This is a genomic window from Vibrio sp. Vb1166 (assembly GCF_033338695.1).
In the GTDB taxonomy this organism is placed as follows: domain Bacteria; phylum Pseudomonadota; class Gammaproteobacteria; order Enterobacterales; family Vibrionaceae; genus Vibrio; species Vibrio alginolyticus.
Genome location: NZ_JAWOTE010000029.1, coordinates 1 through 48896 on the forward strand (window position 1 = coordinate 1; position 48896 = coordinate 48896).

Consider the following 48896-nt stretch of genomic DNA (forward strand, 5'->3'; position numbering starts at 1 on the left):
TGTTTTACCGTGGTCAACGTGGCCGATAGTACCAACGTTAACGTGCGGTTTCGTACGTTCAAATTTTTCTTTAGACACGATCGTGTTCCTTCCTAGTTATGATTCGTCGTGATCATTATTGATCGACGACGCGCCAGAAATTGTTATTTTATGCGCCAACGCCCGTTAGCGCAATATTTGGACGCCCTGATCTCGCAAAAAGTCGTAAACTTTTTGCAGTTCAATCGTCAATTAGTAACCACGCTCTGCAATAATTTTATCTGCGAAGTTTTTCGGCACTTCAGCGTACTCGTGAAACTCCATAGAGTAAGACGCACGGCCTTGAGTTGCAGAACGTAGATCAGTTGCGTAACCGAACATTTCGGATAGTGGTACTTGAGCACGGATGATCTTAAGACCAGCCACACCTTCGTCCATGCCTTCAATGATACCGCGACGACGGTTTAGGTCACCAACAACGTCACCCATCCAGTCTTCCGGAGTGGTTACTTCGACATTCATCATAGGTTCTAGAATCACAGGTTGTGCTTCTAGTGCACCTTTCTTGAATGCCATCGAGCCAGCGATCTTAAACGCCATCTCGCTTGAGTCTACATCGTGGTAAGAACCATCAAATAGTGTAGCTTTAATATCTAGTACAGGGTAACCCGCTAGAACACCACTATTCATTTGCTCTTCGATACCTTTCGATACCGAGCTGATGTATTCCTTAGGAATCACACCGCCCACGATTTCGTCTACGAATACGAAACCTTCACCAGGCTCAGAAGGCTCAAGTTTGACCCAAACATGACCGTATTGACCACGACCACCTGATTGACGAACAAACTTACCTTCAACTTCCGCTTTACCACGAATGGTTTCACGGTAAGCAACCTGAGGTTTACCAACGTTACAATCAACGCTGAATTCACGCTTCATACGATCAACGATAATGTCTAGGTGAAGTTCACCCATACCTGAGATCAGAGTCTGACCTGATTCGTCGTCCGTTTCCACGCGGAATGATGGATCTTCCGCGGCTAGTTTACCTAGCGCGATAGCCATTTTCTCTTGGTCTGCCTTAGAACGAGGCTCTACAGCAATCTGAATAACTGGTTCAGGGAACTCCATGCGTTCTAGAATCACTTTGTGGTTCTGATCACACAGTGTGTCACCTGTTGTTACGTCTTTCAGACCGATAGCAGCTGCAATATCACCAGCGCGAACTTCTTTCACTTCTTCACGCTTATTCGCATGCATCTGAACGATACGACCGAAACGCTCTTTCTTCTCTTTTACTGAGTTGTAAACAGCGTCACCCGAGTTTACAACACCGGAGTAAACACGCATGAAAGTTAGCGTGCCCACGAATGGGTCAGTCGCAATCTTAAACGCTAGCGCTGAGAAAGGTTCGTTGTCGTCAGCATGACGCTCAACTTCATTTTCTCTTTCGTCGACACCTTTAATTGCAGGTACGTCAACAGGCGATGGCAAGAACTCAACTACTGCATCCAGTACCGCTTGAACACCTTTGTTCTTAAACGCACTACCACAAGTAGCCAGTACGATTTCGTTATTTAGTGTGCGAGTACGTAGAGCTTGTTTGAGCTCAGCTTCAGTCAATTCACCTTCTTCAAGGTACTTGTCCATCAGCTCTTCGCTAGCTTCAGCAGCGGATTCAACCATGTGGTTGCGCCACTCTTCAGCAAGTTCAATCATGTCAGCTGGGATGTCTTCGTAAGTAAACGAAGTGCCTTGATCGGCATCATTCCAGTTGATCATTTTCATCTTGATAAGGTCGATGACACCTCTGAACTCATCTTCCGCACCAACGTTCAGCTGGATCGGAACAGGAGTCGCACCAAGACGATTCTTAATTTGGTTCACAACGCGTAGGAAGTCTGCGCCCGCACGGTCCATCTTGTTTACAAATACCAAACGTGGAACGTGGTATTTGTCTGCTTGACGCCATACAGTTTCAGACTGAGGTTCAACACCAGATGAGCCACAGAACACAACCACAGCACCATCAAGTACACGAAGAGAACGCTCTACTTCGATAGTAAAGTCAACGTGTCCAGGGGTATCAATGATGTTTACGCGATGCTCAGGGAACTGTGCTTCCATACCACGCCAGAATGTAGTAGTCGCAGCGGATGTGATAGTGATACCACGCTCCTGCTCCTGCTCCATCCAGTCCATGGTTGCTGCACCATCGTGAACTTCGCCGATTTTGTGAGAAAGGCCAGTGTAGAACAGAATACGCTCAGTTGTGGTTGTTTTTCCTGCATCTACGTGAGCACAGATACCGATATTACGGTATAGCTCAATAGGAGTTTTACGAGCCACGATTGTATCCTCTTACTAAGGTGTACCTTAGAGTATAGAAAAGTGCTGCGAGAGAACCTCGCAGCACAGAAGGTATTACCAACGGTAATGAGCGAACGCTTTGTTTGCGTCAGCCATGCGGTGAACGTCTTCACGTTTCTTAACCGCAGTACCTTTGTTCTCAGACGCGTCTAGCATTTCAGCAGCTAGGCGTTGAGCCATAGATTTTTCACCACGCTTGCGCGCAGCTTCAACCAACCAACGCATAGCAAGTGCGTTACGGCGAACCGGACGTACTTCTACAGGTACTTGGTAAGTTGAACCACCAACACGGCGAGATTTAACCTCTACCGCTGGGCGAACGTTTTCAAGAGCTTCTTCAAAAATAGCTAAGTGGTCTTTACCAGACTTTTCAGCCATAGCATCTAGTGCAGTGTAAACGATTTTCTCTGCAGTAGATTTTTTACCGTCAACCATTAGGATGTTAACGAATTTTGCCAGCAATTCAGATTTGAATTTTGGATCTGGAAGGATCTTACGCTGACCAATGACGCGACGACGTGGCATGGATTTATCTCCGTTGTCTTCTTCAGGTTTTATCCAAAACTTTTCAGTTTTTTCAAAAAATTAAAAATAATTTAGTGTTTGGCCTTACTTAACGGAATCCATTAAGACTTAGGACGCTTCACACCGTACTTAGAACGACCTTGTTTACGGTCATTTACGCCAGCACAGTCTAGTGCGCCGCGAACAGTGTGGTAACGCACACCTGGAAGGTCTTTAACACGACCACCACGGATTAGAACAACTGAGTGCTCTTGAAGGTTGTGACCTTCACCGCCGATGTACGATGTAACTTCGAAGCCGTTTGTCAGACGTACACGACAAACTTTACGAAGTGCTGAGTTAGGTTTTTTAGGTGTAGTAGTGTAAACACGAGTACATACACCACGTTTTTGTGGGCACGCTTCTAGTGCAGGCACGTTGCTTTTAACAACTTGCTTTGCACGTGGCTTACGTACCAACTGGTTAATAGTTGCCATTAACTAGCTCCTGATTTACTTGAAAGTAAGCTTTGTGAAAAATCTATCCCCAACTGCCAATGCAGTTAGGGACGCAAAATTCTATGCAGCAGTGAGAGGTGTGTCAAGAAATATACGGATCTTTTTTGTTCAATTAGAACAATTCATCCGTAAAGCTTTGTCGACAGCAAATCTTGTTCAATCCCAAGTTAGGGATTTATCCTGTTTTGCTGTTAGTTCAACGAAGCCTGAGTAATTCACAATCGTCAGCGATGGACTGATACGATTTGCAATACCGCGAGCTTGCGCATCGCTCTCTAATACAAATACGCTGCGGTTTTTTAGATGGGAAAATGCTTTATGTTGCGAGTTAGCAGCGTACACTGCATCTTCTATAAGTAAGATGTCATCCTGTTCACTGCATAAAGGCATGGCGTCTTCTAGAGCAGAGACTGTTTTTATGATGTGTAACATAACTTCCTCAAAAAGACAGTAGCTTGCCAGCGTGTTGTACCTTATCTTTGAGCTGTTCTGAGCTTAACGCTTGGGCTTCAATGACTAAATCCGCTTGCGCCAAACCTCGCTGGGTTAACGACTCTGAACACACAAAGACTTGTTCGATGTCGTATAAATCGAAAAGCTTTAACATCGGCGCGTAATCTTTACTCAAAATATTGTTGGGGTCTTGTCCGAGTAGAAGCTGGTATACCCCGTCACCCATGAAAATGACGCTGATATCTTCACAGTAAGCCGACGCGGCTAACAGTGCATCCACACCTTCACGACCAGCTGCACTGCCATGTGGCGCACTACGAAATAGATAAGTTAACTGACTCAAAACTGTACTACTCTGTCTTGGGTTAACATCGCTTCAGCTAGGCTACCTAAGCCTGCTTGTTCAAAACCATCGGCTAGATTGTTCTGAACCAAACCATGTTGATTCGCTTCTTCTTCACTTACAATCCCGCGACGCAAAGCGGCCGCGACACAAGTTTCTAGGCGAACACCATGCTCTTTAGCCAAAGACTGCCACGCCTTATTGAGATCAAATTCATCGTTGGCTGGCACACTCAAAGCAGTACCATTAGTCACACCATCTTGATAAAAGAAGACGCTCACTAGCTGATGGCCTTGCTCTATCAACGCTTTGGCGAACTGATAAGCACTGCGCGCTGACTGGCTGCCATAAACGGGACCATTCACCACTAACGTGTAAGTCAGTTTACTCACCTTTCATCATCCTCGGTTTTACGTTGACGAATGTACAAGTAAACGGTGTGTTTTGAAATATTAAGGCGATCCGCAACACGGTTGATGGCATCTTTAATATCGAAGATACCTTTGTCGTACAACTCCATCACGATCTGGCGATTTTTGGTGTTGTTAGACACGGATTTATCCGCATTGATCTCTTCGATGGTGCGTTCAACAGTTTGGTCCACCAGCTCTTCTACGTCACTAGCAAAGTTGACCGAGGAAGCCGCTTCTTTCGCTTCTTGCGTCGGCATGAAAGACTGAAGAACTTGCGAGAAAGGCGCATCCAAGTTGACGTTGATACACAACAAACCAATCACGCGATTTTCGCCATTACGAATGGCGACAGTAATCGACTTCATCAACACGCCACCTTTTGCACGGGTAAAGTACGAACGTGAGAAGTTGCGCTCCGAGCCTTCGATGTCTTTTAGCATCTTAAGCGCTAAATCAGTGATTGGTGAGCCGACTTGGCGCCCCGTATTTTCACCGTTAGCGATTTTAATTGCAGAGGTATTTAAGTCTTCTAGAGAGTGAAGAACGATTTCACAAAATGGACCTATCAGGCTGGCGATACCATCCACGACCGCCTCATAAGATCTTAAAATGATTTTGTCGTGCTCGGTAAACGGCATCACGTTAACGGATTCCATTTCGAGCAACATCTCCGCGTTTATTGTTTCTGTAGTTGTCATAAGCCTTCGAGCGAAAAATCAACAAATTGGTGTAAGTTTATCAGAAAATTTGAAAAGCAACCTAGCAAACTCACCAACTAGTGACCTAGAACAAAAAAGGCCCGTTAAACGGACCTTTTTCAATAACTTATCGCAGCTTATTGTTATTGCTCTGCGTTGTCGTTCTCAACTTTTAGCAGCTCAACTTCAAATACTAGCGTTGAGTTAGCAGGAATGCTTGGTGTGTCTTGGTCACCGTATGCTAGCTCTGGCGGGATAACGAATTTGAATTTAGAACCCACAGGCATTAGCTGAACACCCTCTGTCCAACCTGGGATTACACGGTTAAGTGGGAACGTTGCAGGTTCACCACGATCGTATGAGCTGTCGAACTGAGTACCGTCGATCAGAGTACCTTTGTAGTGTACTTGAACCGTATCAGTGTCTTTTGGCTTCTCACCTTCAGCTGGTGTCATTACTTGGTATAGAAGACCTGTATCTGTCTTCACTACGCCTTCTTGCTTCTCAAACTCAGCACGGAAATCATCGCCAGCTTTTTTCGCTTCAGCTGCTTTCTCAGCCGCTTGTGCTTGCATCTTTTCTGCAACACGCTTGTCTAGAGATTCTAGTGCTGCACGTGTTTCTTCTTCATTCAATTCAGCATTGCCTTTGAAGACGTCTTCGATACCTTTTAGTACCAAATCTTTGTTAAGATTAATGCCGATTTCGCTTGGCTTGTCGATGCTTGTGCTTAGGTAGTTAGCAAATGAAACACCGATTGCGTATGCCGCTTTGTCGTCGTCGGTTTTAAAGTGAACCGCTTTACCGGTTTCTGCTTGAACTTGTTCTGCTTGAGGTGCGGTTTCTGTTTTAGTTTCTTCTTTCTGACAACCTACCGCTAGCATAACTGTTGCAGCAAGTAGCGACACTTTTAAAACTGATTTCATTAAATTCTCCCAATAATGGCTCTGCCATTGGTTGTTGTGCACAAATCTTCTATGAGACTAGTGAAGACAATCGTTATACCAATATACTAGCTATATGTCTTAAGACACAAACCGGATTATTAGATGTGATGCAAAGAATTTTTCATTTATTCCTATATTTAATTGTCATCACCACGTTAAATGGTTGCTTTTTCGCCGAGCGTGAAGTGCAGCGTTGGCCGATAGAACCTCAAGGTGCGACGAGCTTCGCACTTAGCAGAGATGGACGGTTTGCTCTGCTCTATTCTCAACAACGTCATTTGATGTTGTGGGACCTAGAGCAAAATGAACAACTAGCCAACCTGGGTGAACTCGATGCCGATGCCAATGTGGTTTCCCATATCCGCATATCTGACAATGGTCGCTACGCAATTACAGCAAGCCAAATGAACTTCGCAGTTTGGGACCTAGGCTGGACGCAATCCGAAGGCCTTTGGTCTATTTCTGATGCGCTCATTCGCGACGTTGATATCACCAGTAATGGTGAACAAGTTCTGCTTGGGTTATCCAACGGTAAAGCAATTTATGTCAACTTAGTCACCGGGCGTCGCATGGAGTTCCTTGCGCATCGTGAAAAAGTCAATTCCGTGGCCATTTCTCCTAATGGGCGCTTCGCCCTAACCGGAGGTAATGACTATAAAGCGTATCTGTGGGATACCGAAACCGGACAAGTACTACGAACCTTCGAACATGAACAACGAATTGTTCGCGTGGCCCTGCAAAGAGATGGAAAATTAGCAATGACATCTGATGGCGGAAACCAAGCGATTGTTTGGAATTTAAAAACTGGACAAGAAGTCACACAGTTGAGCAGTTGGTCACGCCAATTAATTTTCTCTACCGCACGATTTTCTGACGACGGGACTCAACTAGTCACAGGAAGCCCTTCTGGCCGTGTGTCGATATGGGATACTCAAACCGGAAAACGAATGAGTGGATTTGAAGTGGAGCCCAAAAAAGACACTCGCCCTCCCCGTGCGGTCGTGTATGATGCAGCCTTTGATTCAAAACAACGCGTAATTACTGCTACTTCAGCAGGTATTGCCCAAGCTTGGCAGTTAGAGAACGGATCATGACAGAAAAAATCATTCAGCAATTGGAAGCACGCATTAATGACTTAGAATGTCAGCTTGCGTTCCAAGAACAGACTATTGAAGATCTGAACGGAGCTTTATCGCAGCAACAACTGCAAATTACCAAGATGCTCGATCAGATGAAATATGTGGTAGGTAAAGTAAAAAATATGGACTCGTCGAATTTAGCCGATCCGTCAGAAGAAACCCCACCACCGCATTATTAAAATGCAGGCTCAAATAGCATAAAGCCCAGAACATGTTCTGGGCTTTGTTGTATTAATTACTTAAGAAGGTACTCAAGAGGAAGCTATTCGTCGGCGTAGATTTTAACGCTCAGCTCGCCTTGCGTATTAATGCCTGCTCGGTACATGCCAGAACTGTTCATCGCAAAGTGCATCTCACCTTTAGCATCAATGGCAATCAAACCGCCCTCTCCGCCCATCTGTTTGAGATCACCTTGGATAATGTGTTCACAAGCCGTATGAATATCTTCTTGTAAGTAACGCATACGTGCTGCAACGTCTTCCGCAACACGTTTACGAATAAAGAACTCGCCGACACCCGTAGTGGAAACTGCCACGACGCCATTTTCGGCCACCGTACCACAACCAATAAGAGCCGAATCTCCGACTCGGTTGTATTTCTTATTCGTCACGCCACCCGTACTGGTGGCAGCGGCTAAGTTGCCTTGTTGATCTAACGCTACCGCACCAACCGTACCGTGCTTACGGTCATCTGGGTAACGAGATTCCGACAAAGCAAACAGTCCTTTCTCACGCATAGACAGCAACTGCTCATAACGGCGATCAGTAAAGAAGTAATCTTGCTCGGTATACTCATGGCCTTGCTCAAAAGCAAACTTCTCTGCGCCCTCACCCACCAACAGCACATGATTGCTGTTTCGCATCACGTCACGAGCGAGCTCAATTGGGTTTCTGATATGACGAACCCCAGCGACCGCGCCTGCTGCAAGGTTTCGCCCATCCATCACAGAAGCGTCCATTTCAACCATTTCGTTGTTGGTCAGCACTGAGCCTTTACCCGCATTAAAGTTAGGAGAGTCTTCCAATACTTTCACTGCCGCTACGACGGCATCTAAGGCTTCACCGCCCGTGTCTAGAATTTGATGTCCCGCTTTTACCGCAGCTTCTAAATCCGCCAAGATGGATTGTTGCAGCTCATCGCTCATCTGTTCACGCAAGATGGTGCCTGCACCGCCATGAATGGCAATCGAGAAAGGTTTCGTCATCGCTTTGTCCAACTGTTATTCCTTGTATGGTTGGCACTACACCTTAGATAAACAAAAAGCGCAAGTTGAAAACTCAACTTGCGCTTTTCAAAGCTTTGCTAGATAAAGATTATCTAGTGAAGGAGCTTATGATTAGTGAGAACCACAGCTACCACCGCCACAGCAGCCGCCTTCTTCTTCGTGATCGTGGTCATGATCGTGACCACCACAACAGCCACCACCTTGATGGATGTGACCGTGTTCGATCTCTTCTGCTGTTGCTTCACGTGTAGACATAACTTCTACTTCGAAAGTTAGTGTTTGACCAGCTAACATATGGTTACCGTCAACGACCACTTCGTTGCCGTCAACTTCTGTTACTTCAACAGGGATTGGACCTTGGTCAGTGTCAGCTAGGAAGCGCATGCCCACTTCGATTTGCTCAACGCCTTGGAACACGTCCGCAGGAACGCGCTGTACTAGCGCATCGTTGTGCTCACCGTAAGCTTCTTCAGGAGCTACCGTTACTGAGAACTTGTCGCCAGCCACTTTACCTTCAAGTTCTTTTTCAAGACCTGTGATTAGGTTGTTGTGACCGTGAAGGTAATCTAGAGGTGCTTCTGCTGTTGATTGATCAACAACGACACCGTCTTCCATCATTACTTTGTATGCAAGGCTTGCAACAACGTTCTTTTCAATTTTCATACTAACTCCAGGGAGATTAATTGACTTAACCTGAATGGGGTTAAGTACTGAGATATCTGGGTGTATTATGGGGATCAATTATCGAAGTTCAATTACTCCGGCTTAAAAATTCCGATCATTTCCTGATCTGAGTGTTTATTTTTCTCTACAGATTGTGGTTTACGCTGCTCTGTAAACTCACACTCGACACACTCAACTAATTCGATGTTATTTTCAATCCACCAGCGCAGGGTATCTTGCTGGCTGCAATTTGGGCAGCTAGCGCCGGCAATAAAACGTTTCTTGATTTTCACGCTATTTCCTTAGCTTGAGTCTTGGCTCAAGTACTACTTCCAATGATTAGGTGACTGATGGTCGCTCTCCATTTCACGACCAAATATTTCTTCTAGCTCTTTGCGGGCCTCTTTCGCTCTTTGAGCTAATTTCTTATCTTCATTGTGTTGAGGCAATAAGTCTTTAAGCATAGCATTATCTAACTTGCGAAAATGTGCTTCTGCCCGCTTTGCTTGATAAGGATGCATACCCAGTTCTACGAGCGCTTGGCGACCGAGATCTAGCGCCCCTAAAAATGTTTCACGAGAGTAATTCTCTACACCATGACTCATTAACTGGTAAGCCTCGACACGGCTTCTTGCTCGGGCTAACAACTTAAGTTTCGGGAAGTGCACGCGACAAATGTCCACGATGGCCATCACCTCATCAGGTGAATCAGTACAAATAATCAATGCTTCCGCTTTATCAGCGCCAGCAGCCCTCAATAGGTCAATTTGTGTAGCATCGCCATAAAACACTTTGTAACCATACTTACGTAATAGGTGGATTTGGCTGGCATCACTTTCTAATACTGTCACTTTGATTTTATTGGCATACATTAAACGTCCGACGATCTGACCGAAACGTCCAAAGCCTGCAATGATAACGCGTGGTCGGCGATCCACGACTTTCGTGGTCATGCCCTCTTCTTCTTGATTCAGGGTATGAGCAAACCACTTCTTTTGTCCCATCAGCAAAAGAGGAGTCGTCACCATGGATAGACTGACCACCACCAACAGAAACGCCACTTGCTCTTTGGGCAAAATGCCCTCTTGGCTCGCCGCGGTAAATATGACAAAGGCAAACTCACCGCCTTGGCTCAAAATTGCAGCCATACGGCTTCTCGCTTTGGCTCCGACACGGGCAGCTCTCGCCAATGCATACAAAACCAAACCCTTAACCACGACCAAAGCCACCACCGCACCGAGAATCTCTAAAGGGTGTAATGCCAATAACCCCAAGTTTACCGCCATGCCCACCGCAATAAAGAATAACCCCAACAACAGACCTTTAAATGGCTCGATAGCGATTTCCAGCTCATGGCGATACTCACTCTCTGCAAGCAAAACGCCTGCTAAAAAAGTCCCCAATGCCATCGAAAGGCCGAGCTTTTGCATCACGACCGAAATGCCAAGCACGACTAAAAGTGCAGCAACGGTAAAGAGCTCACGAACGCCGCTCATCACGACAAAACGAAATAGCGGACGTAGTAAAAAGTGACCACCAATCAACAGTGCTACCACACTGCCTAAAATAGTGAAGACATCCAACCAACTTCCACCACTATGCCCGCCTGCTAGCAAGGGCAACATCGCCAGCATCGGGATCACTGCAATATCTTGAAAGAGCAGCACCGCAAAACCAGATTGCCCCGTTTCGGTACCATTAAGCCCTTGCTCTTCAATGACTTTAAGCGCAATCGCCGTCGAGGACAGCGCCAACCCCATCCCGATCACCAAACTCACTTGCATGCTTACGCCAAACATACTGACGACACTACCAATCACGGCGGTCGTGACCACAACCTGCGCACCGCCTAAACCTAAAATCGGCCCTCGCATCTGCCACAATTTTTTAGGGTTTAATTCCAGCCCTATCAAAAACAGTAACAACACAACCCCAAGCTCGGCAAAATGCAAAATGGCATCAACGTCGCTAATTAAGCCAAGCCCCCATGGGCCAATCAACACACCAGCGAGTAAATAACCTAAAACCGAGCCAAGCCCAAGGCGCTGAGCAATCGGCACCGCAATAACCGCAGCCGAAAGAAAGACCACACTGCTTTGAAGAAACTCACTGGTGATCGCCATACTGACCTCCTCGATCTGCCGCTTGCCAGTTTTCAAGTGGGTTACTCAGCCATCCACGGTATAACTCGGCATGTTCGTAGCGTTCAATATCCGAAACATTTCTTGACCAATACAACACCAGAGGTTCAATCCAGTGCATTTGGCATAGAGCTGCCGTCAGTTCAAACGGTTGCAAGATTTGCTCAAGTGGGTATTTGTTGTACCCCTTCGCACTGAAGGCTTCTTCTTTACCACCTGTTGTAATGACACTGCGCCAGTATTTTCCTTCTAGCGCCGCACCTCCGCCAAACGCAAAGCCTTTACCTAACACTCGGTCTAGCCACTCTTTTAACAGGGCTGGACATGAATACATATAAAGTGGGTGGTGAAATACAATCACATCGTGAGCGAGTAACAACTCATGTTCGTAATTCACATCAATAAAGAAATCAGGATAAACACCGTAAAGATCGTGCACAGTGACGTGATCAAGCGACTGAGCTTTTTTTATCATCACTTGATTGGCAATCGAGTTATGTGGCTCTGGATGAGCATAAATGACCAGAACTTTTGGGAGAATAGACGGTGCAACAGCCAAATGGTCGTCCTTGTGGTTATTTTTATCCGTTATCAAATTGTTATACTTTTTTGTACAGCATAATGCAATTAAAGCGAATCAATCGACTTTTCCGGCCAATACCCCTACTATTCACCGCTAGATATATACCCAAGTGGCTTTAAAAACGATTGAAACCACTTCGCTATGTAACCAAGCAACGCGCACTGCGCAAAGTGAATGAAAACTTTATGATTACCTTCTCTGATATTCAGTTACTGCGTGGCGGTAAACCTCTTTTAGACCAAGCTTCTGCGACTATTCACCCTGGCGATAAAGTCGGTCTTGTGGGCAAAAACGGCTGCGGTAAATCAACGCTGTTTGCCCTACTGAAAGATGAACTGTCAATTGATGCTGGCTCATTTAGCCAGCCTCAACACTGGGAGTTGGCCTGGGTCGCACAGGAAACGCCTGCGCTAGAGCGCACTGCACTGGAATACGTCATTGATGGTGATCGCGAATACCGCGCTCTCGAAAAGCAGTTAGCAGAAGCAGAAACGCAGGACAACGGAACCCTAGTTGCCGAGATACACGGTAAAATTGAAACCATTGGTGGTTACAGCATTCGCGCTCGCGCGGCAGAACTGCTCGATGGTTTAGGGTTCAGCCAAGAGCAAATGAGTTGGAGTTTGACCCAATTCTCGGGTGGTTGGCGTATGCGTCTTAACTTGGCTCAAGCGCTATTGTGTCGTTCTGATCTACTGCTACTCGACGAACCAACCAACCACTTGGATTTGGACGCGGTAATGTGGTTAGAGCGTTGGCTACAAAACTACCCTGGCACGCTGATTCTGATCTCGCACGACCGAGACTTCCTTGATCCAATTGTTGGTCGCATCATTCACATCGAGAATCAGCAGCTGAACGAATACACGGGTAACTACTCGTCATTCGAAAACCAACGCGCACAAAAGATGGTGTTACAACAAGCGATGTTTGAAAAGCAACAGAAGCAGATGTCGCACATGCAAAGCTACATCGACCGCTTCCGTTATAAAGCATCAAAAGCACGCCAAGCCCAAAGCCGTATCAAAGCTTTGGAGCGCATGGAAAAAGTACTGCCAGCTCAATTCGATAACCCATTTAGCTTCCAATTCCGTGAGCCAGCTGCGCTGCCAAACCCAATCATGATGATGGATGAAGTATCTGCAGGTTACGGTGACAACCTCATCTTAGAGAAGATCCGCTTGAACTTGGTTCCTGGCAGTCGTATTGGTCTACTCGGCCGTAATGGTGCGGGTAAATCGACCTTAATCAAGCTGCTCTATGGTGAACTTAACGCGCAAGGTGGTGACCTAACTTACTCACAAGGCGTGAAAATTGGTTACTTCGCTCAGCACCAGTTAGAAACGCTTCATCCTGAAGAAACGCCGCTGCAACACATGATGCAAATCGCACCCGATCAAACCGAACAGCAGCTACGTGATTACCTAGGTAGCTTTGGCTTCCAAGGTGACAAAGCACTAGAAAAAGTTGCGCCGTTTTCTGGTGGCGAAAAAGCCCGTTTGGTATTGGCTTTAATTGTGTGGCAAAAGCCAAACCTGTTGCTACTTGATGAACCGACCAACCACTTAGACTTGGACATGCGTCAGGCATTGACGATGGCACTGCAAACATTCGAAGGTGCGATGGTGATTGTTTCGCACGACCGCTATTTACTGCGCGCTACGACCGATGACTTGTATTTAGTGCATGATAGACAAGTTGCTCCGTTCGACGGTGATTTAAATGACTATTATAAATGGTTAACCGAACAACAAAGAGCGGAACGCAAAGAAGCGCAGGCTGCGCAGCCAAGCAAAGATACGGCCAACAGCGCAGCTGCGAAGAAAGAGCAAAAACGTCGCGATGCAGAGTTTCGAAAACAGACAGCGCCAATTCGCAAAACGCTGACACAACTAGAAAATAAAATGGATAAGTTAGGTGCTGCACTGGCCGAAGCTGAAGAACAATTGGCGGACAACTCACTGTATGCGGCCGAAAATAAAGCTAAACTTAACCAAGTGCTGGCACTTCAAGCTTCTAGTAAGGCTGAGCTCGAAGAAATTGAAATGGAATGGATGTCTGCTCAAGAAACATTGGAGCAGATGGAGCTAGAGTTTAATCAATGAGTAATCAACACGCTGAATACACACTCACCCTAGAACACCTTTGGCAGTTTAGTCTGCAATTTTATGGTGTGCGAGAAGTGAAAGAGGCGTGTTTATCATTACAGAACAATTATCACGGTAACGTGAACCTACTCCTGCTGCTCAGATGGCTCGATGAGCAGCAACTCATTTTCCAAGAAAAAGACTGGCCCTTGGTGCAAGACTGTCTAGGTAGAAGCGAAACTTTACTTCACTCCTTTCGCGACCTTCGTCGCCACCTTAAGTCTCAAGTCAATGACGCTTTGTATCGTGAGACCTTGCAGTTTGAGCTGCAACTAGAAAAGCAGCAACAAGCGGATTTGGTGGACTGCATTAACTCACTTGCACTACTCAAAAATGATGGTGACCCACTGACGTTGAGATACTGTCGTCAACTCGGTGGGGAGCATTTGCAGCAAGCCTTTGCTATTCCGGTGCCAAACATTCAACCACCAAAACGCCCATAAATCTGTAGAATACCTATAATCTTTATAAAGGATTATATTAATAAGTTCTTCAACGGACACCGAAGGACCGCATAAGAGCAGTTAGGTATGACACAATTTTTCGCAGCCGCCGGGATCAAAAACCCGCATCTCCAAACGCTTTTGCCGCGTTTTATTCGCAAAAAAGCGTTATTTACGCCGATTTGGCAAACCCTCGATACATCCGATGGCGACTTTCTCGATCTCGCGTGGAGCGAGGACCCAACCCAAGAGCCTGCACAAAAAAAGCCGATTTTTGTTTTATTTCATGGGTTAGAGGGGTGCTTCTATAGCCCTTATGCCAATGGGTTAATGAATGCATTTGCTCAATCTGGATGGCTGTCGGTGATGATGCATTTTCGTGGCTGCAGCGGTAAACCAAACAAAAAAGCACGAGCTTACCACTCGGGTGAAGTGACGGATGCTCGTTACTTCCTAGAGCACCTTGAACAACGTTTTCCTGATAATCCCAAAGTTGCAGTTGGTATTTCTCTTGGCGGTAACATGTTGGCGAATTATTTAGCCCAATATAAAGACCACCCTATTTTGAATGCAGCGACTATTATCTCAGCGCCTTTAGACCTAGCGGCGTGTGCGAACCGTATAGAACAAGGCTTTTCAAAAGTGTATCGCCGTTACCTGCTTTCTTCACTGAAACGTAACGCGTTACAAAAGCATCATCTACTGCATGGTGAGCTTGCGCTGTCCTACAACTCAATAAAACGTGTCACACGGCTGTATGAATTCGATGATTTGATCACGGCACCACTGCACGGTTTTAAAGACGCACAAGATTATTACGATCAATGTTCTGGCTTAAGTAAATTACAACAGATCACGCTACCGACACTGATCATTCACGCCAAAGACGATCCATTCATGACCGACGATGTGATCCCGAAATTTGTTCTGCCAGATAACATTGATTACCGTCTCTTTGAACACGGTGGCCATGTTGGTTTCCTGACAGGAACGGCGTTAAAACCTAAGTTTTGGTTGGAGGAAGCGCTGCCCGCGTATTACGAAAGTATCGCCGCAGATTACCTTTCTGCTGTATCCAAGCAACGAACGCAGTAAACTAGCCGCTCATCATAAAAGTTAGAGGTATTTATGATCATTCCATGGCAAGACATTGCGCCGGAAACATTGGAAAACTTAATTCGTGAATTCGTCTTACGCGAAGGAACGGATTACGGAACCGTCGAGGTTTCTTTGCAAGACAAAATTGATCAAGTTAAAGCTCAATTGGAAAAAGGTGAAGCGGTTATCGTGTTCTCTGAGCTACACGAAACCGTCGATATTCAGCATAAAACAAAATTTTAGACCCTTCACATTTTACCGTATCCCACTCGATGACAAGGTATTGTTACGTGCTATAGTGGGATATCGACCGTGCAGTAGTAACTCTACTGCACATTACAGGTAAGTAATTTTCGACAAGGTTTGTCATGTCAGCTAAACACCCAATTATTGCGGTTACTGGTTCGTCCGGTGCCGGCACGACCACTACATCTGAAGCCTTCCGTAAAATGTTCAATATGATGAACGTTAAACCCGCATGGGTTGAAGGCGATAGCTTCCATCGCTTTACTCGCCCAGAAATGGACATCGAAATTCGCAAAGCCCGCGAGCAAGGTCGACACATTAGCTACTTTGGCCCACAAGCTAATGACTTCCCGGGATTAGAAGAGTTTTTCCGTAAGTTCGGGCATGACGGTACTGGCAGCGTGCGCCGTTATCTGCACACGTTTGACGAAGCGGTTCCCTACAATCAAATGCCAGGCACGTTTACACCGTGGCAAGACTTACCCGAAAACAGCGACGTGCTGTTTTATGAAGGGTTACATGGTGGCGTGGTCGATGGCGATGTTAATGTTGCTCAACATGTGGATTTCTTAATTGGCATGGTGCCGATTGTGAACTTAGAGTGGATCCAAAAATTCGTACGTGACACTCGCGATCGCGGCCATTCGCGTGAAGCGGTAATGGACTCAATCGTGCGATCCATGGACGATTACCTCAACTATATCACTCCGCAGTTTTCTCGTACTCACATCAACTTCCAGCGCGTACCGACCGTTGATACTTCCAACCCACTTAATGCAAAAGGCATCCCTAGTTTGGATGAGAGTTTTGTGGTGATTCGCCTACGCGGTATCAAGAATGTCGACTTCCCATATCTGCTGGCCATGATTGATGGCTCATTCATGTCACGCCACAACACGATTGTCGTACCCGGCGGTAAGATGAGCTTTGCAATGGAGCTCATAGTTCGGCCTATCCTACAACAGCTCATCGAAACAGGGAAAATTGGCTAAAAACCTGCCTGCGAAGATGTTTACTTTTCATACCGTGATCATGTGCACAGTTTTGCTTACAAAATCTCAATCATGGCACGATTAAAATCAAGAAATCGTTTTCGAAAAAGGATACTATTTCTTACCGAAACACAAGAGAGCTTGCAGCATATAAAAAGTGCTCTTATTCTAGTAGGCCTAATTCAGGCTTAGCTAAAATATGGATAGCGCAAGCGTACCCTGCAGAGGAAGTGAGATATTATGGTTCTAGGTAAACCTCAAACCGACCCAACATTAGAGTGGTTTCTTTCACACTGTCATATTCATAAGTACCCTTCAAAGAGCACGCTAATTCACGCGGGCGAAAAGGCAGAAACTTTGTACTACATCGTTAAAGGTTCTGTTGCGGTTCTTATCAAAGACGAAGAAGGTAAGGAGATGATCCTTTCTTACCTAAACCAAGGAGACTTTATTGGTGAACTTGGTCTATTCGAGGAAGACCAAGAGCGCACAGCTTGGGTTCGTGCTAAATCTCCTTGTGAAGTTGCTGAAATTTCTTTCAAGAAGTTCCGTCAGCTTATCCAAGTAAACCCAGACATCCTAATGCGTCTTTCTGCGCAGATGGCTCGTCGTCTTCAAGTAACTAGCCAAAAAGTGGGTGACCTGGCGTTCCTAGACGTAACTGGTCGTATCGCTCAGACGCTTCTGAACCTTGCAAAACAACCAGACGCAATGACTCACCCAGACGGCATGCAAATCAAGATCACTCGTCAAGAAATCGGTCAAATTGTTGGCTGTTCTCGTGAGACAGTAGGTCGTATCTTGAAGATGCTAGAAGAGCAGAACCTAATCTCTGCTCACGGTAAAACCATCGTGGTTTACGGTACTCGTTAATCTCAAACTAGAGTGACACGAACAAAATTATAAAAGCCACCAATGGCAACATTGGTGGCTTTTTATTTGCTCATGACCAAATGAGATAGGGTGCAGCGAACACTAATGAGTAAGCTTAACAGGTTAACCCTAAAACTTAGCCATTCGTACTTTCAAAGATTTTGTCAGCTGAAGCGGCCACGAAACCTGGGTACAAATCACCATTTTCCATCGGATAGCGCTTAGCAAATTCATAAAACCCGCCAGGGATAATTTCAGTGCCTTCGCTAAAACGAACCGCTACTTTATCTGCCATGGTCGATGACTGCTCTAGCAACACCTCAGGAGTGCCCTTCACTTCACCACCATTTTCATTAATGGTAAACCCAGCGGTACGCAGATGATCGTTTACCTGCTTCACTTCTTCATATTCATTGAGCTGGTTAACGCTCACCGTGAAGTGGTTTGCTCCGTAACCATGCGCCGCAAGCCAAGATGCGTACTCACTTTCTTTAGCCAACGTTTGGTAATCAGCAAAGCTTAAATCCCACAAGCGTCCACCATGTAAGAATGCGCTATCGTTCAGCTTGTCAGCATCGACTTGTGCCACCAAATTTTTCACAATCTCTTGTAGCTCAGACGAGCACTCTTCAACTTTTAGCTCACTAATAAAGACTTTAGGTTGCTTCGGATCTGGGTGCTCATAGTGCTTAGCAACCAGCTTTTTGCTTTCGAAAACGTAATCACCACACGCCTTGTAACCAATAGCTACAAATGGCTTAGCTAGAGTTTCAATACCAAGAGGCGCGATATTGAAGGTACGTAAAGCTATATGATCATTAATCAGAGGCTCATCTTCTTGAAGCAGCTGATGCACTTTAGCCGCCGAAGGGCAAAGACGTTGAATGTAATCTTGCCATAGCGATTCAAATAACACATCGGGCGTCATAACGACTCCTTGTTACGAGATGTAGAGTTTAAAGGTAAGCGGAAGTTGGCTGCTCGTTCACAACAAAAGTTGTCCAGAATAATGAACGAGCAACCATCAACCTGTGACGGTAAATGCCAGTCAGTCAACACGCTTTTCCGAGTCTTTGCTCACTTTTCGTGTTCTGCCAACGATCACTACAACCCATACCTAAATGATGCGCCGGCAAGGTGAGCCGCAATGCATAGTTGCGACTCTATTATTAAATCTTATAGCGCTACACCTGGACTCAATGTTGCAGGCAAGACAGTTTCTTGACCTTCCATTGATGCCATTGGGTACGCACAGTAATCTGCTGCGTAGTAAGCGCTTGGACGCAAGTTACCCGACGCCCCCGGACCACCAAATGGTGCATCACCACTTGCACCCGTTAACTGGCGGTTGCGGTTCACGATGCCGGCACGAATGTGGTCCACGAAGTATTCCCACTCTTGGTCGTCGGTTGAAACCAAGCCAGCAGATAAACCAAAGCGCGTATCGTTTGCTAGCGCTACGGCTTTGTCTAATCCTTCGTAGCGCACCACTTGCAGAAGTGGGCCGAAGTATTCTTCATCTGGTAACTCAGCAATGTTCGTTACATCAATGATACCAGGAGAAACAAACGCCGCCTCTCCTGCTTTCGCTTCAATCAAGCTTTCACCGCCAAGAGACTGTAGATTAGCTTGTGCATCAAGAATAAACTTGGCTGCCACGACCGAAATTTGCGGTCCCATAAATGGCGCAGGTTCTGCAAATGGTTGGTCTACGCGAATATTGCGTGTCGCTTCAACGAGCTTGGTGATAAGCGCATCGCCTTTTTCACCCAATGGCACATACAAACGACGAGCACACGTACAACGCTGCCCAGCACTGATAAACGCTGACTGGATGATGGTGTAAACCGTGGCATCCAAATCACCATATTTATCAGAGATCACCATCGGGTTATTACCCCCCATTTCTAGTGCGAGCATCTTGCCTGGTTGACCCGCAAATTGACGGTGTAATACATGCCCCGTATTCGCGCTACCCGTAAACAGTACGCCATCAATGCCTTTTGCGTCAGCTAGGGCGATACCAGTTTCTTTAGCGCCTTGAACAAGGTTAATCACGCCTTTCGGCAAACCGGCTTCTTCCCATAGCTTCATCGCCAATTCACCCGTCCATGGCGTTTGCTCAGACGGTTTGAAGACTACCGTGTTACCAGCCAGTAGCGCTGGCACAATGTGACCATTTGGTAGGTGGCCTGGGAAGTTGTAAGGACCAAACACCGCCATCACGCCCAATGGGCGGTGGCGCAATACGATTTGGTTGCCTGCTGCTTCACGGCTCGCCTCACCAGTGCGGTCATGATAAGCGCGAATCGAAATGGCAATTTTACCTGCCATGGCTGCTGCTTCAGTGCGCGTTTCCCAAATCGGCTTACCGGTTTCTTTGGCAATCACTTCGGCGATTTTTTCGCTGTTCTCTTTTACTTTCTCCGCAAAAGCCAACACGATTGCCTCACGCTCTGAAAATGGACGCTTTTTCCAGTCAATAAACGCTTCACGCGCTGCAGATACCGCCTGGTTCACCTGCTCTGCCGTTGCACCTTTGCCTTGCCAGATCACTTCTTGGTTGTACGGCGACAGAGACGTAAATGCTTCACCCTGACCTTGTACCCATTCACCTGCAATCCAATGTGTCATTGTTTCTATCCTTAAATTCTGTCGTCTGTTACTGCGGAAGAAGGCGAACGAAATCCCCTTCTTCAACCGAAAGTGCATCCGCAACGTCTGGTGCAATCATCACGCTTTGTGTTTCTGCGTCATACGCCGCTTTAGTGACTGTCGCACGGAAGTTCTCGAAAGATGAATTACACATCAAGAAGTCTTGTGTGCTGGAATGTTCAGAGATTTTGACTTGCGCACGGAATGAATGACGTACCGACTCAATATTACGCAGATCACACTCAACCGTTGGGCCACCGTCGAAGATGTCGACGTAGCCTCGGTTGGTAAAACCTTCACGCTCAAGCAGCTTCAGCGCTGGACGCGTGTTGTCATGTACTTGACCAATCACGGCTTGCGCTTCTGGGCTGAGCAGATTGATGTAAATAGGCAGTTTCGGCATCAAGTCGGCGATAAAGCCTTTCTTGCCGATACCTGTCAGGTAATCTGCAAGCGTGAAATCGATAGAGAAGAAATGCTCTTGAAGCCATTGCCAGAATGGTGAATTACCCTCGTCGTCTGAAACGCCACGCATCTCCGCAAAGATCGTTTCAGAGAAGCGCTCTGGGTGCTCTGCCATCATTAGGAAACGACACTTCGACATTAGACGACCATTCAGACCTTGGCGGAATTTCTCACGCAAGAACAAGGTACAAATTTCGCTGTTACCCGTGTAGTTATTACCAAAAGTAAGCAGTTTAACGACGTTGTTAACGCCAAGCTTTGGCGACGAGTGCACAACTTTACTAATGTGATATGAGTAAAATGGGACATCCCAGCCGATAGATGCTTCGATTCCGGTGGTACCCGCAACCTCACCCGTTTCAGAGTCAAAGCCAACCATCAGGTAGCCTTCATCGCCTGGTTCTGCCACATCTGGCTTACCAAAGCTGTACTCTGAATGTTTGATTCGATTGGTTAACAGTTCTTCGTTAACCGGTAGAGATGTAAATCCGTGACCAGACTCCACCGCACAAGTGTGCAGTGCGTCGTAATCCGACATCGCGATAGGGCGAACTACTAGCATCAATACTCCCTCCAGATGCAAGAAGATCCTAACTATATTGTAGGAACAATTCCCCCATCAGAGATCCTTGACGGGGGTGTCTGCGTTGACGTTTAAACTGATATCGCGCTTAAACTAAAGTCGCGATCGCTTTATCCAGTTTCGCCAAGCCTTCTTCAATTTCTTGTTGTGTGATAACGAGTGATGGTGTGAAACGTACGACATTGGCACCCGCAACCAATACCATGAGACCTTGTTTACCTGCAGCAACCAGCACGTCACGCGCACGGCCTTGCCATTCTTCATTTAGTGCAGCGCCAAGTAATAGGCCTTGACCGCGCACTTCTGAGAAGATGTTGTACTTCGCGTTGATCTTCTCTAGACCTTCACGGAACATTGCTTCGCGTTCTAGCACACCAGCCAACACCTCTGGCTTAGTAACTTCATTTACAACCGCTTCTGCAACCGCACACGCTAGTGGGTTACCGCCATATGTAGAACCGTGAGTGCCCACTTTCATGTGCTCTGCCAATTTTGCTGTCGTTAGCATTGCACCGATCGGGAAACCGCCACCAAGTGATTTCGCAGTACTTAGAATATCTGGCGTGATACCTAAACCTTGGTAAGCGTAGAAGTTACCTGTACGGCCATTACCAGTTTGCACCTCATCGAAGATCAGTAAGGCGTTGTGTTTGTCACACAGCTCGCGAACCGCTTGAGCGAACTCAGGCGTTGGTGGCACGATGCCGCCTTCACCTTGTAGTGGCTCCATCATGACCGCACAAGTACGATCAGACATGTGTGCTTGTAAAGCTTCGATATCGTTGTAAGGAAGGTGTGTCACGTCGCCTGGCTTAGGACCGAAGCCGTCAGAGTATGCCGCTTGGCCACCAACCGTTACGGTAAAGAATGTACGACCGTGGAAACCTTGTTTGAATGCAATGATTTCAGATTTCTCAGTGCCATGAACGTCTGCTGCATAACGACGTGCCAGCTTCAAAGCGGCTTCGTTTGCTTCTGCGCCAGAGTTAGCAAAGAACACTCGCTCAGCAAAACTCACTTCTGTTAGCTTTTTCGCCAGACGAAGGGCTGGTTCGTTCGTCATAACGTTACTTAAGTGCCAAAGCTTGTTAGCTTGCTCTGTTAGCGCGTTTACCATTACTGGATGACAATGGCCAAGACAGCTCACTGCAATACCACCAGCAAAGTCGATGTATTCATTACCTTCCTGATCCCAAACACGTGAACCTTCACCTTTAACAGGGATCATTTCCATCGGGTTATAGCAAGGTACCATTACCTCATCGAATAAACCGCGCTCTACTTTAATTTCCGTTGTCATTGCACATTCCTTCTTGATACCGCATGCGTAGCAGATAAGCGAATTTAACCGGCTCTCTTTGCCAGCAAATAATGTTTTGCATTTAAGCTATTGCGGCATTGTATTTACATTTAATTAACCATTTCAATAGTGATTTATTCTTTTCGTTCTCGAAAGCAACTTCCATTAATCACTGCTTATGACTATTTATGCATCAAGAAAGTAAAATAGAGAAGTGATTTTTTATAAATGTTATGTAATACAGGGGATAGAAGGTTTAAAAAGACATGAATAGACAAAGAGACTCGAGAGAACCGCATAGTTTTGCAATCCGCTCACCTCAGCAAAAAGATGAATGATTTGTTAAGAAAAGTGATCGCGATCAGATCGCTTTGCGCGCTAAAAAGTTCGCAAGCAACTCGTGACCTTGCTCAGTTTTGATTGATTCTGGGTGGAACTGCACCGCATCAATTGGCAAGGTTTTATGTTGGTAACCCATTATTTCATCCATGCTTCCGTCAGGCAGTTCTGTCCATGCAGTCAGTTCAAACACGTCGGGTAAAGTACCGTTTTTCACCACAAGAGAGTGATAACGAGTTACCGTGAGTGGGTTATTCAGATTTTTAAACACACTACGACCGTTATGACGAATCGGTGAGGTCTTACCGTGCATCACTTGTCGTGCACGTACCACTTCGCCTCCAAACACTTGCGCTATCGCTTGATGGCCAAGGCAAACACCCAATATTGGAAGCTTACCAGCGAAGTGTTCTATCGCTTTCAGTGAAATACCTGCTTCGTTCGGCGTACATGGCCCTGGCGAGATCACCAAATGAGTTGGGTTGATCGCCTCAATGCCTTGGATATCGATTTCATCGTTACGCACCACCTTTACGTCTGCACCAAGCTCGCAGAAGTATTGGTAAAGGTTGTAGGTAAAAGAGTCGTAGTTATCGATGATCAACAACATAAAGGGTCGGTTGCTCCAATCCGTTTTGGCAATGCTTACGTAGTGAATCGCCACGTTCGTGACAATCAAGGGCGGTATTTTGCTATACCAAGCAAGAAAGGCAAGTTTTTGCTGAATAAAAAGGCCAGCATAGGCTGGCCTTTGGTCTTTACAGCTATTTAGGAACTGTTTGTCAGGAAGTAAATTCGCTTAGCGGCGACGGCGGAATAAGCCGAGACCTAGCAGCGCAAATAGCGCGCCAAAGCCAAATGAACCACCATCATCATCATCGTCTGATGGGTTAGTGCTCGACGGCTCTAGCGTAACATCGCGAGAATCACTGAACTTAACCGTGTTACCGGTAGAATCTGTCACTTTCTCTTCTAGAACGTACTGACCTTCCGTTGGTGCTTTGTCGAATTCCACACTCACGCTACGAGCATCAATGTCTGTTTGTGTCAGAGTTGCACTCGCTTCGTAACCATCAGTATCAGACGTTGACGACGCCGCTTGAGTTGCTTCCGTTAGGCTTACCGTCACGATATCACCGACAACTGCGTTTGGTGGTAGACGAACTTCCACTGCTAGGTTTTCACCTGAGCTTGGTAGATCGATATCTGTATCTGGTAAATCAATCGCGATGATCACTGGATCGTGGTCAGAGGCAGAGAACGCATCTTTGTACTTCGGCATATCACCTGTGTACTTGCTGCTGTATTCGAACAAGTTACTCTCTAGTGAGTTGATGTGCCAATCTTCAATTGCTACCACTTTTTGCGCTAGGCTGCTGCTTGCCAATGCGTGGTCCAAATTACCCAGCTCGCCCGAATAGGTGTAAGAAAACGTATTAGCGCCGTGCAGCAACGTGTTTAAGTTGTGCAGACCGTAACCTTTTTCAATTTTGGTCTTCTCTACTTGAAGTTCACCATCACCAATGGTTGTGTAAGCAGCAGTATAAATGTCACGGCCGTATTTCTCTCTTGAGTAATCAGTCAGTGTCAGAAGTGGGTCTTCCATGCCATAAGCATTGAGATCGCCCATGAGCAATACATCGCCTTTCACCTCTTTCAACGCTTCACCCACTGCGTGCGCAGCAGAAACGCGGAAGTTGTTACAGTTGCCTTGCAGATCCGCTGGCTCAGAATCTTCTACACCAGCAATCCACTCTTCAATACACTCAGAGCCTTTCGACTTAAAGTGGTTTACGACAATAGACAAATCTTTACCCGTCTCTTTCACCGTAAAGGTCTGAAGTAGACTGTGGCGTTGGTACTTATCGTAAGCAGGGTTACTTTCTGTGCCCTCTTTACGAGTAATTGTGTTTTCTGCAATGTGCTGCTCTGGCGTGATGATCACTTTTGCAGCGTCTTTTGGCGTTACTGCGTTAGCACGATATAAAATCGCCACCATGATCGCATCACTGCCAAAGTATTCTTCTTGGTATTTGTCTTGCTCTTCGATTTCGACATACGTGTAATAATCTTCAGCGTCATCAATCTCAGCATTTAGGGCATCAACTAAGTTTTGGATAGCACTGCCATCACCAAAGCCGTTGTTTTCCACTTCCATCAAACCAATGATGTCAGCGTCCATCTTGTTCATCGCCGCAACGATTTTCGCTTGCTGGATCAGGAATTCGTCTAGATTAGTCGCACCACGGTTTTGTCCGGTTGGGTTTTCATGACCACTGTCAGCCACGGAGTTGAAGTAGTTCAGTACGTTGAAGCTTGCAATACGCAAATCTGAGTCCGCAATCGCTGGGGCATCTTTACGAGCCACGTCGAAGCCTTCACCTGAAGTCACGAAGTTGGTGTTATCGACTTCATTGGTCGCAATCAGGCGGTATTCGTTGTAGCTGTAAGCCACCACGCCCTGCAGACCCTCTACTCGCGAACCAAGGCGAATGTGCTGCTCTGAAGAGCCATCTTGATCTGCATCTTTAGCAAAATCTGGGTAGTATGGGATTTGGCCGTTTGGTGCTTTGTCATCTGATTCTAGGTATACGCGGTTCGCTGCGTTGTCTTTTGCTAGCTCAACGGCTGCATCGCTCTCTGCCGCGTGTAATTGAGTCGGCTTTAACAATGGCGCTTCATGAGAGAGCATCATATTGTTACGACGTGAATCGTAGTCGTAAGAGAAGTTTCGAGTTACAAACAAGTCACTTGCCGAGGTTAACTCAACTTGCATCCCTTCATGACGCTCAAGCGCATCACGTAGTGTCTCACCTTCTTTGATAACAAGATCGGTAACTCGAGGGGTTTCAGAGGTGCCTGTTTTCACATAGCTGTTAGCATCAGAAGCAAGCTGAGTATTGCTGTAATACTCTTGAACTTTACCTTTCACACAAACAACATCACCAGCTTTCAGCGCCGTGTCTGCCGCGTCAGTATGAATGAACAAGCCTTCTGAGGTCTTGTCGTTGTTGTCGCTTTCTAATGCTTGTAGGTAGAAACCTTTGGTTAGGCCAGTGGTAACAGCAGTCACGACACCCGTTACGAAATGATCTTCGTCAGTAATGTATGGGTAACCATCAATGAATGGAGACGTATCGCCTTCACCTTGAATATCTTGGATGGTAGTGAAGTTAGGTTGCTGACCGTCGACTTCACAAGCGAATGGTGCTGGTGGCTCAGTCGCATTTAGCTCACCAAGGCCGTCAATGTTGTCTTTCTCAAATGCCGTCCACTGAGATGCATCATAAGTAGCAGAAGGGGTTAGTGCATCACTGTTACGAACTAATGTGGTGTCTTTACCAAAATCTACGTCACCCATCACACCGATGATGTCGTGCACTTCACCATCTTTCAGCAGTGCGATCGGGTCGTCACCGTTAAAGTTCGCAACGCTTTTATCTGTGATATCCGAGACAGCTTTGATGGTATCGCTCGCGTCACCATGCGCCAGTACATACACTTGGTTAGCTTGTAGCGTCACTTGGCTAAGGTCGAATGTGCTACCCCAAGTACCACCACCGTTTGATGATTTCGCTAGCTCGTAACCAGTTAGCGTTACCGCTGCATCGCCTGTGTTCGCGATCTCTACTGCTTTGTTGTATGAACCACCTTCTACATACTGAGAGATGATAATTTCTGCGTTAGCGTTAGCACTAAGTGCACTGGCGATGGTTAATGCGAGTATTGAGGGTTTGATTAACGTGTCCATTGTCGTACCTGATATTTATGTAAATGCAAACTTAGCTCTGATTAGAGCCTGCCATTTGCGTCTACTATCAGGTTTATTTATGAAATAAATAAGAATGAGTAATTAAAGCCGTGAAATGAATCACATGTGAATATAAGAAAATATGCCAGAGCATCCCATTCAAACATTTTTTGTAATAAATACAGAGCGCTATTGATAAACAAGTCAGAATTTAGATTGATTACTCAGTTTACTTTTTCACTTCATGTTAAGGAGTAGAAAATACATCACTTGTTGAGTTGCTTATTAACCCAACCGTTCCGTTACAAATAAAAAATATAATTAGTCACTAATTTAGAATGCTTTAATTTTCACTTGTATCACTGTTCAAGCCCAAGAATCTATTACTCGCTTCGTTCTCTCTTATACAGGCCCCTCATACTTCAAAGTTTTCATGATTTATTCAATAACTTTTCATTACTCACTAGCCAAAAACATACACAAAAGATATAACACCTGCGCGAGACAATAAGATCTCATTAGCTGTAAACCCAGGAACGACAAATGAAAAAAATTCAACGCAGTGTGCTAGCTCTCTCCCTACTTGGCTTGATAGCGGGGTGTCAGTTGACCGCCAGTGAGCCACTTCAACCTACGGCGAATCAAGACATCATCGAATCAGCCAAAAATGAACTGGATGGTATTGAAGAGCTAGAAGTCAGTGACGAGGGTGTTATTACCTTTACTCAGCGTCTAAGAACGCCAGGAACCTACTGGATTCCAGCGAGAATTAAAGAACTCAGCTACGATATATCATGCGTACAGCTTAGTTACTTCATTGATAGAGGCATGGTTGTGAAGTCTGCCTTTCTAGGGGCTCGAGGACGTGTTGAATATTACGACATGGAACGCTGTATGAAAGACACACCATTTCAGTAATACAGGCATAAAAAAAGCTCCACCAAAGTGGAGCTTTTTCGTATTCGTTCTTAGCAACTATGGGCGAGCTACAAAACCTACTGCTTCGTATGCTTTCTTAAGCGTTTCAGCCGCTCGTGCCGAGGCTTTCTCAGCGCCTTGCTGCATTACCTCGTCCATGTAAGCACGATCAGCGCGAATACGGTGATATTCTGCTTGAATTGGCTCAAGCATTGCTACAACTGCCTCACCAACATCTTTCTTAAATGGGCCATACATTTCTACGCCTTGGTACTTCGCTTCAATCTCTTCGAAGCTCATACCTGTCGCCGCGGAGTACAGACCCATTAGGTTAGCAATGCCCGCCTTGTTCTCGATATCATGACGGATACTTGGTGGCGTTTCGGTATCGGTTTGCGCTTTGTTGATCTTCTTAAGGATCGACTTAGGCTCTTCCAGCAGCGTGATAACGTTCTTACGGTTGTCATCAGATTTAGACATCTTCTTCGTTGCGTCTTGAAGGCTCATTACACGCGCATTTACTGTCGGAATGTAAGGCTCTGGAACTTGGAAGATTGGCTGCTCTGGCGAGTAAATATTGTTGAAACGCGTTGCGATATCGCGCGCTAATTCTAGATGTTGCTTCTGGTCACTGCCTACAGGTACTTGGTGTGCACCGTAAAGCAAAATGTCAGCCGCCATCAACACCGGGTAGTCAAATAGACCGACGTTTACGTCATTCGCGTAACGTGCCGATTTGTCTTTAAACTGAGTCATACGGCTCAGCTCACCCATTTGAGTGTAGCAGTTAAGAAGCCAACCTAATTGAGCATGCTCTGGTACATGTGACTGAACAAATAGCGTGCTCTTCTTCGGGTCAACACCAACTGCCAGACAAATTGCCAGTGCGTCTAGAGTTGCTTCATGCAGCGCTTTAGGGTCCTGACGAACCGTAATCGCGTGAAGGTCTACCACACAATATTGGCAATCATAATCGTCTTGCATCTGCTGCCATTGACGTAGAGCACCCAAGTAGTTACCGATACTTAGTTCACCTGAAGGTTGAACACCACTCAATACAATGGGTTTGCTCATTAGAATGATTCCTTTGACTTCTTAATCTAATTAAATGAAAAAAACCGTGCAGTAATAGGTGCACGGTTTACTCAGTGTACTCATTAACGAGTATTTTGGAAGCTCTTTTGTAGCCGTTATGCAGAAACCGCTACAACGTCCAATAATTCTGCCAAACTGTCAGCGACGAAATCTGGATTTGATGCTGAAATAGGTTCACCGTGGTTGTAACCATATGTCAGACCAAATGAGGCACAGCCTGCATTCTTTGCTGCGAGAATATCGTTTTTCGAGTCGCCAACCATCAGCATTTCACTTGGTTGGATTTGGTGCTTTTCCATCAACCAGTTCAATGCTACTGGGTTTGGTTTTTTCTCTGGGAATGCATCACCGCCAAGGACATCAACGAAGTATTTTGCGATGTCGTGCTTTTCCAAAACGTCAGGCACAAACTTTGAAGGTTTGTTGGTCACCAACGCCATAACAAAGCCCGCTTTGTGCAGCTCTGCTAGTGTCTCTTTTACCGTTGGGTAAAGATGACTTAGCTTGTGACCGCTTTGCTCGTAGTAATCATCAAACAATACACGCGCTTTAGCACGAAGCTCTTCACTCAGCTCCGGGTTGATGGTCAGGCTTTGGCTTAATGAGCGACCAATAAGCACGTCTGCGCCGTTACCCACGTAATCACGAACTTGTTCTTCTGAAACCGATGGAAAGCCAAGCGCCTGTACTGCTTGGTCTGCCGCGACAGCTAGATCGGGCACGCTATCAAGCAAAGTACCATCTAGATCGAAGGCGATGAATTTAATGTCTTGTTGAGTCATAACTTCCCTGAGGATTTTTATTTATAAATCGGTGAAAACGACAAAGGATGGCACCCCATCCTTTGTTTTTATCATTATGTCTGATTCTACAGTAACTGTTTGTTTCGTCGTTACTTTGCAGCAATACGCTGACGAACTGCCTCAAACAAACAGATGCCGGATGCCACAGATACGTTCAAGCTTGAAACGCTACCAGCCATTGGGATCTTAATCAAATCGTCGCAGGTTTCACGAGTTAGACGACGCATACCGTCACCTTCTGCCCCCATTACGATAGCAAGGGGGCCAGTCAGTTTGGCTTGGTAGATGTCGTGCGTTGCTTCACCCGCAGTACCAACAAACCAGATGCCTTTCTCTTGCAATGTACGCATAGTACGAGCCAAGTTAGTCACTCGGATCAATGGCACGACTTCAGCTGCACCACAAGCCACTTTGCTTACGGTTGCGTTCATTGGCGCAGAACGATCTTTCGGTACGATGATCGCCGCAGCACCTGCCGCATCTGCGTTACGTAAACACGCACCAAGATTGTGTGGATCGGTCACGCCGTCTAACACTAATAGCAGTGGTGATTCGTGCTGCGCCAGGATGTCATCTATATCGTTCTCATTCAGCTGCTTCGCTGGTTTCACACGAGCGATGATGCCTTGGTGATTTGCACCGCGCGCTTTGTCATCCAAGGTTTTACGTGTCATCTGCTGAATAGAAACACCACAAACCTGAAGATCATTTAGGATTGGCATTAGGCGATCATCTTGACGACCTTTTAAAACGTACGCCTCGATAAAACGCTCTGGTTCGCGCTCCAATACCGCCTTCACTGCGTGAATGCCGTAGATAAATTCGTTACTCATTGTTTAACCTGTTGTTCTGGTCGTATTGCCTGCGCCAACCGAGTTTGAACTAAGTTGGCGCTTCAACCTACTGCGCTTCTTTTTTAGTGCGCTTGGTTTTCTTCGGCTTACTGTGCGGCTTCTTTTTACGTGCTTTTTTCACTTTAGGCTTCTCGTTGCCTTCGGCGTCACCACGTTTTGGGCCATTGCGCTTACTCGTTGCGCCCGTTTCTTCTGGGCGTTTAGTTGGCTCTATCGCAGGAACTGCACGAGCCGCGCCACCTTCTTTCGATGAAGAGCGAGTCGCAGCGCGTTTTTTATCTTTCGCTTTGCGTTTTGCTTCCGCTGCGCGTTTCTTCGCAGTCTTACCTTCGCCGCGTAGCTTACGACTTGTTTCGACCAATTCAAAGTCAATTTGCTTATCATCGAGGTTAACAGCCAGTACTTTTACTTTTACTGCATCACCTAAGCGATAGATGTTACCGAAACTTTCACCAATAAGTCGTTGACCAATCGGGTCAAATTGATAGTAGTCGTTCGCAAGGGTAGAAATATGTACCAAACCATCGATGTGCAAATCCGTTAAACGTACAAAGAAGCCAAAGCTAGTGACATTAGCAATAACACCGTCTAGTTCGTCACCGACGTGGTCTTGCATATATTCACACTTCAGCCAATCCGCAACATCACGTGTTGCATCATCAGCACGGCGCTCTGTCATCGAACATTGTTCGCCGTAAAAATCCATGTCGTCAAACGAGTAATGATAGCCACCTGTTGGTGTCCAGCGATCTTGATTACGACCTTCTTCTTTAGCAATCAGATACTTGATTGCACGGTGAAGTAACAAGTCAGGGTAACGACGAATTGGCGACGTAAAGTGCGCATAGCGTTTCAATGCCAACCCAAAGTGCCCCGCGTTATCTGCGTTGTATACCGCTTGCTTCATTGAGCGTAGCAGCATGGTCTGAATCAACTCTTGATCTTGACGCCCGGAGATTTGACGTGCGAGATCAGCATAGTCCGTTGGTGAAGGCTCTAAACCACCTTTTAGCTCAAGACCAAGTTCACTTAAGAAGTCACGGAAACCTTGCAGGCGTAATTCACCTGGAGATTCGTGGATACGATAAAGCGCGGGCTCTTTCGCTTTTTCTACCAGCGATGCCGAAGCAATGTTGGCTAAAATCATACATTCTTCGATGATCTTATGCGCGTCATTACGAATTACTGGCTCAATGCTTTCGATTTTACGTTCCGCATTGAAAATAAATTTGGTTTCAACGGTTTCAAATTCGATTGCACCGCGTTGATCTCGTGCTTCTTTCAGCACTTTGTACATCTTGTGCAACTCTTCTAGATGAGAAACAAGCGGCTGGTAGCGCTCACGTAGTTCTTCATCCCCTTCTAGAATCGCGCTCACTTTGCTATATGTGAGACGAGCGTGCGAGTTCATCACCGCCTCGTAATGCTTGTAACCAGACAGCTTACCTGTATCGGAAATGGTCATTTCGCACACCATACACAAGCGATCTACTTGCGGGTTAAGCGAACATAGACCGTTCGACAGTACTTCTGGCAACATTGGCACAACTTGCGAAGGGAAATATACTGAGTTACCACGATTGATCGCTTCTTTATCCAACGCAGAGTCAGGACGAACGTAGTAACTGACGTCAGCAATCGCTACCCATAAACGCCAACCACCTTCTTTGTTCTTTTCACAGTAAACGGCATCATCAAAGTCTCGTGCGTCTTCGCCGTCAATGGTCACTAGTGGCAAATCACGTAGATCCACACGACCAACTTTCGCTTCTTCTGGTACTTCTTCGCCTAAGTTTTCGATTTGTTTATCGACGGCTTCTGGCCATTCGTGAGGGATTTGGTGTGTACGAATCGCAATTTGTGTTTCCATACCTGGTGCCATGTTTTCACCAAGGACTTCAACCACTTTACCCATCATGCCGCGTGAGCGTGAGCCACGATCAGTAATTTCAATTACGACTACGTTACCCATGCGTGCACCCGCTTTGTGCTCATTTGGGATCAGGATATCTTGGCTGATACGCGAGTCATCTGGGACAACATAGGAGTATCCATATTCAAGGAAGAAACGACCAACGATTTGATCATTGCGCTCCTCTAGCACACGCACCAAACGTCCTTCACGGCGGCCGCGCTTGCTGTTGTCTGTCGGTTGCACTAAGACAAAATCACCGTGGATGATGTTCTTCATCTGATGGTGCGGTAACAGAATATCATCATCCTTGCCGACGCTGCCTTCTGGACGTACCCAACCATGGCCATCACGATGACCAATCACGTAACCTTTCACCATTTCAAGTTTTTCAGGCAATGCATAGCACTGACGGCGGGTAAACACCAGTTGGCCATCTCGCTCCATCGCACGTAGCCGACGACGCAACCCTTCGTATTGCTCTTCGCCCTCAAGCTTTAGTGCCTCAAACAAGTCGTTACGATTCATTGGAACGCCCGCTTGCTCTAGAAACTCGATGATAAACTCTCGGCTTGGAATTGGATTTTCGTAATTTTTGGATTCACGATCTGCAAAAGGATCGTTTGGAATATTGTCTGACATAGGCACGCCTATCTAGCAAGGAAGGTATATGGCTAGTATATCTGAGTCTCTCGATAAGCTACAGAATTGCTTTGAAAAAAGAATGATCGAGATCGACTCTAGGCATGCAAATGAGTTAAGGACGAGCCAGCAAGATCAAAAGTTCAGAATTGTCACTGAGCAAGGATTCAATCGTGCAGTCATCCAACTCCGCCAGAAAGGCACTTTTTGCTTTCGCCAATTTATCTTTGAGGCGGCAAGCAGGGGTAATATGGCAAAAATCCACACCACAGTTGACTAAATCTAACGGCTCTAAATCGCGCACAACACCACCGACTGTGATTTCAGACGCTGGCTTCATCAGCCGGATACCACCGTTTTTTCCGCGCACGGTATGGACATAACCCAACTGCCCTAACCGATTGATAACTTTAACCATATGGTTGCGCGACACACCAAATAAATCCGTCACTTCGGTAATGCTGGTTAACTCATCTTCCGGCAACGAAGCCAAGAAAATTAAGGTTCTCAACGCATAATCAGTGAAACTAGTTAACTGCATATTCTCTCCCAAAGTGCGACTCAATAACCCGCTGGTGATGCTAAAACCCCAAACTTGAGCTATCGATAAAAGTGTAAATCTTTTCTTGATCGAAAGATACATTTGAGATACAACTTTAAACATGCATTATAAATACAACTTAAAGTAGGAAGCCCTTATGCTCAGCAATCAAACTATCGAGATCGTCAAAGCGACCGCACCACTCATCGCCGAAACAGGACCAAAACTGACCGCGCACTTTTACGAGCGTATGTTTACTCATAACCCTGAGTTGAAAGATATTTTTAACATGAGTAACCAGCGTAACGGCGATCAGCGTGAAGCATTATTCAACGCTATCTGTGCCTATGCTGCCAATATTGAAAATTTGCCAGCTCTGCTTGGCGCAGTAGAGAAAATTGCGCATAAGCACACGAGCTTTTTGATCACAGAAGATCAGTACCAAATCGTTGGTAAGCATTTACTTGCGACAATCGATGAGCTTTTTAATCCAGGTCAAGAAGTGTTGGATGCTTGGGCTGAGGCTTACGGCGTACTTGCGAATGTATTTATTCAGCGCGAAGAACAAATTTACCAACAAAATGAAGCTTTGGAAGGCGGCTGGCGCGGTCTACGCGAATTTGAATTAGTCGATAAAAAGATTGAGAGCGAACACATTTGCAGCTTTGTGTTCAAGCCAACCGATGGCCAAAAAGTGGCGCCGTATAAACCGGGACAATACCTTGGCATCTACATCAACAGTGACCAGTTAGAAAACCAAGAAATTCGCCAATATAGCCTGTCTTCTGCGGTCCAAGAGAACACCTACCGTATCTCAGTAAAACGTGAAGAAGGCGGAAAAGTGTCGAACTACCTGCACGATAGCCTGAACACTGGCGAAAAAGTGCAGCTTGCGGCCCCTGCCGGTGATTTCTTTATGGATGCCGAACCACAAACACCCGTTGTTCTAATTTCTGCTGGTGTGGGACTTACTCCAACGCTGTCAATGCTAGAAAGTCTCTCAGCACATCAAGCACCTGTAACTTGGGTTCATGCAACCGAAAATGGCCAACAGCATGCTTTCAAGCAACACGTAAACCAACTCGTTGCAGAAAAAGAAAATATGAACGCGCTCGTTTGGTATAACCAACCAACGGCAGAAGACAAGCTAGGTGAAGACTTCCACTTCACGGGCTTTGTCAATCTGTATGAAATTGAAGCTGCATTAAAGCAAGATAAAGTGCAGGTGTACTTCTGTGGTCCTGTAGGATTTATGCAGCACGTAGCGAAACAGCTATTAGAACTTGGCGTACCAGAAGAGCAATTCCATTACGAATGCTTCGGTCCACACAAAGTGGTTTAAGCGCTACCAACTATCGGGAAAACAACAAAGCCCACGTGACGTGGGCTTTGTTGTATGAAGTTGTTTGCAATATTGAAGCGTTACCAAAAGGTGTCTCGCCGTTTAGCTCGAGCAATAACGTTTTGTGGCATGCGCTGTTCAAGGCCGTTTCTCAATACAGTTATGCGCTTATGCTGCCGCTTATCTGCTGTGACAGAGTTATATAACCAACGATACGCATCTTCGTAATCGAGTGGACTGCCATAATCACGTAAAAGCAACTCGGCCAGATGAATACGCGCGTTTAGGTTTCCCATTGACGCAGCTTCTCGCAAATATGGAATTGCACGTTCTTTATCTTGCTGTACTAAAGTGCCACGCGAATAGTATCGGCCAATCTGCTCTAGTGCAGCTGGTAACCCCTGATGCGCTGCATTTTCGATGTAGTAAAGACCCAGTTCGACATCTTGCTCGACACACACCCCCCAAGCCAACATATCTCCGTACAGAAATTCATAAGCGGGTAAGTTAATTCGAGTCGCACGAGCTACGATATCCTCCACCAGCTGGCAGTTATCAGCGCGCACACGTTGTAAGTGCTTATTTTGCTCAATAAGCTTTATCAGCTCTGCTTCGGTATAGATCGGAACTGGTGCCCCCACATCAGCAACATTGGCTTTCACTGTGGTAGCAACCAAGGTCAACAACAGTGAAGCAGCCACTGTTCGTAACTTCATAAACGTACCCTTAAGGTATCTAAGAAACCAAAGATCGGTGAAGGATCTCCTCTGCTTGATAACCTTATCGGCAAAAAACAGCTAAGCTTTAGACAATTTTTGCCTCTGATTTAGGCTCAGCGGCAAAAGCTTGCCATATGAGAGTCACGCTGTTTTTGTTCAGATACAAAAAAGCCGACCAGAAGGTCGGCTTTTGCAATCTTTAACGGCTATCAATTAAGCTTCGAATGGGTGAACTTTGATGATAGTTTCGTTACGGTCAGGACCTGTAGAGATGATGTCTACTGGAACGCCAGTTAGCTCTTCAATACGCTTGATGTAGTCAAGAGCGGCTTGTGGTAGAGCATCTAGTGACTTAGCACCAAATGTGTTCTCAGACCAACCAGGCATTGTTTCGTAGATTGGCGTTGCTTTTTCGAATGCTTCAGCAGCCATCGGAGAAACTTCTAGCACAGAGCCATCTTCCATCTTGTAACCAGTACAGATTTTTAGCTCTTCTAGACCATCTAGTACGTCTAGTTTAGTTAGACAGAAACCAGATACAGAGTTGATTTGGATTGCACGACGCATAGCAACAGCATCGAACCAACCTGTACGACGTAGACGACCAGTTGTCGCACCGAACTCGTGGCCAACTTCACCTAAGTGCTTACCAATTGGATCTTGCTTATCTAAACCGTCGTATAGTTCAGTCGGGAATGGACCAGCACCAACGCGAGTACAGTACGCTTTTGCGATACCCAAGATGTAACCGATGTGACGAGGACCAAAACCAGAACCTGCAGCAACACCACCAGCAGTCGTGTTAGAAGACGTTACGTACGGGTAAGTACCGTGGTCGATATCAAGTAGTGTACCTTGTGCACCTTCGAACATGATCTTGTCGCCGCGCTTACGTGCTGCGTCTAGTTCGTCAGTTACGTCGATAACCATTGACGTTAGTAGTTCAGCGTAGCCTTTAGCTTGCTCAAGTACTTCTTCGTAGCTTACTGGCTCCGCTTTGTAGAAGTTAACTAGTTGGAAGTTATGGAACTCCATGACTTCTTTTAGCTTCTCTGCGAAAGTCGCCATATCGAATAGGTCGCCAACGCGTAGACCGCGACGAGCAACTTTATCTTCGTATGCTGGACCGATACCACGACCAGTAGTACCGATAGCTTTTTTACCGCGAGCGATTTCGCGAGCTTGGTCCATTGCAACGTGGTAAGGAAGAATTAGCGGACATGCTTCAGAAATGAAAAGACGCTCGCGTACTGGAATACCGCGCTCTTCAAGAGGCTTCATTTCTTTAAGTAGAGCTTCAGGTGATAGTACAACACCGTTACCGATAACACATTTTACGTTATCGCGAAGGATACCTGATGGAATTAAGTGAAGAACGGTTTTTTCACCGTCAATTACGAGAGTGTGACCTGCGTTGTGACCGCCTTGGTAGCGTACCACGTATTTTGCATCTTCAGTTAAAAGGTCTACGATTTTACCTTTACCTTCGTCACCCCATTGGGTGCCTAGAACGACTACGTTATTTCCCATCTTTCCAAGTCTGATTGCTAGTTAAAAATGGATTCTAGCACCGAATCACGCTTCTTGCAGTCATTTTTTGTTCACAGAGTTGCTACCAGAATGTCATCTTGCCGCTTTGTTCATTTTGAAATCAGCATATCACTGATAGTATTTAGCTTTCTCTATTCGACTGGAAAGCGCTATGTCTGAATCCATATGGTTGGCGATTGGGCTCGTCTTGATCGTGGAAGGCATTGGGCCACTGATTGCTCCTAACGGTTGGCGGAATATGGTGGCTCAATTAAGTGAACAACCCAACAATCAGCTACGACGCATCGGTGGCTGCCTAGTAGTTGCTGGAGCCGTCATCGCCATCATGATGAGCTAGCACTTAGCATCAGATACAAAAAAGGCTCCCTAAGGAGCCTTTTATTTCAATGAGACGCGGAGATTATTTCTCCATGCTGCCCTTCGACTGGTTCATGTATTGGAAGAACTCACTCTTCGGATCAAGCACCAGAATATCGCTCTTAGAGCTGAAGGACTTCTCATACGCACGTAGCGAGCGTAGGAAGCTAAAGAACTCAGGGTCTTTGTTGTACGCTTCAGCATAAATCTTCGCAGCTTCAGCATCCGCTTCACCTCGTGTCACACGCGCCGTTTTATCAGCTTCAGCTAGAATAGTTGCTACTTCTAGTTCTGCTTGAGCACGAATAACTTCCGCTTTTTCACGACCTTGAGAACGGTGCTTACGAGCAACGGACTCACGCTCCGCACGCATACGACGGTAGATAGACTCACTGATTTCATCAGGCAGGTTGATTTTCTTCATTCGGAAATCAACGACACGAACACCCAAGTCTTTCATTGCGCTTTCACGCGTGTCTTTCAATACTTCAGACATGATTAGGTCGCGTTCACCATCAATCTCAAGCGCTTCACGAGCCGCTTCAGTTGCGACAACATCGGCACTTGCGTCTTCTGGTAGCACATCATCGTTACGTGGACCAGATACGATCTGTTTGATTTCACGAGCACCGATTTCAGAACGAAGCACGTCCGTCACTTTACGCTCAAGTAGTGCCTCTGCCGTTAGCGAGTTACCACCGCCTGTCGCGAGGTAGTAGCGACCAAAATCTTCAATACGCCACTTCACGTAGGTATCAATGATAACGTCTTTTTTCTCAGACGTTACGAAACGGTCTGCACGACCATCCATTGTTTGGATACGTGCATCAAGTTGTTTCACACGGTCAAACAAAGGCATCTTGAAATGCAGACCAGGCTCGTAAATTCGAGTGATGTCGTTGTTGTCTTTCAAGACACGACCAAATCGAACCACGATACCGCGCTCACCTTCAGGAATCACAAACAAAGACATCAACATTAATGCCAGTGCGATTACCAGTACAGGGATCATTAACTTACGCATTCTTAGTATCTCCCTTGACGTGAACCTGTTGAACGAGACTGCGTGTTCGAAGTGTCTTCTTGTGTACGATCAGACTCAAGTTGAATTTGATCATAGGTTGAAGATGACTTCGATTTACGTTTGGTATCTGCTTTGCCCTCTTGTCCCGCCAACTTATCGATTGGAAGGTAAAGAAGATTGCCGCTTGATTCCGAGTCAATCAACACTTTCGAAGTGCTTGAGTACACCTCTTCCATTGCGTCGATGTACAGACGATCACGCGTTACACCAGGCGCTGCTTGGTATTCTGGTAGTAGTTTTTCGAACTGTGCTACCTGACCAAGAGCCTCGTTAGTGACACGCTCATTGTAACCTTGTGCTTCTTTCTTCAAACGCTCTGCTCGACCCGTTGCCTTAGGCAAGATTTCGTTCTTGTATGCTTCAGCTTCACGAATGAAACGCTCTTCATCCTCACGTGCTGCGATTGCATCATCAAACGCATCTTTCACTTGCTCTGGTGGACGAGCAGACTGGAAGTTCACATCAACAAGTACCAGACCCATATCATAGCTATCAATGATTTGGTTCAGTGTTTCTTGCGTAGTTTGACGAATTTGCTGACGACCACTGGTTAGAATGCTATCCATCAATGAGTCACCAATTACTGCACGTAGTGCAGAATCCGTTGCTTGACGCAAGCTGTCGTCTGCATTGGTTACACGGTACAAGTATTTGTATGGGTCAGTCACTCGGTACTGAACATCCATCGCAACTGTTACAACGTTTTCATCTTTAGTCAGCATTAGACCAGATGCACGTAGTGAACGAATCGCTTGTACGTTTACCGCTTCGTACTCATCAATAAAGCGAGGACGCCAGTTAAGACCTGGGTCTACGATACGATCGTATTTACCTAAACGCAGTACAACACCACGCTCTGCTTCACCGATGGTGTAAAAACCAGCGAAAAACCAAACCGCAACAGCAATCAGAGCAATCACGCCAAAGCCAATTGCACTACCACCACCGCCGCCGATTGGAGAACCACCGCCGCCTTTTTTACCAAACTTGCCGCCCAGCTTTTGACTCAGTTTGTTGAACACTTCATCTAAATCTGGCGGACCTTGATCTCGGCCACCAGGACGCTGGCCACCACGATTATTATTACCCCAAGGGTCATTATCGCGGCCATTGTTGCCGTTGTTATTTCCAGGCTCATTCCACGCCATTAGAAAGCTCCATCATTTGATATGACGTTATACTGTAGCAGTCCTTTAAGTGACTATAAAGCCAGTCAAAACTGCCCCTTCTCTTTTTTCAAGTCTAGACCAATCTACTTGCTGCATTCGAATATCGATCAACAAGTTACCATCCTGGTCATATTCCTCACGTTGAATACACTTCATTTGGAAGAAGGTACTACGGAATCGTCCTTGATACTGTGGAGGAATTCGCAACTGATGCTCGACCATTTGTGACGCCAGACGTTCCGTCAGAGCCTCAAACAGGACATCAATGCCCAACCCATCCATTGCTGAAACCCAAACTGCGCGAGGTACGCCCTCCTCGTCTCGTTCTATACGTGGTTTCTGCGAATCTAGATTGTCGATTTTGTTCATGACAACCAGAGTCGGCACTTCATGCGCGTCGATCTCTTCTAGTACTTCATGAACAGCTTGAATATTCTCACGAAAACGCTCATCACTGGCATCAACAACATGTAACAAAATGTCAGCTTCTTGCGTTTCCTGCAAGGTTGCCTTGAAGGCCGCAACCAAGTCGTGTGGCAAATGTCGAATAAAACCAACCGTGTCTGCCAAGATGGCAGGGCCAACATCTGCTAACTCTATCTTACGTAAAGTCGGGTCCAAAGTAGCAAATAATTGATCAGCCGCGTACACGCCAGCTTCTGTAATACGGTTGAAGAGTGTCGACTTACCCGCGTTGGTGTAACCCACAAGTGAAACCGTTGGGATTTCAGCTCGATTTCGGGCGCGGCGCCCTTGTTCACGCTGCTTCGCTACTTTGTCTAAGCGTCGCAGGATGGCTTTGATTCTGTCACGCAATAAGCGACGGTCGGTTTCCAGCTGGGTTTCACCCGGGCCACGTAAACCGATACCACCTTTCTGCCTTTCAAGGTGCGTCCAACCACGAATCAAACGAGTAGAGATATGACGAAGTTGAGCCAGCTCTACCTGTAGCTTACCTTCGTGTGTTCGAGCTCGTTGAGCAAAGATATCGAGAATAAGACCAGTGCGGTCGAGAACTCGACATTGGCACAGTGCTTCGAGGTTACGTTCTTGGGCAGGAGAGAGGGCGTGATTAAAAATCACAATTTCGGCACCCGTTGATTGTACCGCTGTAGCAATCTCTTGGGCCTTACCCTCTCCGACATAGTATTTCGGGTGTGGGGATTGACGACTACCAGTTACCACTTGTAGCGCCTCTACCCCAGCAGAAGAAACCAGCATTTCGAACTCAGCCAGATCTTCCCATTCACCTTCTTGCGTGAAGTTGATATGAACAAGTACGGCTCGCTCACCGGATTCATAACGGTCAAACAAGCAATCAACTCCTTATTTTAAAAATACTCGATGAAGAATTAATCTTCTGATTTCTCTTGTGGACGCTCACCTTGTGGACGTTCACCGCTGTGATGGCTCACTGGACGAGCCGGCACAACTGTTGAGATCGCGTGCTTGTACACCATTTGGTTAACAGTATTCTTCAGCAGGATCACAAATTGATCGAATGATTCGATCTGACCTTGTAGTTTAATACCATTCACAAGGTAGATAGATACCGGGATACGCTCACGACGTAGCGCGTTTAGAAATGGGTCTTGTAGAGATTGCCCCTTAGCCATTTTTATTTTCCTTATTTAATTTGTAGTTGTAATTATTTAGCTAGTGGTGCAATGCAAAAGATACGGCTTTTGCATCTGAGCTAAACGAATCAAAAATGCACTCTAAGTAATTAGCAGCATAGTATAAAAACCGCCAACAACAGATCCTTTGAGAGTGCGTTCACGCAAAAACGATCACATTATACACAGCTATGTCAATCAGATGCTATTGCTTCCGACATCGTTTCTAATGCCTGTTCAATGTTCTCGCTATCCAACCAAGTTAAATCATCCCAGCTGCGTAACCAGGTGATTTGACGCTTGGCCAATTGACGAGTCGCGCATACGCCACGAAATACCGCTTCGTCACGTGTACACTCCCCATCTAAATACTCCCACATCTGTCGATAACCGACGCATCGTATGGAAGGAAGATCGGGGTGAAGATCTTTTCGCGAATGTAACGCTTTCATTTCTTCTTCAAAGCCCGCTTCCATCATCTTCTCGAAACGGAGTTCAATCCGACGGTGAAGTTCTGCCCTATCCTTGGGAGCTATTGCAAACTGCTTGACTCGGTATGGTAGGCTTTCACCTTTCGTTTGAGTCAATTCAGTCAAAGTTTTACCTGAAATGCGAAAAACTTCCAATGCCCGAGATAAACGTTGGGGATCATTGGGATGGATTCTCGCGGCTGACACAGGATCAACCTCTTTGAGTTCATCGTGCAACACTGACCAACCTTTAGTCAATGCCTCTTGTTCAATTTGCTGACGAATTTCAGGATTTGCAGCAGGAAGTGGTGATAAACCTTCAAGTAACGCCTTGTAATACAGCATTGTTCCACCCACAAGAAGTGGAATTTTTCCTTCTGCAACAATATCATCCATCGCTTTCAATGCATCTCGACGAAAGTCGGCGACAGAGTAAGATTCACTTGGATCCAAAATATCTATCAAGCGATGAGGCGCCAAACTTAACTCTTTTTCATCCGGTTTCGCCGTACCGATATCCATCCCTTTGTAGATCAAAGCAGAATCAACACTGATGATCTCAACCGGAAATTTTTGACGAAGACGAATCGCCAGCTCAGTTTTGCCTGATGCAGTTGGCCCCATTAAAAATAGCGCCAAAGGTAGTTTATCTGTCATGGTTTTAATTTGGCTATCGTGGCAGAGAAATCAACAGCGGATACGAATTTTGTATCTTCTAATGGCAATTGACCATGTCTTAGCTGTTCAAGTTCCGCAATAATTTGAATGGCTTCAGAAAAAGTATAGTGACTCTTCACTGTCGTGACCTGTAATGCGAGCCAATCTATCAACTCAGACAGCATCTGAGCCGCTGCTATACCTTCGTTCACACAAGATTGCGCGTAAGATAACAGATCTGGTACTAAATTTTGTAAGTTTTGTTGACGCAGCGGAGCTGGGACGCCCATCACCATTAAGGCGTGCTCGTTTCTCGCTTTCAATTGAATACCAAGCAATGCCAAATCTTGTTGATAATCTTGGGCCAGTCTCACTAATTCGGCCTCTAACTTAATAGATAGAGGAACAAGCAGAGGTTGTGCCTTGAGTGCACCATCGCTTGGAGAAAGCTGGCCTTTTACACGATAAAATTCTGCTCTAGGTAACGAGACTAACGCCGCCCCACTGTCACTGCTCATCAAAACAAATTGTTCATCGACCACCATCAGCGCTTTGCCCAATGCAGTAATCGATGGCATTGATGTGTGCGAAGTTATCGTTTGGGGCGCTATTGGAGTGACTGCCTGAGCCTCAAACTCTGGCGTTTTCAACAGCTCGTGATAAGCGCGTACTTCTTGTTTAGTTGGCGCTGGTTCTACGTGGCGCTCTTTACTGTGACTTGGCTTTGGTGCAGGTTTGGATTCCACCCAATCATTACGTTTGAATGACTCCACTACGCGCGCCTCTCGCACGGAGGTTTCACTAGGACCGCTATTACGAGGCTTCACTTCATAATCACTGCGTCCAGGATAAGCCGGTGTACTCTCTATCGCTTGATAAACCCGCTCTGGTACTGGTGAAGATGCTGGCTCTTGTACATTTTCAGGCTCTGGCGAATGCTCAATCTCTTCGGACTCAGTCGGTTCCACGCGATGAAATGCCGATTCATTCACCTGTGGTTTATCAATCACGGCGCTTTGCGCAAGTGCATCCGTCAAAGCTTGATAGATGAAATCATGCACCAAACGAGCTTGGTGGAAACGCACTTCATGCTTAGCAGGGTGAACATTCACATCTACTTGGTGCGGATCTAGCTCAATAAAGAGCACATACGCAGCAAACTGATCTGGCTTTAAGCTCATTTCATAGCTTTGACGAATCGCGTGATTGATTAATTTGTCACGCATCATTCGGCCATTCACATAGCAATATTGTAAATCGCTTTGCTGCCTTGCTCCCTCTGGCGTGGTAATCCACCCATGTAGCTTTAACCCTTGATGCTCAAGCTCGATTCTGAGCATATGCCGCACAAACGCATTACCGCAGACAGCAGCAATACGCTTTTCGGTTTGAAGCTGATTTTTCGCCGCGCGATATTGACGGATGATCTTGCCGTTATGACGCACATTGATGGTGACATCAAAGCGGCTTAACGCAATACGTTTCAATAACTCATCAATATGAGCAAATTCGGTTTTCTCCGTACGAAGAAACTTGCGACGCGCTGGAGTATTAAAAAATAAGTCCAACACCTCAACAGTCGTGCCAATCGGGTGCGCTGCTGGCTTAAGCTTCACCTGCATATCACGCCCTTCGGAGTAGGCACTCCAGGCTTCTTCTTGTGCCGCAGGACGCGACGTGAGCGTCAAACGCGAGACTGAGCTAATACTGGCTAACGCTTCACCGCGAAAACCTAGACTCATAATGGCTTCGAGATCATCTAAGGTATGTATCTTAGATGTCGCATGACGACTGAGCGCTAAGCCAAGTTCATCTTTCGCGATACCTTTTCCGTTATCACGAACACGAATCAGCTTTGCGCCTCCTTTCTCGATATCGATATCGATTCGAGTTGCGCCAGAATCAAGACTATTTTCAACCAGTTCTTTAATCACAGAAGCAGGTCTTTCGACCACTTCCCCTGCGGCGATTTGGTTTGCAAGTCTGGCTGGCAAAATTTTAATCGTCATAATGAGTTAGAAGCTCACCTACTTGTTTGGAATGATCAGGACTTGCCCAACCGCTAGCTGATCAGAGCGTAAGTTATTCGCTTTACGAATGCTCGATACGCTAACGCCGTATTTGGACGCTATTTTGCCAAGGAACTCACCCCGAGAAACCTTGTGCTTACGAATCGGTTTATCTTTTACCGCGACCGTTATCTTCAACTTTTGCCCTACCCACAAGGTATCTGACTTCAAGTTATTCTCTCGGCGGATATCTGAAACCTTCACTTTATAGTGATTCGCAATCTTACCTAAGAACTCACCAGACTTAACCTTGTGCGTAATGGTTTCTGTCTCAACAGTAATCGGTTTACTTGGCACTTTAATCGTACCAGCAGAAGGAATGTTGAGCTTCTGACCAATTGCCAAGCCTGTCGACTTCAAGTTGTTTGCCGACATCAGCGCTTTAGAGCTAAGCCCATATTTGTTCGCGATCACCGATAATGACTCGCCACGCTTTACAATATGTACCATTGGCTTCGCTGAAGGCGAGAACACCGTACCCTCTGGTGGGTTATCTTTTAAGTACTTGACGACCGCCTTAGTGATAGCCTGAGCTAACTTATCTTGGTGCGCTCGTTGAAACAGTAAACGCTCTTCTGTTGGGTTAGAAATAAAGCCCGTTTCCACTAGCACAGACGGAATCTGTGGAGAGCGTAAAACCGCAAGGCTGGTGTTGATCGGTTTGGTGTTATGCAGGTGCGCAACACGTCCCATCTCACCTAGGATTTCTGTTGCCAGCTTATAACCTTCTTTTTGTGAATGACTAAACTGCAAGTCCAACAAAGTTTGGTTCACGTTACGATCTTTTGTCTTCGTGAAGAACGCATTACCCGAGCCGCCCAATAACTCAGACTGTTTCTCATGGTTCTCGACCCAACGAGCAATTTCGGTATTTGCACGACGAGTATTTAGTACGAAGACCGATCCACCGCGAGGCTTCGGTGAAGTAAACGCATCTGCGTGAATGGAAATCAGCAAGTGCGCATCATTTTCACGAGCAATCGCGACACGACGGTTTAAGTTTACAAAATAATCTCCCGTACGAGTCATGCGCGTTTTAATACCAGGAGTCGCATCGAGCTGAGCAGCAATTTTTCTTGAGATACTCAATACCGCATCTTTCTCGTACTTACGACGTGAAGGGCCAATAGAGCCAGGGTCTTCCCCACCGTGACCAGGGTCGATAACAATTAACACTTCTTGAGCTCGTTGAACTGAACTCATGTCTTTGCTGGCCGCCGCTGGCTTACTCGGTTTAGAGGTCGATGCCTTCTTACCGTGCGGTAAATCAATCACCAAGCGGTGACCATACTGCCCACCTGGTGTTGGGCTTAATTTAAATAACTCCGCTTGAACGCTCTTTTTTAGTTCAAACACCAAACGATAAGTGCCCTTCTCTGGAGGCGAGCTTTTTCGTACCAGTTTTAAAACAGGGCTATCCGTAACAGTAACAGGTAGTTTGGCCTGCATCGTCGTGCTTTTTAAATCCACGACAAGGCGATCCGGCCCTGATAAAGAGAAATAGGAATAGTCAGCTTCCGAGCCTAAATCGATGACAACACGCGTTTCATCAGGTGAAGGCCAAACTCGAAAACTCTTAACGACGTTAGCAAATGCTAAATTGGGGATGAGAAGGAGAAAAGTGGCGACAAACGTCGCCACCACTCTAAAATTTGAAAAACTCAACATAGCTCCAATCGACTGAGTAACTGCACACCATAATCATTATTAGCTGTTAGTTCGGCTACACGTTGCTCACCTTGGTAGCGAATGTTTACATCAAGATCCGGTTGTGGCAGTAAGCCATGCCCTTTTTCAGGCCATTCAACCAAGCAAATCGCATCGTCTGTGAAATAGTCTCGAATCCCCATAAACTCAAGCTCTTCAGGATCCGCAAGACGATAAAGGTCGAAGTGATATACTTGCCACTGATCCAACTGGTACGGTTCGACTAGAGTATAAGTTGGACTTTTCACGTTACCTTGATGACCAAGAGCACGGACAAAACCACGACTAAAGGTTGTTTTACCTGCACCCAAATCACCATGCAGATAAATTGTGGTTTGCTGGGAACAAAGCTGAGCCAAAGCGGTGCCTAGTGCAACCGTTTCATGCTCATCTTTTAAATTGAATTGTTTCGTGCTCATTGATGCTTCTCTAACTAATGATCGTTGACTATATAAAAATCAAAAGAACAGGAATAGTAAACCGTGTTGGTTTTGAGAGACAAGCTTTCAAATGTCATATGTGCGAAAAAAGTATCCAATAAACGGTATCTTAATCATCTTAGTATCGACCTAGATTTAGAATATATGCAAATGACTTCAATAAGCAGTATTCACAACATCAAAAACGTACCTAACTGGGTAGCACCAAAGCCAGAGATCCGTTAAGATCCGCCCCCCTTTATTCCGGTGGTTAACATGAACTACGAACAACTCGCACAACAAATCAAAGTTTGGGGAAAAGAACTCGGCTTCCAAAAAGTTGGGATCTGCGACGTTGATCTGAGTGAACATGAAGCAGCACTACAAAAATGGCTTGATGCAGGCTATCACGGCTCAATGGATTGGATGGCTCGTCACGGTATGATGCGTGCTAGACCCCATGAGCTACTCCCGGGAACCGTTCGTGTTATCAGCGTCCGGATGGACTATCTGCCACCAGAGGCTCAATTCGCTTCGAACCTCGCGAATAAAAGTCATGCCTATATTAGCCGCTACGCACTAGGGCGCGATTATCACAAGCTCGTCAGAAAGCAGCTAAATAAGCTCGGCAAACTTATTGAACAAGAGGTTGGTCAATATGGTTACCGACCTTTCGTTGATTCCGCACCAATATTAGAGCGACCTCTCGCCCAAAAAGCGGGCTTAGGTTGGACCGGGAAACATTCCCTGATTTTAGATCAAGACTGTGGATCGTGGTTCTTTTTAGGTGAACTACTTATCGACTTACCACTACCCGTAGATGAGCCAAGCGTTGATCAGTGCGGTAAATGCAAAGCATGCATTACATCATGCCCAACACAAGCCATCGTTGAAGACAAAGTTGTCGATGCCAGGCGTTGTATCTCTTATCTCACCATCGAGTTCGATGGCGTGATTCCTGAAGAGTTTCGAAAGCCAATGGGTAACCGCATTTATGGTTGTGACGACTGTCAATTGGTTTGCCCATGGAACCGCTACGCCGACATAACGGAGCAAGATGATTTCCACCGTCGTGACAGTTTCAAAAACCCTGACCTCGTCGACATGTTTAACTGGGATGAAGCGACTTTTCTAAAAAATATGGAAGGCTCCGCTATCCGTCGTATTGGTCATATACAGTGGCTACGTAACATCGCTGTCGCACTTGGTAATGCAGAATATAGTCAGCGAATCATAGATGCGCTGGAAAGTCGGCAAGGTGAAAATAAATTACTTGATGAGCACATAAAATGGGCTTTGACAGAGCAACTGAATCAACTCCCCACTGAGAGTAATTCATCTATAGAGACGAAAAAGCAACGCTTAATAAGGATAGTCGAGAAGGGACTGCCGAGAGACGCATAGAGCGTAGTCTATATGCAAGAGATTGAAAGTACTTTTGCATGTTCAATTCATGACCTTGTTCTCAATTTTGTAATGTGGAAAAAAATTTGAGATTCAAGAAAAACAAGCTAGCAGAAAAAAGTTAAACACAGCTCGGAGAAATGACTAGGATCAAAAAAATACCAGTTAATGATCGTATTTTAACGTACTCGATCCGACAAAAAACTTATTTTTTCTTTATATAACAAAGATTTAATTGGTATTTCTTTGTTGTTTCAACTTCATTTTAGAGAAAAGATCTTTCTTCCCCATCATAAAAAGTCAAGCTAAAAACACTTTATCAACCAACTTATCCACAGAACGACGTATGTGGATAACTCTGTTAATTAAAGTAGATAAAACACGCGAAGCCTCATCATACTTGTACGTCAGCCGATTCATATCGTGTTTTAAACACAAACGAAATCGTCCGACATCATATGATGCGGATAAAAGTTTAGCTTTTGGGGATTCATGCTTCGCAGCATTATGAAAAGAGCGATGTGATTGGTTGCGAGAAGCAGGCGTTGAATCAAGCGGCGCATCCGTAGACGACTTAACAATTGTATACTAAATAAGTACTCAATCTATCGTCTTGTATTTGGTTGCGGGGGCCGGATTTGAACCGACGACCTTCGGGTTATGAGCCCGACGAGCTACCAAGCTGCTCCACCCCGC

General features: G+C 46.0%; 46 protein-coding genes. 12 read left to right on the top strand and 34 right to left on the bottom strand.

The window, feature by feature from the left end; all coding sequences use genetic code 11:
• Positions 1-231 precede the first annotated feature (231 nt).
• The 8 genes from fusA to fkpA all read right to left on the bottom strand — a co-directional run bounded on the left by fusA (position 232) and on the right by fkpA (position 6207).
• Complete coding sequence (gene fusA, locus R7E51_RS20550; RefSeq protein WP_005382794.1) at positions 232-2331, bottom strand: elongation factor G; 2100 nt, start codon at positions 2329-2331, stop codon at positions 232-234.
• A gap of 75 nt (positions 2332-2406) precedes the next feature.
• The gene (gene rpsG, locus R7E51_RS20555; protein ID WP_005382796.1) at positions 2407-2877 is read right to left on the bottom strand and encodes a 30S ribosomal protein S7; all 471 of its coding nucleotides are present in this window, start codon (positions 2875-2877) and stop codon (positions 2407-2409) included.
• Between the two features lie 101 nt (positions 2878-2978).
• Entirely contained in the window at positions 2979-3353 is a 375-nt protein-coding gene (gene rpsL / locus R7E51_RS20560; RefSeq protein WP_004399892.1) for a 30S ribosomal protein S12, read from the bottom strand.
• 177 nt (positions 3354-3530) lie between these two features.
• The gene (tusB, locus tag R7E51_RS20565; protein WP_005382799.1) at positions 3531-3806 is read right to left on the bottom strand and encodes a sulfurtransferase complex subunit TusB; all 276 of its coding nucleotides are present in this window, start codon (positions 3804-3806) and stop codon (positions 3531-3533) included.
• A gap of 7 nt (positions 3807-3813) precedes the next feature.
• Positions 3814-4170: a sulfurtransferase complex subunit TusC gene (gene tusC / locus R7E51_RS20570; protein ID WP_206958490.1), complete on the bottom strand. Its 357-nt coding sequence runs from the start codon at positions 4168-4170 to the stop codon at positions 3814-3816.
• On the bottom strand, positions 4167-4562 hold the full coding sequence (gene tusD / locus R7E51_RS20575) for a sulfurtransferase complex subunit TusD (protein ID WP_017633744.1): 396 nt from the start codon (positions 4560-4562) through the stop codon (positions 4167-4169). Before tusD ends, tusC begins: the two co-directional genes overlap by 4 nt.
• Positions 4559-5281 (bottom strand): helix-turn-helix transcriptional regulator, encoded by a 723-nt coding sequence (locus R7E51_RS20580; RefSeq protein WP_005382804.1) that lies wholly within the window; start codon positions 5279-5281, stop codon positions 4559-4561. Before R7E51_RS20580 ends, tusD begins: the two co-directional genes overlap by 4 nt.
• A 143-nt stretch (positions 5282-5424) precedes the next feature.
• Positions 5425-6207, bottom strand: coding sequence for an FKBP-type peptidyl-prolyl cis-trans isomerase (fkpA, locus tag R7E51_RS20585; RefSeq protein WP_017821751.1), 783 nt, complete (start codon positions 6205-6207; stop codon positions 5425-5427).
• 128 nt (positions 6208-6335) lie between these two features.
• Here fkpA and R7E51_RS20590 point away from each other — a divergent pair, with 128 nt between their 5' ends.
• Together R7E51_RS20590 and R7E51_RS20595 are read left to right on the top strand one after the other, a co-directional pair.
• Entirely contained in the window at positions 6336-7322 is a 987-nt protein-coding gene (locus R7E51_RS20590; RefSeq protein ID WP_017633742.1) for a WD40 repeat domain-containing protein, read from the top strand.
• Positions 7319-7546, top strand: coding sequence for a SlyX family protein (locus R7E51_RS20595; protein WP_005381455.1), 228 nt, complete (start codon positions 7319-7321; stop codon positions 7544-7546). Before R7E51_RS20590 ends, R7E51_RS20595 begins: the two co-directional genes overlap by 4 nt.
• An 83-nt stretch (positions 7547-7629) precedes the next feature.
• On the opposite strand, the gene R7E51_RS20600 is transcribed toward R7E51_RS20595, so the two are convergent.
• The 5 genes from R7E51_RS20600 to kefG all read right to left on the bottom strand — a co-directional run bounded on the left by R7E51_RS20600 (position 7630) and on the right by kefG (position 11955).
• Complete coding sequence (locus R7E51_RS20600; protein ID WP_031812779.1) at positions 7630-8571, bottom strand: isoaspartyl peptidase/L-asparaginase family protein; 942 nt, start codon at positions 8569-8571, stop codon at positions 7630-7632.
• Positions 8572-8703: 132 nt separating this feature from the next.
• On the bottom strand, positions 8704-9255 hold the full coding sequence (gene slyD, locus R7E51_RS20605) for a peptidylprolyl isomerase (protein ID WP_005381451.1): 552 nt from the start codon (positions 9253-9255) through the stop codon (positions 8704-8706).
• Positions 9256-9347: 92 nt separating this feature from the next.
• Positions 9348-9548, bottom strand: coding sequence for a YheV family putative zinc ribbon protein (locus tag R7E51_RS20610; RefSeq protein WP_005381449.1), 201 nt, complete (start codon positions 9546-9548; stop codon positions 9348-9350).
• 33 nt (positions 9549-9581) lie between these two features.
• Positions 9582-11378, bottom strand: a complete 1797-nt coding sequence (gene kefB / locus R7E51_RS20615) for a glutathione-regulated potassium-efflux system protein KefB (protein ID WP_149192258.1) — start codon at positions 11376-11378, stop codon at positions 9582-9584.
• A complete protein-coding gene (gene kefG, locus R7E51_RS20620; RefSeq protein WP_005381444.1) occupies positions 11362-11955 on the bottom strand; it encodes a glutathione-regulated potassium-efflux system ancillary protein KefG in 594 nt (197 codons plus the stop codon). Before kefG ends, kefB begins: the two co-directional genes overlap by 17 nt.
• Positions 11956-12164: 209 nt before the next feature.
• Here kefG and R7E51_RS20625 point away from each other — a divergent pair, with 209 nt between their 5' ends.
• The 6 genes from R7E51_RS20625 (at position 12165) to crp (ending at position 17778) form a co-directional block, all read left to right on the top strand.
• Positions 12165-14084, top strand: coding sequence for an ABC transporter ATP-binding protein (locus tag R7E51_RS20625; protein WP_206958492.1), 1920 nt, complete (start codon positions 12165-12167; stop codon positions 14082-14084).
• The gene (locus R7E51_RS20630) at positions 14081-14569 is read left to right on the top strand and encodes a TIGR02444 family protein (RefSeq protein WP_033907158.1); all 489 of its coding nucleotides are present in this window, start codon (positions 14081-14083) and stop codon (positions 14567-14569) included. Before R7E51_RS20625 ends, R7E51_RS20630 begins: the two co-directional genes overlap by 4 nt.
• Before the next feature lie 87 nt (positions 14570-14656).
• Positions 14657-15664 carry a hydrolase gene (locus tag R7E51_RS20635; protein WP_033907159.1) on the top strand — a complete coding sequence of 336 codons (1008 nt, stop codon included), beginning with the start codon at positions 14657-14659 and terminating at the stop codon, positions 15662-15664.
• Between the two features lie 33 nt (positions 15665-15697).
• Positions 15698-15910, top strand: coding sequence for a YheU family protein (locus R7E51_RS20640; protein ID WP_005382815.1), 213 nt, complete (start codon positions 15698-15700; stop codon positions 15908-15910).
• Positions 15911-16035: 125 nt separating this feature from the next.
• The gene (locus R7E51_RS20645) at positions 16036-16905 is read left to right on the top strand and encodes a phosphoribulokinase (RefSeq protein ID WP_005381434.1); all 870 of its coding nucleotides are present in this window, start codon (positions 16036-16038) and stop codon (positions 16903-16905) included.
• A 240-nt stretch (positions 16906-17145) separates the two neighbouring features.
• Positions 17146-17778 carry a cAMP-activated global transcriptional regulator CRP gene (gene crp / locus R7E51_RS20650; RefSeq protein WP_005381432.1) on the top strand — a complete coding sequence of 211 codons (633 nt, stop codon included), beginning with the start codon at positions 17146-17148 and terminating at the stop codon, positions 17776-17778.
• 136 nt (positions 17779-17914) lie between these two features.
• Here the strand turns inward: crp and R7E51_RS20655 are convergent, their stop codons facing one another.
• From R7E51_RS20655 to R7E51_RS20680, 6 genes are all read right to left on the bottom strand, one after another.
• Positions 17915-18706, bottom strand: a complete 792-nt coding sequence (locus R7E51_RS20655; protein WP_005381426.1) for a DUF1338 domain-containing protein — start codon at positions 18704-18706, stop codon at positions 17915-17917.
• A 248-nt stretch (positions 18707-18954) separates the two neighbouring features.
• Positions 18955-20412, bottom strand: coding sequence for a succinylglutamate-semialdehyde dehydrogenase (astD, locus tag R7E51_RS20660; protein WP_017821745.1), 1458 nt, complete (start codon positions 20410-20412; stop codon positions 18955-18957).
• Between the two features lie 28 nt (positions 20413-20440).
• The gene (gene astA, locus R7E51_RS20665; protein WP_005381422.1) at positions 20441-21460 is read right to left on the bottom strand and encodes an arginine N-succinyltransferase; all 1020 of its coding nucleotides are present in this window, start codon (positions 21458-21460) and stop codon (positions 20441-20443) included.
• 109 nt (positions 21461-21569) lie between these two features.
• Positions 21570-22781, bottom strand: coding sequence for an aspartate aminotransferase family protein (locus R7E51_RS20670; RefSeq protein WP_005381420.1), 1212 nt, complete (start codon positions 22779-22781; stop codon positions 21570-21572).
• 361 nt (positions 22782-23142) lie between these two features.
• A complete protein-coding gene (locus R7E51_RS20675; protein ID WP_033907164.1) occupies positions 23143-23730 on the bottom strand; it encodes an aminodeoxychorismate/anthranilate synthase component II in 588 nt (195 codons plus the stop codon).
• 189 nt (positions 23731-23919) lie between these two features.
• Positions 23920-26871, bottom strand: a complete 2952-nt coding sequence (locus tag R7E51_RS20680) for an ExeM/NucH family extracellular endonuclease (protein ID WP_206958494.1) — start codon at positions 26869-26871, stop codon at positions 23920-23922.
• A gap of 543 nt (positions 26872-27414) precedes the next feature.
• Between R7E51_RS20680 and R7E51_RS20685 the strand changes: the two genes are divergently transcribed.
• Entirely contained in the window at positions 27415-27789 is a 375-nt protein-coding gene (locus tag R7E51_RS20685; RefSeq protein ID WP_005381401.1) for a hypothetical protein, read from the top strand.
• Between the two features lie 57 nt (positions 27790-27846).
• Here the strand turns inward: R7E51_RS20685 and trpS are convergent, their stop codons facing one another.
• The 5 genes from trpS to nsrR all read right to left on the bottom strand — a co-directional run bounded on the left by trpS (position 27847) and on the right by nsrR (position 33636).
• Positions 27847-28863 (bottom strand): tryptophan--tRNA ligase, encoded by a 1017-nt coding sequence (gene trpS / locus R7E51_RS20690; protein WP_005381398.1) that lies wholly within the window; start codon positions 28861-28863, stop codon positions 27847-27849.
• Positions 28864-28979: 116 nt separating this feature from the next.
• Positions 28980-29666 (bottom strand): phosphoglycolate phosphatase, encoded by a 687-nt coding sequence (locus R7E51_RS20695; protein WP_005382834.1) that lies wholly within the window; start codon positions 29664-29666, stop codon positions 28980-28982.
• Between the two features lie 110 nt (positions 29667-29776).
• A complete protein-coding gene (gene rlmB, locus R7E51_RS20700) occupies positions 29777-30520 on the bottom strand; it encodes a 23S rRNA (guanosine(2251)-2'-O)-methyltransferase RlmB (RefSeq protein ID WP_005381395.1) in 744 nt (247 codons plus the stop codon).
• 67 nt (positions 30521-30587) lie between these two features.
• Complete coding sequence (rnr, locus tag R7E51_RS20705) at positions 30588-33095, bottom strand: ribonuclease R (RefSeq protein ID WP_017821742.1); 2508 nt, start codon at positions 33093-33095, stop codon at positions 30588-30590.
• Between the two features lie 115 nt (positions 33096-33210).
• Complete coding sequence (gene nsrR / locus R7E51_RS20710; protein WP_005381392.1) at positions 33211-33636, bottom strand: nitric oxide-sensing transcriptional repressor NsrR; 426 nt, start codon at positions 33634-33636, stop codon at positions 33211-33213.
• Between the two features lie 157 nt (positions 33637-33793).
• Here nsrR and hmpA point away from each other — a divergent pair, with 157 nt between their 5' ends.
• On the top strand, positions 33794-34978 hold the full coding sequence (gene hmpA / locus R7E51_RS20715) for an NO-inducible flavohemoprotein (RefSeq protein ID WP_206958496.1): 1185 nt from the start codon (positions 33794-33796) through the stop codon (positions 34976-34978).
• 80 nt (positions 34979-35058) lie between these two features.
• On the opposite strand, the gene motX is transcribed toward hmpA, so the two are convergent.
• Both motX and R7E51_RS20725 read right to left on the bottom strand, forming a co-directional pair.
• The gene (motX, locus tag R7E51_RS20720) at positions 35059-35694 is read right to left on the bottom strand and encodes a flagellar protein MotX (protein WP_005381388.1); all 636 of its coding nucleotides are present in this window, start codon (positions 35692-35694) and stop codon (positions 35059-35061) included.
• 216 nt (positions 35695-35910) lie between these two features.
• Entirely contained in the window at positions 35911-37227 is a 1317-nt protein-coding gene (locus R7E51_RS20725) for an adenylosuccinate synthase (RefSeq protein WP_005381385.1), read from the bottom strand.
• 172 nt (positions 37228-37399) lie between these two features.
• Between R7E51_RS20725 and R7E51_RS20730 the strand changes: the two genes are divergently transcribed.
• Complete coding sequence (locus R7E51_RS20730) at positions 37400-37585, top strand: DUF2065 domain-containing protein (protein WP_005381383.1); 186 nt, start codon at positions 37400-37402, stop codon at positions 37583-37585.
• Between the two features lie 63 nt (positions 37586-37648).
• Here the strand turns inward: R7E51_RS20730 and hflC are convergent, their stop codons facing one another.
• The 8 genes from hflC to tsaE all read right to left on the bottom strand — a co-directional run bounded on the left by hflC (position 37649) and on the right by tsaE (position 46796).
• Positions 37649-38629: a protease modulator HflC gene (hflC, locus tag R7E51_RS20735; protein WP_005381382.1), complete on the bottom strand. Its 981-nt coding sequence runs from the start codon at positions 38627-38629 to the stop codon at positions 37649-37651.
• A 2-nt stretch (positions 38630-38631) separates the two neighbouring features.
• Positions 38632-39837, bottom strand: a complete 1206-nt coding sequence (hflK, locus tag R7E51_RS20740; protein ID WP_017633728.1) for an FtsH protease activity modulator HflK — start codon at positions 39835-39837, stop codon at positions 38632-38634.
• A 45-nt stretch (positions 39838-39882) separates the two neighbouring features.
• Positions 39883-41172: a ribosome rescue GTPase HflX gene (gene hflX / locus R7E51_RS20745; RefSeq protein ID WP_005381380.1), complete on the bottom strand. Its 1290-nt coding sequence runs from the start codon at positions 41170-41172 to the stop codon at positions 39883-39885.
• 38 nt (positions 41173-41210) lie between these two features.
• Positions 41211-41474 carry an RNA chaperone Hfq gene (gene hfq / locus R7E51_RS20750; RefSeq protein WP_005381379.1) on the bottom strand — a complete coding sequence of 88 codons (264 nt, stop codon included), beginning with the start codon at positions 41472-41474 and terminating at the stop codon, positions 41211-41213.
• Between the two features lie 194 nt (positions 41475-41668).
• Positions 41669-42601 carry a tRNA (adenosine(37)-N6)-dimethylallyltransferase MiaA gene (gene miaA, locus R7E51_RS20755; protein ID WP_005395375.1) on the bottom strand — a complete coding sequence of 311 codons (933 nt, stop codon included), beginning with the start codon at positions 42599-42601 and terminating at the stop codon, positions 41669-41671.
• The gene (gene mutL / locus R7E51_RS20760; protein ID WP_017633727.1) at positions 42598-44610 is read right to left on the bottom strand and encodes a DNA mismatch repair endonuclease MutL; all 2013 of its coding nucleotides are present in this window, start codon (positions 44608-44610) and stop codon (positions 42598-42600) included. Before mutL ends, miaA begins: the two co-directional genes overlap by 4 nt.
• Positions 44611-44628: 18 nt before the next feature.
• Entirely contained in the window at positions 44629-46338 is a 1710-nt protein-coding gene (locus R7E51_RS20765) for an N-acetylmuramoyl-L-alanine amidase (protein ID WP_005381374.1), read from the bottom strand.
• Complete coding sequence (gene tsaE, locus R7E51_RS20770) at positions 46332-46796, bottom strand: tRNA (adenosine(37)-N6)-threonylcarbamoyltransferase complex ATPase subunit type 1 TsaE (protein WP_005381372.1); 465 nt, start codon at positions 46794-46796, stop codon at positions 46332-46334. Before tsaE ends, R7E51_RS20765 begins: the two co-directional genes overlap by 7 nt.
• A 276-nt stretch (positions 46797-47072) precedes the next feature.
• Here tsaE and queG point away from each other — a divergent pair, with 276 nt between their 5' ends.
• Entirely contained in the window at positions 47073-48200 is a 1128-nt protein-coding gene (gene queG, locus R7E51_RS20775; protein WP_005381370.1) for a tRNA epoxyqueuosine(34) reductase QueG, read from the top strand.
• Positions 48201-48896: the final 696 nt, after the last annotated feature.

Excerpts from the sequence above, each read along its gene's own strand:
- R7E51_RS20675 (WP_033907164.1), bottom strand. The coding sequence starts at position 23,730 with ATGTTGTTGATCATCGATAACTACGACTCTTTTACCTACAACCTTTAC.
- kefB (WP_149192258.1), bottom strand. The coding sequence starts at position 11,378 with ATGGCGATCACCAGTGAGTTTCTTCAAAGCAGTGTGGTCTTTCTTTCG.
- R7E51_RS20595 (WP_005381455.1), top strand. The coding sequence starts at position 7,319 with ATGACAGAAAAAATCATTCAGCAATTGGAAGCACGCATTAATGACTTA.
- hflK (WP_017633728.1), bottom strand. The coding sequence starts at position 39,837 with ATGGCGTGGAATGAGCCTGGAAATAACAACGGCAACAATGGCCGCGAT.
- tsaE (WP_005381372.1), bottom strand. The coding sequence starts at position 46,796 with ATGAGCACGAAACAATTCAATTTAAAAGATGAGCATGAAACGGTTGCA.
- trpS (WP_005381398.1), bottom strand. The coding sequence starts at position 28,863 with ATGAGCAAACCCATTGTATTGAGTGGTGTTCAACCTTCAGGTGAACTA.
- rpsL (WP_004399892.1), bottom strand. The coding sequence starts at position 3,353 with ATGGCAACTATTAACCAGTTGGTACGTAAGCCACGTGCAAAGCAAGTT.
- R7E51_RS20765 (WP_005381374.1), bottom strand. The coding sequence starts at position 46,338 with ATGTTGAGTTTTTCAAATTTTAGAGTGGTGGCGACGTTTGTCGCCACT.
- hflC (WP_005381382.1), bottom strand. The coding sequence starts at position 38,629 with ATGCGTAAGTTAATGATCCCTGTACTGGTAATCGCACTGGCATTAATG.
- R7E51_RS20635 (WP_033907159.1), top strand. The coding sequence starts at position 14,657 with ATGACACAATTTTTCGCAGCCGCCGGGATCAAAAACCCGCATCTCCAA.
- R7E51_RS20590 (WP_017633742.1), top strand. The coding sequence starts at position 6,336 with ATGCAAAGAATTTTTCATTTATTCCTATATTTAATTGTCATCACCACG.
- fkpA (WP_017821751.1), bottom strand. The coding sequence starts at position 6,207 with ATGAAATCAGTTTTAAAAGTGTCGCTACTTGCTGCAACAGTTATGCTA.
- rpsG (WP_005382796.1), bottom strand. The coding sequence starts at position 2,877 with ATGCCACGTCGTCGCGTCATTGGTCAGCGTAAGATCCTTCCAGATCCA.
- tusB (WP_005382799.1), bottom strand. The coding sequence starts at position 3,806 with ATGTTACACATCATAAAAACAGTCTCTGCTCTAGAAGACGCCATGCCT.
- rlmB (WP_005381395.1), bottom strand. The coding sequence starts at position 30,520 with ATGAGTAACGAATTTATCTACGGCATTCACGCAGTGAAGGCGGTATTG.
- R7E51_RS20730 (WP_005381383.1), top strand. The coding sequence starts at position 37,400 with ATGTCTGAATCCATATGGTTGGCGATTGGGCTCGTCTTGATCGTGGAA.
- R7E51_RS20645 (WP_005381434.1), top strand. The coding sequence starts at position 16,036 with ATGTCAGCTAAACACCCAATTATTGCGGTTACTGGTTCGTCCGGTGCC.
- astA (WP_005381422.1), bottom strand. The coding sequence starts at position 21,460 with ATGCTAGTAGTTCGCCCTATCGCGATGTCGGATTACGACGCACTGCAC.
- R7E51_RS20600 (WP_031812779.1), bottom strand. The coding sequence starts at position 8,571 with ATGACGAAACCTTTCTCGATTGCCATTCATGGCGGTGCAGGCACCATC.
- astD (WP_017821745.1), bottom strand. The coding sequence starts at position 20,412 with ATGACACATTGGATTGCAGGTGAATGGGTACAAGGTCAGGGTGAAGCA.
- R7E51_RS20580 (WP_005382804.1), bottom strand. The coding sequence starts at position 5,281 with ATGACAACTACAGAAACAATAAACGCGGAGATGTTGCTCGAAATGGAA.
- R7E51_RS20655 (WP_005381426.1), bottom strand. The coding sequence starts at position 18,706 with ATGACGCCCGATGTGTTATTTGAATCGCTATGGCAAGATTACATTCAA.
- miaA (WP_005395375.1), bottom strand. The coding sequence starts at position 42,601 with ATGACAGATAAACTACCTTTGGCGCTATTTTTAATGGGGCCAACTGCA.
- R7E51_RS20725 (WP_005381385.1), bottom strand. The coding sequence starts at position 37,227 with ATGGGAAATAACGTAGTCGTTCTAGGCACCCAATGGGGTGACGAAGGT.
- R7E51_RS20685 (WP_005381401.1), top strand. The coding sequence starts at position 27,415 with ATGAAAAAAATTCAACGCAGTGTGCTAGCTCTCTCCCTACTTGGCTTG.
- hmpA (WP_206958496.1), top strand. The coding sequence starts at position 33,794 with ATGCTCAGCAATCAAACTATCGAGATCGTCAAAGCGACCGCACCACTC.
- motX (WP_005381388.1), bottom strand. The coding sequence starts at position 35,694 with ATGAAGTTACGAACAGTGGCTGCTTCACTGTTGTTGACCTTGGTTGCT.
- R7E51_RS20695 (WP_005382834.1), bottom strand. The coding sequence starts at position 29,666 with ATGACTCAACAAGACATTAAATTCATCGCCTTCGATCTAGATGGTACT.
- slyD (WP_005381451.1), bottom strand. The coding sequence starts at position 9,255 with ATGAAAATTGAAAAGAACGTTGTTGCAAGCCTTGCATACAAAGTAATG.
- rnr (WP_017821742.1), bottom strand. The coding sequence starts at position 33,095 with ATGTCAGACAATATTCCAAACGATCCTTTTGCAGATCGTGAATCCAAA.
- R7E51_RS20680 (WP_206958494.1), bottom strand. The coding sequence starts at position 26,871 with ATGGACACGTTAATCAAACCCTCAATACTCGCATTAACCATCGCCAGT.
- crp (WP_005381432.1), top strand. The coding sequence starts at position 17,146 with ATGGTTCTAGGTAAACCTCAAACCGACCCAACATTAGAGTGGTTTCTT.
- nsrR (WP_005381392.1), bottom strand. The coding sequence starts at position 33,636 with ATGCAGTTAACTAGTTTCACTGATTATGCGTTGAGAACCTTAATTTTC.
- hfq (WP_005381379.1), bottom strand. The coding sequence starts at position 41,474 with ATGGCTAAGGGGCAATCTCTACAAGACCCATTTCTAAACGCGCTACGT.
- R7E51_RS20670 (WP_005381420.1), bottom strand. The coding sequence starts at position 22,781 with ATGACAACGGAAATTAAAGTAGAGCGCGGTTTATTCGATGAGGTAATG.
- R7E51_RS20630 (WP_033907158.1), top strand. The coding sequence starts at position 14,081 with ATGAGTAATCAACACGCTGAATACACACTCACCCTAGAACACCTTTGG.
- R7E51_RS20625 (WP_206958492.1), top strand. The coding sequence starts at position 12,165 with ATGATTACCTTCTCTGATATTCAGTTACTGCGTGGCGGTAAACCTCTT.
- R7E51_RS20640 (WP_005382815.1), top strand. The coding sequence starts at position 15,698 with ATGATCATTCCATGGCAAGACATTGCGCCGGAAACATTGGAAAACTTA.
- mutL (WP_017633727.1), bottom strand. The coding sequence starts at position 44,610 with ATGACGATTAAAATTTTGCCAGCCAGACTTGCAAACCAAATCGCCGCA.
- queG (WP_005381370.1), top strand. The coding sequence starts at position 47,073 with ATGAACTACGAACAACTCGCACAACAAATCAAAGTTTGGGGAAAAGAA.